Genomic DNA, 57,671 nt, shown 5'->3' with positions numbered 1-57,671 from the left:
GCGAACTCCGGGATCAGCACGGCCCAGCCGGACAGCAGCATCGCGAGGAATCCGACGATCAGCACCTGCCCCACCACGCGGTTGTGTGCCGCGTACCGGAAACCCGACACCACCGACTTCAGCGGTGATTCCTCCGCCACGTGCGTCGGCGGCAGCGACGGCAGGCGGGTGATGCAGAAGGTGGTGATCGCCGTGGTGAACGCCGCGAGCGCGTAGGCCACACCCACACCACCGGCGGCGATGACGACACCGCCGAGCGCCGGGCCGATCATGGAGCCGAGGTCGGCGGTCAGCGCCATGAGCGCGCCGGCCGCGGCGAGCTTGTCGCGCGGGATCAGGCTGGGGGTTACCGCCATGAGCGCGGTCGAGGAGATCCCGCCCGCGATGCCGTCGACGACGGCGAGCACGTAGATCGCCCACATCTGCGGTTCGGGCAGGAACGCGTTGATCGCCAGCAGCGCGAAGGCGACGCCCGCGGTGCCGCGGGCGAGGGCGATGACGTTCCGCCGGTCGTACCGGTCGGCGAGCACCCCGCCCGCGAAGGTGGCCCCGAAGGTGGTCACACCGATCACCGCGGAGACGGCGGCGACCTGCGCCGTCGAGCCGGTGAGCTGGTACACCTGCACGGGCACGGCCACGATGAGGAAACCGAGACCGAACAGCGACACGACGCGTGCGGTGAACAGGTACCGGAACTCGCGGCTGGTCCGCAGTGGGTCGAGGTCGATGAGGAGCTTCTCGAAGACGGCCACGATCACCCGCTCATCCGCGGGTGAGCAGCGCGATCCACTGCTCGAGGTCGGGGGCGGAGGCGAGGTCCACGAAGTCGACCTCGACGCCGGCGCTACGCCACTGTTCCACGAGGGCCATCAGCCGGACGGAGTCGAGTCCCTGGTCGACGAGGCTCACCGAGGGGTCGAGTTCGTCGACGTCGATGTCCAGGATCCGGGCGGTGTCGGCGAGGACGGTAGTGCGATCGAGCATGGTGTTCTCCTTGTTTCGATGTGTGCAGGCGCTGTGCCCTGGTAAGCGGTGCCGGTGAGTTCTTTGGCGGCGACGACGACCTGCACCGTCTCCTGCCAGATCCGCGCGATCTCGGCGAGCGTGTCCGCGTCGATCACGTCCGCTGCGGCGGCGAACTCGCATTCCAGAACCGCGCCGTCCGGGGTGTCCTCGGTGATCGCGTCCACCTGCAGGACGTGGTCGAGCGGCATGTCCGGATCCACCGAACCCCCGATCGCAGCGGCGCCCGGTGCACCCGACCACGGGCTGCCCGACGCCTCGCCGAGCGTGAGCCGACCGAGGTAGTTGAAGACGACGGCCGGCGGCACGTACCGGGCGAAGCGGTCGCCGAAGTCCGGGTTCAGTCGACGCAGCAGGCCGAAGCCGATGCCGTTGTCGGGTCGTTCCCGCGACGCGCGGGCCACCGCACGCAGCACCGCGCCCGCGGCGTCGGTGTCCCGGGACGCGGACGCCACGTCGACCTCCGCCAGATCCACCGTCACCGGATACATCGACGTGAACCAGCCGACCGTGCGCGACAGGTCGGCACCGGGGACCACCTGCTCCTCCCGGCCGTGTCCCTCGAGGTCGATGCGGACCTGATCGCCACCCCGGACCGACGCCACCGCGACGGCGAGGGCCGAGAGCAGGATGTCGTCGACGACGTTCGCGGCCAGGACCCGCTCGGTGACGTCGACGGGCAGCTGCACGCGGGTCGACCGGGTCGAGAGGACGGTGTCGCGTGCCGGGTCGAGCGGGCGCGAACCGAGCATCGGTTCGTCGGCGTCGACGGCACGCTGCCAGGCCGACCACGACGCGGTGATCCGCTCCGAGCGTGCCGCTTTCGCGAGTTCGTCCGCCCACACCCGGAAGGGTGTGCCGCTCGACGACAGGGTCACCGTCTCCCCGCGTTCGGCCTGTTCGACGGCGTCGGCGAGGTCGGGGACGAGGATCCGCCACGACACGCCGTCCACCACGAGGTGGTTCACGACGATCAGGACGCGTCCGGCCTGCTGCGGCCCGAAGTCGAACCACACGATCTGCACCATCGTCCCGTTCTCGGGATCGAGTGCGGCGTACGCGTTCTCACGCTCCTCGTCGAACAACTCGTCCCAGTCCCGGCCCGTGGCGTCGACGCGCCGCACGGCTGCGGTGAGGTCGGGAACGGTCTCGGGGACCGTCCACGACGGTCGGCCTTCGTCGTCGACACGGAAGGTCGAGCGCAGCATCGGATGGGCGGCCACGAGTGCCTCGACCGCGGTACGCAGGGTGTCGAGCGTGAGCCCGACCGGCGCGACGAGCAGTCGCGCCTGCGAGAACCGGGACAACCCCGTCCACTGCTCGAGGGTGTCCCACACGATCGGCGTGACGGTCACCTCGCCTGCCACGTCGCCGACGGCTGCCGGACGGGTCTGTCCGCCGCCACTGTCGATCGCGGCCGCGAGTGCCTCGACGGTGCGCAGTTCGATCACCTGACGCGTGGTGATCCACAGCCCTGCCGCCCGGACCTTCGACACGAGCTGGATCGAGACGATCGAGTCGCCACCGAGGGAGAAGAAATCGTCGTCGATCCCCACCCGTTCGAGTCCGAGCACGTCCGCGACGAGTCCCGCCAGGACCCGCTCGGTGTCGGTACGCGGTGCACGCGCCCCGACCAGCGACGAGAAGTCCGGCTCGGGCAACGCCTTCCGGTCGACCTTGCCGTTGGCAGTGACGGGGAAGGCGTCGAGTACGAGCACCACGGCGGGCACCATGTAGTCGGGCAGACGCTCGGCAACGGCGGCACGGACGACCGCCGGATCGACGGCACCGTCCGGGGTCACGTAGCCGACCAGACGCGTCACTCCACGACTGTCGGTGTGCGCGTCCACGACCGCGTCCCGCACCCCGCGCACCGCGGTCAGCGCGGCCTCCACCTCACCGAGTTCGACCCGGAAGCCGCGGATCTTGACCTGATCGTCGCCGCGGCCGAGGAATTCGAGCACGGGTCGGCCGTCGGCACCACGCACCCGCCGGACGAGGTCGCCGGTGCGGTACATACGGGTGCCGTCGTCGGCGAAAGGATTCGGCACGAACCGCACCGTCGTGAGGTCGGCTCGGCCGAGATATCCGCGGGCGACACCGGCACCGGAGACGTACAGTTCGCCGACCACACCCATCGGGACGGGCCGGAGCATCGCGTCGAGGACGTACGCGCCGGCGCCGTGCACGGCCCGGCCGAGGCACGGTGTGTCGGCGTCGGTGACGGCCCCGATGAGCGAGTCCACGGTGCATTCGGTCGGTCCGTAGAGGTTGAAGGCGCGCCCGTCGGTCAGCTCCCGCAGTCGCTGCCACGACGCCGGATTGACTGCCTCGCCACCGAATCCGACGGAGGCGGGGCGGTGTCCGCTCTCGTACAGTCCGGCAGCGAGCATGCGGTCGAGGAAGGACGGGGTGACCTCGAGGAAGTCGAGTTCGTGCTCGAGCGTGTATGCGACCATCCGTTCGGGATCACGCATGGTGTCCTCGTCGAAGACGTGCACCGTGTGTCCGTCGAGCAGCCACAGGGTCGGCTGCCAGGAGGCGTCGAAACCGAACGACCACGCGTGCCCGACGCCGACGGAATCGCGTCCGGACGCCGCTACGGTCGGGACGTAGAGATCCGCGCGGTGGCTCTCGAACAGGTTGAGCAGGTTCGCGTGCGTGACCGCGACACCCTTCGGCAGTCCGGTCGAACCGGAGGTGTAGATGACGTACACGCCGTTGTGCGGGCGCAGCGCACCGCGGCGGTCGGCATCCGTCAGTGGGGCGGTGGAGAATTCGCCGAGTTGCAGGTCGGGGTCGTCGAGCACCACGATCCTCGTGTCGCCTGCGATGGGGACGATACCGTCGAGAACCGAGGCGACCGTGACGATTACCTGTGGTCGAGAGTCGGAAACCATGTGCGCCAGTCGATCCTGCGGATAGGACGGGTCCATCGGCACGTACACGCCACCCGACGAGATCGCCGCCGCGATCGCGACGACCATGTGCTCGGACCGCGGCAGCGCGAGTCCCACGACCGTCTCCGGTCCGACTCCGGCGTCGACGAGGAGCCGCGCGAGTCGCGCGGAGCGCCCGCCCAGTTCCGCGAACGACAGTGTCGTGCCGTCGGCGACCACCGCAGGTGCGTGCGGGGTGCGGGCGATCTGCCGCGCCAGGAGATCGGCGACGGTCGCCGCTCCGCTCGACGGGGCCGCGGGGGTCGTCGACCGGTCGCTGCGCAGACCGGCCCGCTCGGCGGTCGTGAGCACATCGAGTTGCGCCACGGTGCCGGGGTTCTCGGCGACGAGCTGGTCGAGGATGCGGACGAGGCGCTCCCCCAGTGCGGTGGCGTCGTCCTCGGTGAACAGATCGGTCCGGTACTCGAGGCCGAGGTGCAGTTCGTCCTCCAGTCCCACGACCAGCACGAGCGGGAAGTTCGTGGCGTCCGAACCCCCGACCGACCCGACCCGCACGCCGCCGTCCCGTTGCGCCGCGTCGAGGGCCTCGCGGTCGACGGGGTAGTTCTCGAAGACGAGGAGGGTATCGAACAGTTCTCCGATCCCGACGGCACGTTGGATGTCGGCGAGACCGACGTACTGGTGGTCCATCACGCGGTTCTGGGTGCCGTGCGTGCGAGTGACGAGATCGGTGATCGACTCCCCCGCCTGCGTGCGGACGCGTACCGGGACGGTGTTGATGAACAGGCCGATCATCGATTCCACGCCCGGCACGTCGGGGACGCGCCCGGCGACGATCGCACCGAAGACGACATCGTTTCTGCCGGTGAGCGCCCCGACGAGAAGGCCCCAGGCGGTCTGCACGAGTCCGTTGACCGTGACGCCCTGTGCGCGGCTCGCTTCGACGAGCCGCCGCGACAGCCCGTCGGGCACGGCGACCGCCAGTTCGGCGGGAAACTGCGGTCGCAGCGCCGTACCGGACGGTGTGACGAGGGTGGGTTCGCCCACGCCGTCGAGCAACTCGCGCCACACTTCGACACCGGCCGCGACGTCCTGTTCGCCGAGCCAGTCGAGGTAGTCGGAGAACGGCACGACCGGCGCGAGTCCGGCGGCGGAACCCCCGGCGGCGTAGATCTGCAGGAGTTCCTGCACGAGCAGCGGGGTGGACCAACCGTCGGAGACGAGGTGGTGCATCGTGAACAGCAGTCGCGCACGCGTCGGTCCCGCGACCACCAGCGTGAAGCGCACCAGGGGTGCGGCCGCGAGATCGAATCTGCGGGTGCGGTCGGCGGCGAGCAGTTCCGCCACCCGCGTGTCGAGTTCGCCGGGCTCGACGGTCCCGAGATCGACGACCTCCCAGTGCGGTTCGGCGGTACGACGGACGACACCGATCGGTTCGCCCGCTGCGCCGAGTCGATAGCCGGTGCGCAGAACGGCGTGCCGGTCGACGAGTGCACGCACCGAGCGCTGCATCGTGCCGGCGTCGACGCGGCCGTCGAGGGCGAGGTCGGTCTGCATCGTGTAGACATCGACACCCTCGGCGACACTGCCCGATCCCGACGGCTCGTCCAGTCCGGCCAGGAAGTACATGCCGCGCTGCAGGGGTGTCAGCGGCACGACGTCCTCGATGCCGTCCGGATTCTCGGCGTGCAGTGCGAGCACCTCGTCGACGGACAACCCGGACGCCGTGAGCACCGACGGCACGGGGACGCCCACGGCACCGCCGGAGACCGTGTCGGTGAGAAGGTGCAGTGCCGCGAGCCAGCGCTGCCCGATCCGGCGGGCCCGATCGGCGTCGAGAGCACCGGTGGCGTAGGTGAACACCGCCGAGAGAGCGGGTCCGTCCGGTCCGTCCTCCGTGATCGCGTTGACGTCGAGGACGTGGTCGAGGGGCATGGCCGGATCGACGGAACCACCGAGCGCGGCCGCCTCGGGTGCGGCCGACCACGCGGAGTCGGCGGTATCGCCGAGGGTCATCCGGCCGAGGTAGTTGAACATCACCTCCGGGGTCCGGTAGCCATCGAAGCGGTCGCGGTCGTCGCCGAGGAAACGCAGGAGACCGAAGGAAATTCCGTTGTCGGGAATGCGTTTCAGCGATTCGGTCGCGTGGGCGACGGCCCGGAGCGGAGCACCGCCGTCGAGTGCACGGTCTCCGCCGAGTTCGACCGTCACGGGGTACAGGGAGGTGAACCATCCGACGGTACGCGACAGGTCGGCACCAGGCACGATCTGTTCCTCGCGTCCGTGACCCTCGAGATGCACTCGCAGGGCGGATCCGCCGCAGACGTCGGTGACGGCGAGTGCGAGGGCCGCGAGCAGCACATCGCCGGTGCCGATACCGAGGGCGGACGGCACCGTGGTGAGGATGCGTTCGGTGACGTCGACCGGTACGTCGATCTCGACGGACGCCGAGGTCGACACGATGTCGCGCTGCGGGTCCAGGGCGCGGCTTCCCACCGCGGGCGAACTCTCGGCGGCGAGGGCGGATTCCCAGAGCGGCCACGATCCGGTGATCCGCTCGGACGAGGCCGCTTCGACGAGCGATTCCGCCCACTCCCGGAAGGACGTCCCGGTGTCCTCCGGCGCTGGCGTCTCCCCGCGGGTGGCCGCGGAGACGGCACCGGCGAGGTCGGGCACCAGGATCCGCCACGACACGCCGTCGACGACGAGGTGGTGCGCGACGACGACGATCCGTCCGGCCTGCTGCGGTCCCGGGTCGAGGAAAACCACGCGGAGCATCACCCCGGCTTCGGGGTCGAGTGCGTCGACAGCCTCCGCCGACGCTTCGGCGATGAGGTCGTTCCACGAAATTTGTTCCGTGGTCGAGTGATCCACTCGCCGGACGAGCGTCGCGGCCTCCGGGATGTCCTCGGGCACGATCCATGTCGCACCGCGACGAGTACGCCCCGACGGTTCCGAGTCGCCGACGGTGAACCGCGAGCGCAGCATGGGGTGGGCCGCGAGCAGCGACCGCACACCCGTGACCAGATCCATCTCCCGCAGGCCGACGGGGGCGACGAGCGTCCGGGACTGGGTGAATCGGCGCAGCGAGTCGAACGATCCGGACGCGAGGGATTCGTGCACGATCGGCGTGACGGGCACCGGGCCGGTCGCCGCCGTCCGGCCTCGCCGGGGTTCCTCGGCGGGTGCCTCGCACGCTGTGGCGAGTGCGGCTGCGGTGCGCAGTTCGAAGACCTGACGGGCGGTCACGCGCAGGCCGGCCGCGCGTAGACGCGACACGAGTTGGATGGAGACGATCGAATCGCCCCCGAGGGTGAAGAAGTCGTCGTGGACACCCACGCGGTCGAGGCCGAGGACGTCGGCGACGGTGGCGCACAGCGTCCGCTCTGTCTCGGTGCGCGGTTCGCCGGCACCCGCCAGGGACGAGAAGTCCGGTTCGGGCAACGCCTTCCGGTCGATTTTGCCGTTGGCCGTGATCGGAAGGACGGGAAGAGCGACGAGCACCGCCGGGACCATGTAGTCGGGCAACCGGTCGGCGAGCGCGGCCCGCACCTCAGCGGTGTCGGGTCCGTCGCCGACGATGTACCCGACGAGGCGGGTGGTCCCCCGGTGGTCGGTGTGTGCGACCACCACGGCGTTCCGCACGGCCGGATGCGCGGTGAGTGCGGTCTCGATCTCGCCGGGTTCCACTCGGAATCCTCGGATCTTGACCTGGTCGTCGTCGCGGCCGACGTATTCGAGTGTGCCGTCGTCCGTCCAGCGCACGACGTCGCCGGTGCGGTACATGCGGGCACCCGCGGGCCCGTGGGGGTCGGCGACGAAGCGCGCCGCGGTCAGGTCGTGCCGGCCGAGATAGCCTCGGGTGACACCGTTTCCGGAGACGTACAGTTCACCGGCCACTCCGATGGGCACGGGACGCAGCCAGTGGTCCAGGACCCGCACGCTCGTCCCGGGAGTGGGACCGCCGATCGTCACGGTGTCCCCCGCGATGTGCGCGGAAGTCGCGTCGACGGTGCATTCGGTGGGTCCGTAGCAGTTCGTCGCCACCACGTCGCTCGCGGCGAGTCGCTGCCACAGCGCGGTGCTCACCGCTTCGCCGCCCACGGTGACGATCGCGGGAACGTGCCCACCCGGTTCGAGGAGACCGGCGTCGAGCAGGCGGTTCATGAGCACGGGCACGGTGTCGACGTAGTCGATGCCGTGGGTGCGCACGTAGTCGACAATGTGGTCGACGTCGGCACGGTACTCGTCGGGAAGCACGTGCAGCACATGGCCTTCGAAGAGCCAGGTGAGCGCGGCGACCGCCGAGTCGAAGGCGAACGGGTAGGTGAGCAGGACGTGCCACTGCCCGTCGCGCGGCGCACGACCGGCGGCTTGCATGGGCCCGGCGGCCTGTGCGGCGTGCAGGTCGGCGAGATTGGCGTGCGTGACGGCCACGCCCTTCGGCAGACCCGTGGAGCCGGAGGTGTAGACGACGTAGGCCAGATGACCGGGGCGGAGCGGAGCGCGCCGGTCCGCATCCGTGAGCGGAGCGGACGGCAGTTCCGACAATGCGGACTCGACGTCCGGGTCGTCGAGGACCAGCACGTCGGCCCCGTCGAGCACGTCGCCGAGACCCGCGCGCACGGCTTCGGTGGTGATCACCAGTCGCGGTGCGGCGTCGGTGATCATGTGCTTCAGCCGGTCGGCGGGATAGGACGGGTCGAGCGGCAGGTAGGCGCTTCCGGAGGTGAGGACGGCAACGATCGCGTCGACCATGGCGCCGGTCCGGGGAAGCGCGAGACCGACCCGGTCGTCGGGTCGCACCCCGCGGTCGACGAGCAACCTCGCCAGTCGTGCCGAAGCCGCGCCGAGTTCACCGAACGACGATTCCTGCTCACCGCACACCACTGCGGGGCGGTCGGTGCCGGTGGTGAACCGGTGCGCGAGCAGGTCGGCGACGGTGCCGCTCGACGGTGCCGCGGGTGCGGTGGACCAGGTGCCCAGCACGCGTTCCCGTTCCGCGGGCGGCAGAACGTCGAGGTCGGCGACAGGCGCATCGGGCCGGGCACACAGGGCCTCGAGGATCGCGACGAGGCGGGCGCCCAGGGCGGCGGCCTCGTCCGCGTCGATCAGCGACGGGCGGTGGTCGATCTTGACGACGAGCCGGTCGGACATGCCGGCCGTGAGGACCAGCGGATAGTTGGTGGCGTCGCGTCCGTCGACGCCGGTGATCGTCACTCCCCCGGCGCGTTGCGCTCGCTCGAGGGCGTCGCGGTCGACGGGATAACTCTCGAAGACAGTGAGGGTGTCGAACAGTTCACCGATCCCGACGGCGCGCTGCACCTCGGACAGGCCCAGGTACTGGTGATCGACGGTGCGCGACTGCTCGAGCTGTACGCGTCGCAACAGTTCGGTGACGGTCGCGGCGGGATCGAGCCGCACCCGCACCGGAACGGTGTTGATGAACAGCCCGATCATCGATTCCACGCCGACGAGTTCCGGAGGGCGGCCCGAGACCGTCGCGCCGAAGACGATGTCGTCGCGGCCGAGCAGACCGGACAGGAGCATCGCCCACGCGGTCTGCAGCACCGTGTTGAGCGTGACGCCGCTCGCGCGGGTGAGCTCCGCGAGCTTCGCGCCGAGCCCGTCGGGGACCGGAACCTCGAGTTCGCCGCAGCGTTCCGACGAGCGGGTCGCTCCCGGCGGTGCCACGAGCGACGGCTCGCTCACACCGTCGAGCGCCTCCTGCCACAGCGACCGGGCGGCCTCGCGGTCCTGGCGCCCGAGCCACGCGAGGTAGTCGCGGTAGGGGCGCACGGACGGCAGGCCCGACGCCGATCCCCCGGCGGCGTAGATTTCGAGCAGCTCGCGCACGATGATCGGGGACGACCAGCCGTCGACGACGATGTGGTGGGCGGTGAGCAGCAGGCGCACCTCGTCGGCGCCGAACCGCACGAAGGTCCAGCGAACGAGCGGCGGTTGCGTCAGGTCGAACCAGTCGTACAGGTCGTCCTCGACGATCTGCTCGAGCCGGCGTTCCGCCTCGGCGCGTTCGAGACCGGACAGATCCTCGCTGCGCCAGGGATTCTCCACGCCCGACACGACGAGACCCGCCGTACGGCCGTCCTTACGGGGACGGAAGCACGTGCGCAGCGCCGGATGACGGTCGAGCAGCGCCTGCGCGGAGGCCGCCATCCGCTCCTCGTCGACGGCCCCCGAGAGTCGCACCACCGATTGCACCGTGTAGGCGTCGGGATCGGCCGCAGCCGTGTCGTCGGATGTCGAGCCGGTCGGCGCCGCAACGGTACTCAGGTAGAGCAGGCCCTGTTGCAGCGGCGAGAGCGGAACGATGTCTTCGAGCGCAGTGGAACGGGTCATCTGTCGCTTTCGGTATGGACGGTCATTTCGGGCACGGACGACGAACGGCCCCCGCGCCGGGACGTCGGGGGCCGTTCGGTCGGTGGTGCGGGGCGGGCCCGCAACAGCGACTACTCCTGGTTCTGGTTGGCCGGAAGTTTCGCCAACTCGGCATCGATGGAATCGAGTGCCAGCAGAGCGGTTTCGTAGGTCGCTGCACTGGAGTGCTTGACGGCGACGAGGTTGCCGGCCTTCACGGCGGGAAGATCCTGCCACAGCGGGGAGGCGAACAGTTCCTCCAGCTCGGGCGGCAACGAACCGTCGGCCTCGACACCGTAGACGATCACGTCGGCCTCGCCGAGGTTCTCGGGCAACTGCTCGACCGACAGGTACTCGGCGTGAACTCCCTCGGGATCGGTCGGCTCACCGAAGAAGTCGAACCCGAGATCGTCGAACAGGTTGGTGGTGTACGACGAGGCGTATTCGCGGGAGAACTCACCGGGCTCGGTACCGCACACACCGCAGACGCCGGCGAACTTCAGGCCCCCGAGCGAGTCGGCGTACTTGTCGGCGATCTCGGCAGCGCGAGCCTCGTACTCCTCCTTGAACTCCCCGTAGGAGTCGCTGACGTTCGCGGCATCGGCGTACTGCTCACCGAGTTCGCGCCACTCGCCCGGAACCGTGAGCCCGACGAAGACCACCGGGGCGAGCGCCTCGAGCTTGGCCACGTCGACCTGCTCCTGCACGCGGGCCGGGACGCCCATGATGATGAGGTCGGGATCTGCGGCGGTGACTGCCTCGTAGTTGAGCTCCGAGACGGCGCCGTCGGGAGCGACCTTCGGCAGCGCCTCGTAGGCGGCCAGGGTCTCCTCGTCCATGTTGTCGAGCTCGCGGCTCCACTCGCATACGGCGGCGAGGTTCGCGCCGGCCTGGATGAGCGGGAGGGTTGCGTAGCCGCAGGACACGATCCGCTGGGGGTCGGCCGGGATCTCGATGCTGCCGTTCTGCGCTTCGAAGGTGCGCGTCGCGGCGGAGTCGGTGCCGCTCTCCGCGCTGCTGCTGTCGCCGTCGCTCGAACATCCCACAAGTCCGACGGCCAGCAGGGCTGCCGCGCCGAGCGCCGCGGCGCCCCGCGCGCGCTTGCGTTCCAGAACGCGCATCGTTGTTCTCCCAGAGTCTCCCGCCGGGGCGCGTTGCCCCGGTCATGGTTGGTTAGGCTAACCGAAAGAGACCGCCTCGCCAAGCGCTCCGTCCTCAGCCGAATTCGAGCGCGAAATCGTCGATCTCCGACTGGTCGAGGTCGTCGAGCGTGAGGTCGGACGGTGTGAACCCGCCCGCGTCCTCGTCCGACGCGTGCCCGGCGAGCGCACGCAGCGCCGCGATCCACTCGTCGGCCAACGCCGACACTCTCTCCGCAGGAACGAGATCGGGGCTGTACCCGAACATCCCGCGCAGCACCGGCTCGGCACCGGAATCGTCGGTGAGCACACCGATCTCGACGGCGTGCGCCACGGGCATGTCGGCTTCGGTGGCCCCACCGAGCGCCGAACCCTCCGGAGCACCGGCCCACGCCTGCCCTTCGGTCTCGCCCAGCGTGAACCGGCCGAGATAGTTGAATCCGATGTCCACAGCGCCGACGCTCGCGAGTTCCGGGCCGCCCACTGGGTCGAGATGCCGCAGCATCCCGAATCCGATTCCACTGTCGGGGATCTCCCGCAGCTGTTCCTTCACGCGTTTCAGAGCGTCACCCGCGCTCGCTCCGCCGGCATACGCGTCGGCGACATCGAGTCCCGCGACGTCCAGGCGCACCGGATAGAGCGTGGTGAACCACCCCACCGTGCGCGACAGATCCGCCCCCGGAACGGCCTGTTCCTCACGGCCGTGCCCTTCGAGATCGACCGCGACCGCCCCTTCGCCGCACACCCGCGCGGAGGCCAACGCCAATGCCGTGAGCAGGACGTCCTCGACACCGGCGTGGAACCGCTCGGGAACGGTCGTGAGCAGCGCGTCGGTGAGCTCGGAGGGAACCTCGACCTGCACCCTCGCGGTTTCTGCCATGGTGTGCCGCGTGGGATCCGGATCACCGGACGCCAGACGCACGCGTCCCGCCGGGGCGAGGATGCGCCGCCACAACGACAATTCGGATCTGCGCGCCGGCACTCCGTCGAGCAGTCCCCGCGCCCAGCGGCGCAGCGACGTGCCTGCGCGCACCGGGGCGACACCGTCGACCGCACCGGCGAGATCGGGCACCAGGATGCGCCACGACACACCGTCGACGACGAGGTGGTGCACCGCGACGAACACCCGTCCCGGCGCGTCGGGACCGGCGTCGAAGAAGATCACGCGCACGAGCGCGCCGGCGGCGGGATCGAGTTCGGCATAGGCGATCCCGGTCGCGGCGACGATCGCCTCCTGCAGGTCGACCGAGTCCGAGACGTCCACGCGGGTCACGACATCGGCGGCGTCGACGGAACCGACCGGGCGGACGTCGAGCACCCGTGCCTGCGGATCGAAGACGGCCCGCAACGCGTCGTGCGTGTCGAGCAGGGCCTGGACGCCGTCGGTCAGCCGGTCGAGCGTCAGCCCTGCGGGCGCGAGGAGCAGCCGCGACTGCGCGTAGCGGGCGTACGGTCCACCACGGTCGAGCATGTCGTGGACGATCGGAGTCGCCGGGACGTCCCCGAGTGCCGCCTCGACGTCGACCGTCCCGGGCCCGTCCTCGATCTCCGCGACGCGGGCGAGTCCCGCCGGGCTGCGGTGTTCGAAGACGTGCCGCGCGGTGAACCGGATCCCGGCGGCGCGCGCCGCGGACACCAGCTGGATGGACACGATCGAATCGCCACCGAGAGCGAAGAAGTCGTCGTCGGGGCCCACGGCATCGAGTCCGAGCACCGACGCCGTCAGCTCGCACAGGCGTTGTTCGAGTTCGTCCGCCGGCAGGCGACTCTCGGTGGCCGGCGTGAAGACCGGCTCGGGAAGTGCTCTGCGGTCGATCTTTCCGTTGCGGGTGACCGGGAGCTCGTCGAGCACGACCGTGACGGCGGGGACCATGTGGTCGGGCAGCCGGTCGGCGACGTACATCCGGAGGGTGTCGGGGTCCGTCGTTCCGGCCGCGTAGGCGACGAGCCGCTTTCGACCCGGTTCGTCCTCGCGGACCACGACCGCCGCGGCACTCACCGCGGGATGGCCGCCGAGCACGGTCTCGATCTCACCGAGTTCGATGCGGAAGCCGCGGATCTTCACCTGGTCGTCGGTGCGGCCGAGGTAGTCGAGCACCGGGCCGTCGGTGCCGGAGATCCTCCAGCGCACCAGATCGCCGGTGCGGTACAGGCGCTCGCCGCCGGTGCCGAAGGGGTCGGCCACGAACCGTCCCGCGGTCTGCGCGCTCCGGCCGAGATAGCCGCGGGTGACGTGCGGGCCGCCGACGTACAGTTCGCCGGGCACGCCCGGGGGCACCTGCCGCAGGTGCGCGTCGAGGACGTACACCCGGCCGCCGTGGATCGGCGTTCCGATGTTCGGGGTGCTGCCCGGGGTGAGTACGACGCCGGTCGCGTCGACGGTGCATTCCGTCGGACCGTACATGTTGCTCACGCGCACATCGGTTTCCGCAGCGAGCTGCGACCACAGCTCACCCGGTACCGCCTCGCCGCCGAGCACCATGGACTCGGGACGGTGCGGCGCGGCGGGGTCGAGGAGCCCCTCGGTGAGCAGGCGACCGGCGAGCACCGGACCGCAATCGAGTGCGTCGATGCGGTGCCTCCGGACGTACCGGACGATCCCCTCGGCATCGGCCATGAGGTCCTCGGCGAGCACGTGCACGGTGTGGCCGCCCAGCATCGCGAGGAGAGGCTCGACGGACGAGTCGAACGCGAAGGTGTAGCTCAGCAGCACGGTGCGTCGGCGCGTCGCGGGATCGCCGACGGTACGGGTGCGCACCGTCTCCCACAGGTTCACGACACCGCGGTGCGGTACCACCACACCCTTCGGGGTGCCGGTGGATCCGGAGGTGTAGACGAGATAGGCGGTGGTGTCCGGGTGCACGACCGGCAGGTGCACGTCCGGGCGGTGCACATCCGGGCGGTGATCGGTGATCGAATCGACCGCGTCGGCATCGAGCACGACACCCACACCGGCGTCGCGGAGCATGTACTCGTTCCGCTCCGCCGGCTGTTCCGGGTCGAGCACCAGATAGGCCGCTCCCGACTTCCACACGCCGAGGATCGCTGCGACCAGCACGGATTCCCGCGGAAGACTCAGTCCCACGACGTTGTCGGGGCCGATCCCGTCGGCGACGAGGTGACGGGCGATCCGGTCGGACCACGCGTCGAGATCGCGGAAGGTCAGGCGACTCGACGGGGTGACCAGCGCGGTCTCGTCGCCGTAGCGCTCCACGGTGCGGGCGAACAGTGCGGGCAGGCTGCGGGTCGCCGAGCCGTCGGCGCTGCCACGGTGCGGGCCGGACGGGTCCGGGAGCGCGGTGGCATCACCGGCACGCAGCACCTCGCGCTCGGAGCCGGTGAGCAGATCGAGCTGCGAGAGCCTCGCGTCCGGATCGGCACATACCGCGGCGAACGCCCGCTCGACCCGCGCGGCGAAGGCCTCGGCGGACGACTCGTCGAACAGGTCGCGGGCGTACTCGACGCGCACGCACAAACCACCGTCGGATTCCTCGATGACGCCGAAGGTGAGGTCGAACATCGCGGTGTCGTTCGCGACGAACGAGGGTGTAGGCGTCAGGCCGTCGAATCCCGTGATCGCCGGCGGGCTCTGGTACTGCACCATCACCTGGAACAGGGGGTGCCGGGCCGCGCTGCGCTCGGGGTTGAGGGTCTCCACGACGCGGTCGAACGGGACGTCCTGGTGCGAGTACGCCGCGACGTCGGTGTCCTTGATCCGGGCGAGCAGCTCCCGCACCGTGGGGTCGCCCGAGAGGTCGGTGCGCAGCACCACCATGTTGACGAAGAAGCCGACGAGGTCCTCGAGTTCGGGTGCGGGCCGTCCCGCGGTGGGCGATCCGAGCGGGATGTCCTCGCCCGCGCCGCTGTGCGACAGTGCGACCGCCACCGCCGCGTGCACCATCATGAACATCGTGGTGCCGGTCGTGCGCGCGGCCTCCCGGATCCCCGCCGCACGATCGGCGGGGATCCGGTGCTCGACACCGCCACCCGCGTAGGAGGCCACGGCCGGACGCGGGCGGTCGACGGGGAGGTCGAGTTCGGCCGGGAGACCGTCGAGCTCCTCGCGCCAGAACGCGAGTTGCCGTGCGGCGAGCGAGTCCTCGTCGTCCTGGTCGCCGAGGAGTTCCCGTTGCCAGATCGCGTAGTCGGCGTACTGCACGGGCAACGGTGCAGGCTCGCGGGAGTCGCCACGTACGTGTGCGGAGTAGAAGGTGCCGAGATCGCGCAGCAGCAGCGGCGTGGACAATTCGTCGCTCGCGATGTGGTGGGCGAGCACAAGCATCACGTGCTCGTCGGGCGCCATCGTGAACAACCGGATCCGCAACGGGATCTCGCGTTCGAGATCGAACGCGTGCCGGGCCTCGGAATGCAGGCGCCCGGTGAGCGCGTCGCGGTCGACGGCCTCGACCGCGAAGGGAACTGCGATCTCGGCAACCTCTTCCACTCCGCGCACCTGCTGCATCCCCACGCCGTCGCGTTCGACGAGAACGGTGCGCAGACTCTCGTGGCGCGCGAGCACGTCGGAGACCGCCTGCCGCAGTGCATCCGGGTCGACCGGTCCGTGCAGGTCCACCGTGATGGGGACGTTGTAGGTCGGACTGGGCCCTTCCATGCGGTACATGAACCACAGCCGCTGCTGCGCATACGACAGTGGTGCAAGGGACAGGGCCGCCGGATCGTTCTCACCGCGCGGGACGAGCGCCGGTCCGGCCGGAGCGGCGGTCGGGTGGTCTCCACAGTGCGCGGCGAGCGCGACGACCTGCGGATGATCGAAGACCGTCCGGATCGGCAACTCCACACCGAGCTCGTCACGGATGCGGGCGAGCAGTGTCGCGGCGCTGAGCGAGTGGCCGCCGAGCGCGAAGAAGTCGTCGTCCGCGCCCACCGTGTCGAGACCCAGGATGTCGGCGTAGATCCGGCACAGCGTCCGTTCGGTCTCGGTCTCCGCGGTGCGGGACGAGACCATCGAGGAGAAGTCCGGTTCGGGCAGCGCCGTGCGGTCGAGCTTGCCGTTGGAGGTCAACGGCAGCTCGTCGAGGACGACGAGCGCGGCGGGAACCATGTACCCGGGCAGGAACTCGGCGACGAGGCGGCGCGCCTCGACCGGTTCGGGCACGTCCTGCCCCACGAGATAGCCGACGAGCTGCGCAGCACCGGAGGGATCGGTGCGCACCACCGTCGCCGCACGGGACACGCCGGGGATGCGCAGCAGGGCGGCGTCGACCTCACCGAGTTCGATGCGGAATCCGCGGACCTTGACCTGGTTGTCGACCCGGCCGCGGTAGACGATGCGGCCGTCCTCGGTCCACTGCACGAGGTCGCCGGTGCGGTACAGGCGGGCGTACGGACCCGAGGAGTCCTCCGAGTACGGATTCGCGACGAATCTGCTCGCGGTGAGTGCAGGCGCGTCGAGATATCCCCGGACCACACCCGGCCCGGCCACGTACAGCTCACCTTCGGTTCCGGCGGGCACGGGTGCGAGTCCCGCGTCGAGGACGTGGACGCGCAGGTTGGCGACGGGACGGCCGACGACCGGTGTCTCGGCATCGGCGACCTCCGCGACGAGGACGTCTACGCTGCACTCGGTGGGGCCGTAGAAGTTGAAGGCCGCACCCCGGCGTTCGCGCAGGCGGCTCCACAACCGCTCGGAGACGGCGTCGCCGCCGAAACCGAGGGTGGGCACGGTGCCGTCCGGGAACAGGCCGTCGTCGACGAACTGCTCGAGCCGGCCCGGTGAGAACTCGACGAAATCCCATCCCTCGTCGAGGGCGCGGCGTGCGAGTGCCGCCGGGTCGCGCTGAGTCGCCTCGTCGACGATGTCGACGGTGTGCCCGGCGAGCATCCACAGCAACGGCTGCCACGACGCGTCGAATGCGAGCGACCAGGCCAGTCCGAGGCGGACGGATTCGCGGCCGGCCTCGCGGGCGGCACGGGTGAACACCTGGGCGCGGTGGCTGTGGAACAGGTTGACCAGCCCACGGTGGGGTACGACGACGCCCTTCGGTCTGCCGGTGGAGCCGGACGTATGGATCACGTAGGCGATCGAGTCGGGTGTCAGCGGGCCGCGCTCCGAGTCGTCGAGCGGAGCGTCGGACACGGCGTCGAGGTCGAGATCCTCGAGCACGACGCGCTTCGGCACCCCCGTCACCTCGGCGACCCGGTCGTCGGTCGTGCGGGTGGTGAGGATGCAGACGGGGTCGGTGGAGCCGAGGATGTGGGCGAGGCGTTCGAGAGGCTGATCGACGTCGAGCGGGACGTAGGCGGCGCCGGTCTCGAGGACGGCGTGGATCGCGATCAGCGCGTCGACGGTGCGGGGCAGCGCGAGGGCCACCCGCGCGTGCGGCCGGTCGAGATCGAAGCTCGAGACGAGGTGGCGGGCCAGGCGGTGCACCCGCGCGCCGAACTGTGCGTAGGTGAGCGTCACATGGGCGTCCGCCGCTGCCGGTGCGTCGGGGGCCGCCTCGATCCTCTCCCGCAGCAGGTCGACGAGGGTCAGGCCGGGGTCGAACGGGATGTCCGGGCTGCGGCTCCAGTCGTCGAGGATCGTCCGTCGCTCGTCGGCGGTCAGGACGGACACCTGCGCGAGCGGGGTGTGCAGATCCCGCTCGGCCACCGAACCGAACAGCACCTCCAGCCGCTCGGTGTGGATCGTCAGATCCGCCTCGCTGTAGACGTCGGCGTCGACGTCGACGAACACTTCGAGTCCGGCACTGCCGTCGAGGGGCCGCACGGTGACCATGAAGTCCTGCAGGGGTCCTCGGGCGACCGAGTGCACGGCCGCACGCATGTCGCCGAACCGGAGCGAGTCGCCGAACGGTTTGACGTTGACCGACGGGCCGATGACGCCGCGGGATCCGGTCGGTAGTCGCAGGTCGCGCTGTATGTCCTCGGTGCGGTAACGATAGTGGTTGCGGCACAGCGCCACTCCGTCGCGCACCTGCGCGACGAGCTCGACGAGCGTGGCCGATGCGGTCGGATTCAGGCGCAGCGGAACGACATTGACCGCGGTGATCGGCACCCGCAGTGCGGCGCTGCCGAGCCGGTTCATGACGGGGAAACCGAGCGTGAGGTCCTCGCGGCCGGTAACTCCGCGCAGGTAGGCGGCGACGAGCGCGGTGACCGCGTCACCCCAACTCGCGCCGACCTCCTTGCCGAGAGCCACCAGACCGCGCTGCCGGTCGGCGTCGAGGGTGAAGCGCGTGCCACGGGAGCGCCGCGCGATGCCACCCGGGCCGGGCCGCAGGGCGACCGCTTCGTCCACGCCGTCGAGGTACGCGTTCCAGAAGTCACGGTCTGCGTCGAAGTCGGCCGAGTCGCGATAGTCCGATTCTTCCCGTATCACCGATTCGACCGAATCGAACCGTGCGGCAGCAACTTCCGTACCGGCGACCGCGGCGCTGTAGCGCTCGGCGATGCGCCGGTTGAACAGCGAGAACCCGAAGGCGTCGAGGACGATGTGATGGGCACGCAGGTAGAGCAGGACGTGATCGTCGGCGAGTCGCAGGACCGCGGCCCGGACGCACGGATCCACCGACAGGTCGACGGGCCGCTCGAGGTCGCGCGCCATCCACTCGTGGGCCGCCTGCCAGGGGTCCGCCGCGGAGGTGAAGTCGACGGTCGGGGCGAGATCGAGTGTGCGCGCACCGGGAATCCGGACGACTGTACCGTCGGCGAGGGTCTCGAACCCCGCGACCAGCACCTCAGCCTCGGATGCCGCCTTGGAAACCGCTGTGACCAGCGCTTCCTCGTCGACCGCGCCTCGCAGTTCGATGCATTCCGAGGTGTTGAACAGCGGGTTGTCGGGGTTCAGTTGCTGGGCGAACCATACGCCCGACTGTGCGCGCGACAGAGCGAGCCGTGAGGCGTCCGGTCCGGCTAGGGGCACTGGAGATCCTCTTTCCTTCGATCGAAACGATTGGCTGGGAACGGAATCCGCTGATGTGCGCGCTGCGGCGCCGGAGGGCACAGTACCAAAGGTTAGGCTTACCGTATATGTTGCTCAGTGATCGTGTGTCCTGTGGCGCGGTCCTGCCAGCAGACCTCCTCAACCGGAAGGTACGAGAATGCAAGTGCCGGTCCTCGGCGCAACCGCTACCGACCGGGCCGAGCGGCCCGTCGCGCACCCGTTCGTCCTGTCCCGCCCGCACGGCACGGTGATCGCCGAAGGCGTGAGCGAACACTTCGACCGCGCGTCCGCCGCCGCCGACGCCCTGCGCACCGGACAGGTCGCCGCGATCGTCGGAGCACTGCCCTTCGCACCCGACGGTCCGGCCGCACTGACCGCTCCGAACACACTCCATCACTCCCCCGCGCACTACGACGCACCGGCCGCCGACCTGCCCCCGATCACGATCACGGGCGCATTGCCGTCGGAAGGTGAGCACATCGATCGGGTCGAGACCGTACTGCGCCTGCTCCGCTCGGACGACAACGACCTTCTCAAGGTGGTCCTGGCCCGGGCACTCGCCCTGCGCGCCGACCGGCCCGTCACCCCGCACGACCTCCTCGTCGCTCTCACGCGAAACGATCCGCTGCACAACGGCTTCCTCGTCGACCTCACAGCAGCCGGTGGCGTGTGGACGGGACGTCACCTGGTTGGGTCGAGCCCGGAGGTGCTCGTGCGCCGTCGCGGAGATCGGGTCACCGCTCACCCCCTCGCCGGATCCGCACCGCGGCATTGCGACCCCGGGATCGATCGGGCGACGGCCGACAGGCTCGCCGGCTCCGCGAAGAACCTCGCCGAGCACGCGCACGTGATCGATGCGATCCGCGCCGCGCTCGAACCGTTGTGTGTCGACCTCGACATCCCCGAGCAGCCGACCGTGACGAGCACGCGCCAGCTGTGGCATCTCGGCACTCCCATCGAGGGTCGCCTGCACGATCCGGGTGTCACGGCCCTCGATCTCGCACTCGCGGTGCACCCCACCCCCGCGATCTGCGGCACGCCGACCGCGGCCGCCCGCGATCTGATCCTCGCGACCGAGGGTGACCGGGGCTTCTACGCCGGTGCCCTCGGATGGTGCGACGCCGCGGGCGACGGCGAATGGTTGGTCACGATCCGCTGCGCCGTCCTCGATGCCGACGGTGTCGGGCTCACGGCCTACGCCGGGGGCGGTATCGTCGCCGACTCCGACCCTGCCGACGAACTGGCCGAGACGACCGTCAAGTTCGGCACCGTCCTCGATGCACTGGGAGTACTCCGATGACCGAGACCGCACCATCCCCCGTCACGCTCGTCGTCGGAGCCGCGCAGGGTATCGGCCGCGCGACCGCCGAGGCCCTGGCGCGTGCCGGTCACCGTCTCGTGCTCGCCGACCGCAACGCCGAAGGACTGCGCAAGACTGTCGCGCTGCTCGGCGGCTCCGTCCCCACCTACCCCGTCGACATCCGCGACCACGACGCCGTCGCCTACCTCGTCGAGAACATCGAATCCGAGCACGGACCGATCGAGCATCTCGCGCACGTCGCAGGTGTCTTCACCACGGGCTCGGTGCTCGACTCCGATCCCGAGGACTGGCAGCACATGTACGACGTCAACGTCACCGGCCTGCTGTCGGTCCTGCGTTCGGTCGGACGGGCCATGCGGGAGCGGAGGTCGGGTTCGATCGTCGTCGTCGGATCGAACTCCGCGGGCGTGCCGCGCATGGGCATGGGCGCCTACGGATCGTCCAAGGCCGCGTCCACGATGATCGTCCGGATCCTCGGACTCGAGCTGGCGCAATACGGGATCCGCGCCAACATCGTCGCGCCGGGTTCCACCGACACCGCCATGCAGCGCTCGCTGTGGGAGGACCCCAACGACGACGCCGGCGCACGCAGCGCCATCGAAGGTGACCTGTCGCAGTTCAAGGTCGGCATCCCCCTCGGCCGCATCGCCGAGCCCGCCGACATCGCCGAGGCCATCGAGTTCCTGCTGTCCGATCGTGCTCGTCACATCACCATGCAGGCGCTCTACATCGACGGCGGCGCCACCCTCCGCGCCTGACCGACAGACCTGCATCGACCCTGATCCCGAAAGGAAACGTTCCGTGACAACCGGTTTCGAGCGCACGCCGCTCGCCGACACCGCCCGCTACCCCGAGGAGTTCGCCGAGCGGTATCGCGCAGCCGGTTACTGGACGAACGAGACCTTCGGCGAATTCCTCCCGGCCCGCGCCGCCCGGTTCGCCGGTCGCATCGCCGTCGTCGGACACGACGCGACGGGCACCTGGCGGCGCATCACCTACCGCGAACTCGACGACGCCTCGGCCCGCGTCGCCGCCGGTCTCGCCGACCTCGGGGTCCGGAAGGGCGACCGAGTAGTCCTGCAGTTGCCGAACATCGTCGAGTACACCGAAGTGCTCTTCGCGGTCTTCCGCCTCGGTGCGCTCCCCGTCTTCTCCCTGCCCGCGCACCGCGCGTCGGAGATCGGCTACTTCTGCCGGTTCAGCGACGCCGCAGCGTACGTGATCGCCGCCGAACACGGCGGATTCGACTACCGCGTGCTCGCCCGGCAGGTCGCCTCCGAGATGGAGAATCCGCCGGTGGTCGTGGTCGCCGGTGAGGCCGAGGAATTCACTGCGCTCGGGTCGTTGCGCGACCGCGAAGCGGCGCCGATCACGGAGAACGACGCCGGAAACGTTGCCTTCCTGCAGCTGTCGGGTGGCACGACCGGAACGTCGAAGCTCATCCCCCGCACCCACGCCGATTACCTGTACTCCGTGCGCGAATCCGCGGTGATCTGCGGAGTGGACGAGAACACCCGCATGCTGGTCGCGCTGCCGGCGGCGCACAACTTCCCGATGAGCTCGCCGGGCATCCTCGGTGTGCTGCACGCCGGCGGCACCGTCGTCCTCGCTCCGGATCCGAGCCCCGACACCGCGTTCGCCCTCATCGAGAGCGAGGGCGTGACGATGGCGTCGCTCGTCCCGCCCCTCGCGCAGGCGTGGCTGTCGGCGCGGGCCCGCACCGAACGCGACCTGTCGTCGCTCGAGGTGCTGCAGGTCGGTGGTGCGAAGTTCCCGGCCGAGGCCGCCAAACGCGTTCGCCCCGAACTCGGCTGCACGCTGCAGCAGGTCTTCGGTATGGCGGAGGGTCTCGTCAACTACACCCGGCTCGACGACGACGAGGACACCATCGTCACCACCCAGGGCCGGCCGATCAGCCCCGACGACGAGATCCGCGTCGTCGACGACACGGACGAGCCCGTCGCCGCGGGCACCACCGGCCACCTGCTCACCCGCGGCCCGTACACGATCCGGGGCTACTACAATGCGCCGGAACACAATTCGATGGCATTCACCCCGGACGGCTTCTACCGCACCGGCGACATCGTCCGGCTCACCGAGCACGGCTACATCGTCGTCGAGGGACGCGCGAAGGACCAGATCAATCGCGGTGGCGAGAAGATCGCGGCCGAGGAGGTCGAGAATCATCTGATCGCGCACCCGGCCGTGCTCGACGCGGCGGTGGTGTCGATGCCCGACAAGTATCTCGGCGAGCGCACCTGCGCCTTCGTCGTCACCGAGGGGGAAGCGCCGAAGGCCCTCGCGCTCAAGAAGTTCCTGAGGGAGCGAGGGCTGGCCGAGTACAAGATCCCCGACAAGGTGCAGTTCGTCGACGCCTTCCCGGTCACGGGTGTGGGCAAGATCAGCCGGAACGAACTGCGGCGCGCCCTCGCGGCCACTCTGAAGGACTGATCTCGCTCCGCGACGACGGGATGACTTCACCCCGTTCGGCTCGAGCGGCGAGGATTGCGTAGCGGCCACCGCGGGCGACGAGGTCGTCGTGCGTTCCGCGTTCGACGATGTGGCCCCGGTCGAGGACCACGATCTCGTCGGCGTTGCGCACGGTCGAGAGCCGGTGCGCGATGGTGATGGTCGTGCGTCCGCTGCGCGCGGCGTCGAGGGCCTGCTGCACGGCGTGCTCGGTGTCGTTGTCGAGGGCGCTGGTCGCCTCGTCGAGCACGAGGACACGCGGGTCGCGCAGGAGCGTGCGGGCGATCGCCAGTCGCTGTTTCTCACCACCCGAGAAGCGGTATCCGCGGGCGCCGACGACGGTGTCGTAGCCGTCCGGCAGCGAGACGATCAGGTCGTGGATGTGTGCGGCGCGGGCCGCGGCCTCGATCTCGTCGTCGGTCGCGTCCGGCTTCGCGTAGCGCAGGTTCTCCCGGACGGTCGCGTGGAGGAGGTAGGTCTCCTGCGACACCACGCCGACCAGTCCGGCGAGATCGGCGAGCCTCATGTCGCGCAGGTCGACACCGTCGATGCTCACGCGTCCCTCGACCGGGTCGTACAGTCGTGCGACGAGCGAGCCGAGCGTGGTCTTGCCCGAGCCGGTCTCGCCGACGAGCGCGACCTGCGCCCCCGCCGGGACGTCGAGATCGATGCCGTCGAGGGCGTTGCGGTGCGCTCCTTCGTAGCGGAAGCTCACGTTCTCGAACCGCACCCGGCCGGCGACGGTCGCAGGGTCGACGGGCACCGGATCGCGCGGGTCGTCGATGTCGACCGGAAGGTCGAGGTATTCGAAGATGCGGCTGAACAGGGCCAGCGAACTGGTGACGGAGACACCGACGTCGAGCAGGCTCATCAGCGGCCGGAACAGCGCGCCCTGCAAGCCGGTGAAGGCCACCAGGGTGCCGATCGTCATGCCGCCCGAGGTGGCCGGCAGACCGGCGACGAGATAGAGGACGGCGGGGATCGCCGCGAAGACGATGTTCATCGTGGCCATGCGCCAGCGGCCGGACAACTGCGCGTGCACCTCGAGATCGGCGAGTTCCTCCGACGTGCGGGCGAACTTGTCGGACAGTGCCGGGCCGGTGCCCAGCGTCTTGACGAGCAGCACGCCGCTGACCGACAGTCCTTCGTCGATCTGCGACTGCATGTCGGCGAGGCGCCGTTGCTGACGGGCGGTGACGGCGCGGCGCATGAGCGCGACCCGGCGCGTGAGCCAGATGGCCGGCGGGAGCACGATCAGGGAGAGCAGAGCCAGTCGCCAGCTGAGGACCGCCATGGCGATCGCCGTGCCGACGACGGTGGTGACGTTGGACGCCAGTGAGGTCGCGGTGTTGGTGACCACGGACTGCATGCCACCGATGTCGTTGGTCAGCCGCGACTGGATCTCACCGCCGCGGGTGCGGGTGAAGAAATTCAGCGACTGTCGCTGCAGGTGGGAGAAGACCCGGGTACGCAGACCGTGCATGACGTTCTGGCCGACGGTCGTGGAGATCCAGGTCTGGACGACGGACAGGAGCGAGCTCGCGACGGTGACGGCCAGCATGCCGCCGACGGCCCACAACAGCAGGCTCACGTTCTGGTGCGGGATGGCATCGTCGATGACGGCGCGGACGAGGAAGGGCGTCGCGAGGGAGATCACCGACGAGGCGATGATGAGCGCGACGACGAGGGTGATCTTCCACCGATAGGGCGCGAAGAGGGCGCCGATACAGCGCAGGCTCACCGGGGCCTCGCGGAGCTGCTCGAGATCCTTCTTGTCGATCCTGCCGCGGCTGCCCGGCTTGCCGCCGAGAGTGGGTGGGGGCTGCATCATGTGCGCCACCTCGATTCGTGGTTCGTGACTCGCACTTGTTGAGGTTGCCTCATTGAGTGTTAACCGTCAAGTGAGGTACTGTGACCACCATGCCGGATTCACCCGTCGCACTGCGCGATCTCCTCCTCACCACCACGCGTACGCTGCGCCGACGCTGGCACGACCTCCTCCAGCCGTGGGGATTGTCACCCCACGAGTACCGGGCGCTCGACGTCATCGGACGCGCCGACGACCCCATCCGCCTCGGCGTCGTGGCCAAGGAACTGCGCATCGTCCCCCGCTCGGCCACCGAGGTCGTCGATCGCCTGGAGTCGCGGGGTCTCACCGAGCGACTCCCCGATCCCGCCGACCGACGCGCGGTCTGCGTGCGGCTGACCGACGAGGGCCGCAGGATCCGGGCCGAGCTGGCCTCGGCCCGCGATGCCGACGCCGTCGAGATGTTCGACCGGCTCGACGCCGAGGAACGCGCACGACTGTCCGATCTGCTGCACAAACTCGTCGACGACCGGCCGCGCTGATCCCTTCCGGTTCCGGGTACTCACATTCCCGACGGCAGCGACGTCTTCCCTACGAGTGTCCGTGCCGATCGAGGAGAGCCCTGTGAAGACCATCGACAGTCTGCAGTCGCGCGTCGACGCACTGAACCTGCCCGAGCTGACGAGCGAGCTCGACGAGAACGGCTGCGCCCTCACCGGGCCGCTGTTGAGCGACGACGAATGCACCGAACTCGCGGCCCTGTGGGACGACGACGCCCGCTTCCGCACCACGGTCGACATGAGCCGCTACGGGTACGGGCACGGCACCTACAAGTACTTCGGCTCACCCGTCCCCGACGCCGTCGCACACCTGCGCTCGGCGTTCTACCGGCAGCTGCTCCCCGTCGCGCGCTCGTGGGCCGAACGCCTCGGCGATCCGGCACCCTGGCCCGACGACTTCGACGACTGGCTCGACATGTGCCACGCGGCCGGCCAGACCGACCCCACCCCGCTGATGCTGCGCTACGCCACCGGCGACTGGAACGCCCTGCATCGCGATCTCTACGGCGACCTCGTGTTCCCACTGCAGGTCGTGATCGGGCTCGACCGGGCGGGCGTCGACTACACCGGCGGCGAGTTCCTGTTGGTCGAACAACGGCCCCGCGCGCAGTCGCGGGGCACCGTCACCGTGCTCGAGCAAGGCCACGCGCTGATCTTCACCACCCGCGACCGACCGATCCGGTCGGCGCGCGGATGGTCGCGGGCGCCGGTCCGGCACGGCGTGAGCACCGTCCGATCGGGCCTGCGTCGCACGCTCGGCCTGGTACTGCACGACGCCGCCTGAGCGTCCTCGGTGCTACCCGACGCGGCCTACGCCGCTTCAGCGTTCGAAGATCCGCCTCGGATTGTCCACGAGCATCGTGGTGATCTGCTCGTCGGTCACGCCCCGTTCGCGCAGGGCCGGCAGCACCTCGTCGCTGATGTGGTTGTAGTTCCAGTTGGGCACGGCGGTCTGCTTCACGTCGTGCGGGAACCAGTCGATGAAGCACGACGCATCGTGCGAGAGCACCATGCGCTCGGTGTAACCGGCCTCCACGAGCGCGACCACCGTGTCGACGCGCTGCTCGAACGGCAACAGCAGATCGAGGCCGAAGCGGTCCATCCCGAGAATCGAACCGGCGTCGGCAATGCGACGCAGGTAGTCCAGATCGGTCGAATCACCGCTGTGCCCGATCACCACCTTGGTGAGGTCGACACCTTCCTCCGCGAGCACCCGCTGCGCCACCTGCCCCGACCCGGTATGCGGATTGGTGTGCACCGTGATCGGCACACCGGTCTCGACGTGCGCCTGCCCCACCGCTCGCATCACGCGCTCGACGCCCGGCGTGAGTCCCGGAATCTCGATGGCGCACTTGAGCATTCCTGCACGCACCCCCGTGCCGGCGATGCCCTCGCGGATGTCTTTCACGAACAGTTCGGTGAGCGGCTCCGGTCCGTCCACCAGCAACCCCGGCCCGACGTTGTGGAACTGGAACGGCAGGTCGTTGTAGGTGTACAGGCCCGTCGCGACGACGATGGAGATGTCCACCCGTTCGGCGACGCGCTGGATACGCGGAATGTACCGGCCGAGACCGACCACCGTGGGATCGACGATCGTGTCGATGCCGCGCTCCGACAACGCCTTCAACTTCGCGACCGCGTCGTCGACGCGTTCGTCCTCGTCCCACGGGCTCGGGTAGTCGGGAAAGTTGGTGCGGATCTCCTCGCCGAGTACGAAGACGTGCTCGTGCATGAGGACTCTGCCCAGACGGCCCGTGTCGAGAGGACCGCGAACGGTGTCGACGGATGTCATGACCGGTGACGCTAGGACACCAACGTGGGCAGGGGCAATCGATTTCACGAATCGGTGGGAGTCGACTCCTCGAGGGCCTGACGGTAGCGACGCATGCCGCGCAGCCACCGGTCGTAGTCGGCGCCCTTGTTCCGGTACATCTCGAGGACCTCCGGGTGCGGAAGGATCAGGAAGTGCTCCTCCTCCATTGCCGCGAACACCGTCTCCGCGACGTCGACGGGTTCGAGCACCGCACCGGCGGTCGTGACGGCCCGGGTGGCGAGTTCACCGAGTGCGTGCCCGGATGCGTCCCCCGAGTACAGCAGAGGTGTGTTGACGCCCATCGGGCACAGGCAGCTCACCCTCACACCCTTGTCGCCGTAGGTCACCGACAGCCACTCGGCGAAACCGACGGCCGCGTGCTTGGTGACCGAGTAGGTGGCCGAGCCGATCTGTGTGAGCAGGCCGGCCGCCGACGCCGTGCCCACGAAATAGCCCTCGCCACGTTCGACCCATCGGGGTACCAGCAGTCGCGCCGCACGGATGTGTGCGCGCAGGTTGACGTCGAAGGACTGCTCCCAGACCGAGTCCTCGATCTCCAGGCCGGGCACACCGGTGACACCCGCGTTGGCGAAGTACAGGTCCACGGGACCGAACTCCGCTTCGGCGCGCTCGACGAGGCCGCGGATGTGTTCGTCGTCGGAGACGTCCGCCGCCACCGCGACGGCGCTCCCCGGCGTCTCCTCCTCGAGCGTCGCGACGACGCGCTGCGCCGCGTGTTCGTCGAGGTCGGCGACCACCACTCGTGCACCTCGCTCGACGAGGCCGGCAGCGATGGCGCCGCCGATTCCGCCGCCCCCGCCTGTCACGACGGCCACTCTGCCTTCGACCTTCATCGCTGATACCTCCCCGTCGAATCGCAGTGCCGTCCCGTGCGGCACAGTTGGTACTGAACCTGTCTACACGTATCACCGGCTGTAGGTACCGCTCACACGCACGGAGGTCGAGCACCCGGGATGGACGAATTGTTCTCCGTCTCCCGTCCGCGACGCGAGATCGCGCCGGGCGCCGTGCATGTGCCCGACTGGCTCGACCCGGGCGAACAGCGCGAGCTCGTCGAGCTGTGTCGTGATTGGGCGCGCCCGCCGGCGCCGATGCGGCACACCCTGCTTCCGGGTGGCGGACGGATGTCGGTGAGCACGGTGTGCCTCGGATGGCACTGGTCGCCGTACCGCTACACCCGCACCGCGGTCGATGTCGACGACGCTCCCGTTCCGCCGCTTCCCGACCGGCTCGTCGAACTCGGGCGGCGTGCCGTCGCCGATGCCTACGACGATCCGGCGGCCGGGGGCGGGTACGAGCCCGATACCGCTCTGATCAATTTCTACGACCGCGACGCGCGGATGGGGATGCATCAGGACAAGGACGAGCGGGTGAGCGCGCCGATCGTGTCGCTCAGTCTCGGGGATGCCTGCTTGTTCCGGTTCGGCAACACCGAGTCGCGCGGCCGGCCGTACACCGACGTGCGTCTCGAGTCCGGCGATCTGTTCGTCTTCGGCGGTCCGTCGCGGTTCGCCTATCACGGGGTGCCGGTCGTGTATCCGGACACCGGCAGTTCCCGCTGCGGACTCACCGCGGGGCGCCTCAACATCACCCTGCGGAGTACCGGACTTGCTTGATCGAACCGCTCGAAAATTCCGAACGTTCGGTCTGTGACTTTGTAACCAACTACACTCGGAGTAGCGTTTCGCCGGCGAGAAATACGTCAAATCGGACGATATTCTCGTGCGGTAGTCATCGGTGTCGGGGTCGATCACAGGAGACTGCCATGCCCGACTTCGCTTGTCGTCGTGTCCTGGCGATCATCGCAGGACTCGCCCTCGGCCTGACCGGACCCGTCGTCGCCGCCGCCACTGACGGCACCGCGCCCACCGCCGGCGCGGAGACCTTCCGTCCGTGCCCGGAGCGGTTCGTCATCGCGGTCGACGGAACCCGCAACATCGACACCCCGGATTCGATCGATCCCGATTCACCCCTCGCGAAGATCTCGGCGCGGTACGCGGCACCCGGCACGGTGGTCGAGCACATCCGCTATCCCGCCGTCGTGGTTCCGGTGCCGGAGTCCGGGTCGAGCGAGGGATCGGGGCGACTCGCGTACGACGAGTCCAAGAGGATCGGGCATCAGCGCCTGCGCGAGACGATCACCGTCCGGCACGGTTCGTGCCCCGACAGCGAGCTCGTCGTCCTCGGTTACTCGCAGGGCGCGTCGATCGCCGGCGACGTCCTCGCCGAGATCGCGGCCGACGGTTCGGTGCCGCCGGAGCGGATCAGCGGTGTGCTGTACTCCGACCCGCGTGACACCCGGGGAGTCGAAACGCTGTTCCCGGGCGAGGTCGTCCCGGGCATCACGCTCGGTGGCGGTCGCGACGACTTCGGCACGATCGCCGTCGAACGGATCTGCATCGAGGGCGACGCGGTCTGCGACGGCGTGACACCGGAGGAGAGCGAAGGGTGGTTGGGCGAGAACGTCACCGGCTACCTGAGGCTGCACACGACCTATCCCGACTACGACCCGTGAGGATCGTCGCACCCGGGAGAACCCGGGCCGGGATATACCGGTTCGGTATCGTCGGTTCATGAGCGTCGAGTCCCCGGCCACCCACCTCCCTGCTTCCGGTGATGATCCTCTCGCGCTGGAGCGGCAGGTGTGTTTCGCTCTCGCCGTGGCGAACCGCGCCGTGCTCGCGGTCTATCGACCGATCCTCGACAGGCTGGGACTGACCCACCCGCAGTACCTGGTGATGCTCGCCCTGTGGGAACGCTCGCCGCTGACGAGCAAGGAAGTGGGGCAGTTACTCCAGCTCGACTCGCCCACGCTGTCTCCCCTGCTCAAGCGACTCGAGGCGCTGGGCCTGATCACCCGCGCGCGCAGCGCGGCCGACGAACGGCAACTCGTCCTCGAGCTCACCGACGCCGGCCGGGCGCTGCGTGCCGAGGCCGAGTCGGTGCCGGGACAGGTCGTCGATGCCCTCGGTGTCGGGCTCGACGAACTCCAGGACCTGCACGCCGCGCTCGTGCGCGTCAACGCGGCGGCGTTGAAGGCCGGAGCACTCTGACAGCTCGGTAGCTGCCGCAACCCCGACGGCTCGCGGCAGCACTGTCCGACCGTCTTCTATCGATACGCATCGGCACGGTGCGAAATCGCGGTGACCTCGACCGTGCGGTTCGCATCATCGATCAGATACAGGACGCGATATTCACCTCGCCGGGCGCTGTACGCCGGCGCAAGAGGCGGATTCAACGGCTTCCCCACCCGCTTCGAATTCTCGAGAAGGGGTCCTGTGACGAACTCGTATACCGCAGTTGCTACCTTCTCCGGCAACGACCTCGCCATGGCGCGTGCAGCCGACCTCGCCATCACCAGCCGATACGGGTGGTCCGGAGTGCTCATTCCTCGGACGACCGAGCATCACGCATCAGCTGCGTCAATTCCTGTACATCGACGACGTCTCCCGACTCGACCTCCGTTCGGCCCTCGACGTGCGCCCGCAGCAGATCCGTATCCGACAACACCGCGATCGTCTCCTGCATCGCGTCGTAATCGTCGGCACCGAGAAGCACCGCGGCGCGGTGCCCGTTGCGGGTGATCTCGAATCGCTCGTGTGTGCGCTCGGCCTCATCGACCAGTCGTGACAATTGCGCCCGCGCGTCGGCAACAGGAAGAGTCGTCATGTACATAATTTTAGCGAATTACTATGAGAAGTCTCAGGTCATTCCGTTCGCGCCGGTTCCGACACCGGCTTTCGACGGGAGGCCACGAACGCCAGGACGAGGCCGAAGGTCGCCCAGCACAGCAGGACGATCTTAGGTAAACCCGCGCCGGCGCCGTCGTGATCCGGCCGGACGGTCGGTGACCCGGGGCGCCGCACGCGCGGACGCCCCGGGACCGGCTCAGTGCGGGAGTTCGAGCGTCGTCGGCACCAGCGGAACCGAGGCCTCGCCGGTGTAGACGAGGAAGGTGAACGACTCCTGGAAGTACAGGTTCACCGTCTCTGCGTCGTGCGAGAGGTAGCCGATCGACAGATCCTGGCCGACCTGCAGGTCGTAGTCGCCGCCGCGCGTGGTCAGCACGAACGCGCCGTCGATCGCCGGGGCCCAGATGAGGTCGCCGTCGATGAGGCGGCGCAGTTGTTCGCGGATCGGGTAGCCGTGATCGGACGTCTCGCTGACCTTGGTGTACTCGTCGGCGCCGAGCAGGATCGAGTACGGGCCACCCACACCCGCCAGTCGCAGCTGCGACAGCGCCTGGCTGATGATCTCCGGGAAGTCGCGGGGATCCTCGGGCAGCTGCAGGGACGGGTTCGACGACGACGCCCGGATGCCCTCGATACCCGCGGCCGCGTAGCCTTCGAAGATCGCGCGGTCCTCGGCGAAGGCGATCTGGCGGGCCGCTTCCTTGACGGGGTCGAGGTCGATGTCGCGGGAACCGCGCTCGACGCTGTCGATCTCCTCGCGCGACAGCGTGAACGGCACTCGCAGTTCGACGACCGGCGCGACGCGGTGCTGACGCGCCCGCACTCCGGCGGCCGGGGGTTCGATCTCGCGGGTGCGGCCGAGACCCACCGCCGCGAAGTCGGTGCCGTGCGGTCCGGAGAAGTCGACGACGGTGCGCCCGGCGACGTGTCGCTTGAAGGTGCGTGCGGCCTCCTCCTCGATCTCGGTCCATGCTGCCTCGGAAATCGGGGCGAGGTCGCGATACAGATTGTTCACAGGGTCGAACTCCTTCGCAGAGCGCCAACTCCGAGTGATCCGTCGGCAGGCCGGCCGGCGGTCGAGGCACTCGGATCTTCGTGGGAGGGAACTTCCGCCGGTGACGGCGGAAGATCTTCGAGGAACTCCAGCGAGGGGCAGAAGAACAGCGATCCCGTCACCGCGGTGGAGAAGTCCAGGATGCGGTCGGTGTTGCCGGGCGGGCTGCCCAGGAACATGTTGCGCAGCATCTGCTCGGTCACCTCCGGGGTGGCCGAGTAACCGATGAAGTAGGTGCCGAACTCGTCGGCGCCGAAGCTGCCGAACGGCATGTTCGCGCGCACGATCTGCTGCTCGACCCCGTTCTCGTCGACGATCACGTTCAGTGCGACATGCGAATTCGCGGGTTTGGTCTCGTCGTCGAGCTCGATGTCGTCGAGCTTGGTCCGGCCGATCGCCCGCTCCTGCTCCTCGACGGTCAACGAGTTCCACGACGCGAGGTCGTGCAGGTATTTCTGGACGACGACGTAGCTACCGCCGGCGAAGTCCGGATCCTCGTCGGAGACCAGGGCCGCCTCGACGGCCTCGTCGTCCTCGGGGTTCTCGGTTCCGTCGACGAAGCCGAGCAGGTCGCGGCGTTCGAAATAGCGGAAGCCGTGCGTCTCGTCGACGACCCGAGCCGCACCGCGCAGCCTATCGTTGATCTTCGCGGCGAGTTCGAAGCACAGGTCCATCGTCGACGCGCGGAGGTGGAACAACAGGTCGCCGGGGGTCGAGGGGGCCTGGTGCCGACCGCCGTCGAGCGGGACGAACGGATGCAGTCCGGCGGGCCGGGGGCCGTCGAACAGCCGGTCCCACATATCCGAGCCGATGCCGGTGACGACCGACAGGCCGCCCTCCGGGATGCGGAAACCGACCGAGCGGCGCAGGCCCGAGAGATCTTCGAGCAGATCCCGCACGGTGTCCTCTGCGCCCTCGTCGACGGTGACGACGAGGAAGATCGCCGCTTCGGTGAGCGGGGTCAGTATCGGTTGTGCACGAACCACTCCGACAACGCTAGTGCACCCCGCACGAAACAGGCGTTCGCGGCACGCCGACGTTCGTCACTGCACAACTGCAGCGTCAAGGCACCATCCAGCCCAGCACCGAGGTGGACTGCAGCCACACGAGGACGGCGAGCACCGCGAGACCGGCGATGCTCAGCGGCCAGATCCGGCGCATGAGCAGCCCGTCCTTGCCGGACAGTCCCTTCACCGACGACACCAGCGCGAGGTTCTGCAGTGCGATCGGGGTGCCGGTGGTGCCGCCGGCCATGTTCCCGGCGACCAGCACGGTCGGGTCGAGTCCCGACTGCTGGGCCGCGGCGACCTGCAGGCTGCCGAACATCGCGTTGGAGGCGGTGTTCGAGCCGGTGACCACGACGCCGAGCCAGCCGAGCACCGGCGACAACAGCGCGAACGCCACGCCCGCACCGGCGAGAAAACCGCCGATCGTGGCGGTCTGCCCGGACAGGTTCATCACGTACGCGAGGGCGAGGACCGCCGTCACCGTCGCGAACGACCACCGCAACTGCACGACCGCCGCGACGAAGCATCGCACCGCGTCGGCCACCGCGACCTTCAGCACCGGTATCGACAGCAGCGCGGCGACGAAGACGAGGCTGCCCGGGGCAGTGAGCAGATCGATGGTGAAGGTCTCCGCGGTGGGAACGTCCCCGTCGGCCGTAGTCACGTCCACACCCGGCCAGGGGAACGACAGGCTCGCGTTCGACAACAGCGACGCCACCGGACCGAACCGGCTGACGAGGAAGACGACCACGATCAGGGCGTAGGGGGCGAACGCCTCGACGACGCGTCGACGCGAGTCGTGGATCCGGTCGGATGCGGCCCGGCGGGCCTCCCGATGCATGGGATGCACCTTCACCGCGACCAGCAGCACGAGCAGACCGGCCACGGCACCGGCGATGTTGCTCAGCCCCACGGTGAGATAGCTCGCGCACACGAACTGGGCGGCGCCGAAGGCAAGTCCGACGACGAGCGCGACCGGCCACGTCTCGCGAACTCCGCGCCATCCGCCGACCACCGCGACCAGCACGAGCGGGACGAACACCGCGAGCAGGCAGACCTGACGCGCGACGACCGGTCCGATCTCGTCGATCGGGATCTCCGAGACGCGCGACATCGTCAGGATCGGTGTGCCCATGACGCCGAGCGGGGTGACGACCGAGTTGGCGAGCAGCGACGCCGCGGCCGCACGCACCGGCGGCAGACCGGCACCGATGAGCACGACGGTCGCGACGACGATGGGGGTGCCGAAACCGGCGACCGCCTCGAGCAGCGCGCCGAACAGGAAGGCGATGACGATGGTGAGGATCCGCGGATCCGGGGATATTCGCCCGAAGGCGCGGGTGAGGACGTCGAAGTGCCCGGATTCGACGGTGAGCCGGTACACCCAGACGGCGTTGACCACCGTCCACATGATCGGGAAGAGACCGAAGACCGCACCTTCGACACCGGCACTGAGCGCGGACCCGACCGGCATGCCGTAGACGGCGGTGCCCACGATCAGGGCCACGACCACCGCGATTCCCGCGGCCGAATGCGACCGCAGTCGGAAGACGGCGAGCAGGACGAGCATGGTCAGCAGCGGGAGTACCGCCACCAGTGCCGACCACGCGAGCGACCCGCCGACCGGCGCGATCGGCTGAACGTATGCACCTGTCACTGCATCACGACCGGTGTGTCTGCACGGCGGTGCGGATGGTGGCGGCCGTGCCGTCGAGCACGGTCCGGTTCGGTGTCCGCCAATCGGCTCGGATCCCGAAGCCGTCCCCGGCGCTGCGCGGCACGAGGTGCAGGTGCACGTGGAAGACCTCCTGGCCGGCGGCGACGCCGTCGGCGAGGAACATGTTCACGCCCTCGATCGGGAGGTCGGACGCGCGCATCGCCGTGGCGATCCGTTGCCCGGCGGTGAACACCTTCGCTCCGTCGTCGGGATCGAGTTGTGCCAGTCCGGAGGCGTGCCGCTTCGGAATCACGAGCAGATGCCCGGGAGTGAACGGGCGGATGTCCATGAACGCGAGCACGTCGGGTTCGTCGAGCACGACGCTGGCCGGCGACTGCCCGGCCACGATGGCGCAGAAGATGCAGTCCGTCACTGTGGCGTGGACTCCTCCGCACGTGCGGGTCCGCGGGCGGTTTCGAGCAGGCGTAGCAGTTCGCCCTGCACCGTAGGACGGTCGCGCACCGGGTCGTCGCTGTGCGCGAGACACAGCATCGCTTCCTCGACGGCCGCGACGAGCAGGTGCGCGAGCACCGACGTCCGCGTGGGCGACGCCTCGTAGGTCTCGGGATCGAGGGTGACGAGCATGCGCTCGATGGCCTTCAGCGAGGAGTGCCGGTGGGTCTCGCGGACCTCGGCCCAGCCGAGGACCGCGGGGGCTTCGATGAGCAGCAGCCGGCGGGTCGCGGGGTCGTAGACCGCGTCGAGCGAGGCGAGCACGGCCTGGGTGAAGCCCCCCCAGGCGTCCTCGACCGGTTCGGCCGGGACCAGGGAGCTCTCCGCTTCCGACTGGAGTCGTTCGATGACACCGCGGAACAGATCCCGCTTGTCGGCGAAGTGGTGGTAGAGCGCACCGCGCGTCACCCCCGCCACCGAGACGATCTCCTCCGTGGCCGCCGCCGCGTATCCGTCGCGCAGGAACACCTCGCGCGCTGCATCGAGCAGCGCGGTGCGTGTTCGCGCTGCGTCACGCAACCGACCCGTATTTCCCGGTTTCACCGACACTTCGTTCTCTCCTGCTGATACCGCCACCCCCATCGGACACTCCCCCCGGCAGTCGGTTCCCGTGATTCCTGTCGAATCGGCTTCCTACAGAATCGGCGCCGGCGTGTACTTCGCTGCTTCCGGATACTGCGTCACGAGGTCCTGCACCGCCGCGACGACCGCTTCGACCTGCGCGACCGCAGCTCCGGCGAAGACCTCCCGGTCGGCCAGTGCCGCGTCGAGCGCGGCGCGGTCGAGCGGCAGCCGGTCGTCGGCGGCGAGACGGTCGAGCAGATCGGGTTCGCGACCCTCCTCGCGCATCGCGAGTGCGACGGAGACCGCATGCTCCTTGATGACCTCGTGTGCGGTCTCGCGACCCACCCCGGCCCGGACCGCGGCCATGAGGACCTTGGTCGTCGCGAGGAACGGCAGATACCGCACGAGTTCCTTCTCGATCACCGCCGGGTAGGCACCGAACTCGGCGAGGACCGTCAGGAAGGTCTCCATCTGGCCGTCGATCGCGAAGAAGGCGTCGGGAAGGGCCACACGGCGGACGACGGAGCAGAAGACGTCGCCCTCGTTCCACTGCGCGCCGGCGAGCTCGGCGGCCATGGAGGCATAGCCGCGCAGGACGACCTGCAGGCCGTCGACGCGCTCGCACGAGCGGGTGTTCATCTTGTGCGGCATCGCGGACGACCCCACCTGGCCGGGCTGGAAGCCCTCGGTGACGAGTTCGTGGCCGGCCATGAGCCGGATGGTGTGGGCGAACGACGCGGGACCGGCGCCGACCTGCACGAGCGCGGAGAGCACGTCGTGGTCGAGCGAACGCGGATAGACCTGGCCGACGCTCGTGAAGACGTTCGCGAAGCCGAGATGCTGCGCGACCTTCTGCTCGAGCTGCGCGAGCTTGGCGGAATCACCGCCGAGCAGGTCGAGCATGTCCTGTGCGGTGCCCATCGGGCCCTTGATCCCGCGCAGGGGGTAGCGGGCCATCAGTTCCCGGACGCGCTGCAGCGCGATGAGCAGTTCGTCGGCGGCCGACGCGAAACGCTTGCCGAGGGTGGTGGCCTGCGCCGCGACGTTGTGCGAGCGACCGGCCATGACGAGCGAGGCGTACTCGGTGGCGCGCTCGGCGAGGCGTGCGGCCACGGCGACACCGTGGGAGTGGACGTGCTCGAGCGACCGCAGGATCTGCAGTTGCTCGACGTTCTCGGTGAGGTCGCGGCTGGTCATGCCCTTGTGGACGTGCTCGTGACCGGCGAGGGCGTTGAACTCCTCGATGCGGGCCTTGACGTCGTGGCGGGTGACGCGCTCGCGCTGGGCGATGGACTCGAGGTCGACCTGCTCGATCACGCGTTCGTAGTCGGCGATCGCCTCGGCGGGAACGTCGATCCCGAGTTCGGCCTGCGCCCGCAGCACCGCGAGCCACAGCTGCCGCTCGAGCACGATCTTGTACTCGGGCGACCACAGGTCCCGGAGTTCGGGGCTGGCGTAGCGGGTGGCGAGGACGTTGGGGATGTGGCTCACACAAGTGAGTTTACGGTCCGGGTCTGCTCCCGTATGCCCCGACCTCAATCCTCGACCGGGGGCGCGACGGTCTCGACGACGTCGAGCAGGATGCCGCGCGCGAGCGAGCGCGGGTCGGGATCGAGCTCGCCCAGTCCGCCGAGGACCGCGCCGTCCACGACCGCCACGAGCCGACGCACCTCGCGGGGCCGCACCGATCGGCAGCAGCGTTCGAGCAGGTCGGTGAGCAGGTGGTCGATCTGCTCGCGCATGCGGACCTGCACGTCACGCAGTTCCGGATAGCGGGCTGTCGCGACGCACCGCTCGTACCGGGAGATCAGGCGTTCGCGGTCGATGCCGCCGTCGCAGTCCCGCGGTCCGATGAGCAGTTCGACGATGAGATCGGCCGTGCCCTCGAGACTGCGCGGGAGCGGCTCGATGTCGCGGACGCGCTCCCGCATCGCGTCGAGTTCCCGCTCGCTGTTGTAGTCGACCGCGCATGCGACGAGGTCGTCGAGCGATTCGAAGTAATAGGTGGTCGATGCGAGCGGCAGGCCCGCGCGGGTGGCGACGGCCCGGTGGCGGACGGCGTCGATCCCCCCTTCGAGGATGAGGTCGGCCGCTGCCTCGACCAGCGCCTGACGGCGCCGTTCGCCCTTCGGGGTCGCAGCAATCGACACCTTCTCATGGTGACAGTCCCGACCGTCTCACCAGGGGAAAACGGAAGTGGAGACCAACCGGTACCATTGCGCCCGCCCGCGCGTGTCGAGTCCTCGGCGGGCGCAGCCCCGCGAGTAGATCATCGAACGATCGGAGCCGTACCGGATGAGACGTCGACGCTTTCTGCAGGCATCGCTTCTCGGGGCCGCCCTGGCGGGTGCCGGCGCCGCGGCCCCGGGCATGTCCGGTATCGGCCTCCCGCGTGCGGACGCGCTGCCCGTCGGGGTCGACGAGTACCGCCGTCTCGTGCCCGAACTGTTCGTTCCGCCGCCCGCCCCGCCGGAGCATTCCGAGGTCGTCGTGGTGGGCTCCGGTTTCGGTGCGAGCGTCGCCGCGCTGCGCCTGGCCGAGGCCGGGAACCGGGTCACGATGCTCGAGCGCGGCATGCGCTGGCCCCGCGACCCGCACCGCGAGATCTTCACGACCGACCTGCTCGCCGATGGTCGCGGCTACCACCACCGCACCCATTTCACCGGACCGACGGGCATCCCGGTGGTGTGCGACGACTTCGCCGGTGTCCTCGATGTGGTCGACTACCCGAACATGTCGGTGTGGCGCGGCGCGGCGGTGGGTGGCGGATCGATCGTGTTCACCGGAGTGATGATCGCTCCCGAACGGCACCTCTTCGAGCACGTCTTCGGCGGCCGTCTGTCCTACGACGAGATGACCTCCACCTGGTACCCGAAGGTGCGCTCGATGCTGCGCCTCGACCCGATGCCCGACGACATCTACAACGCCGCCGAGTTCACGCACTCGCGGCGATGGGACGACGACGCGCGCGCCGCCGGTTACAGCCCGCACCGCATCGACGGCATCTGGGATTGGGACGTCGTGCGCGCCGAACTCGCCGGCTCGGTCCGCCGATCGGCCGTCGCGGGCGAGAGCAATCTCGGCAACTCGAACGGCGCGAAGTTCGATCTCACGCAGAACTACATCCCGGCGGCAGAGGCGACCGGGCGCACCCTGGTGTGCCACGGTCACCGGGTGCTTGCGATCGGTCAGAACGGCGACGGCCGCTACCGGCTCGACGTGCAGGCCGTCGACCCGACGGGGGTGGTGCTGCGCACTACCACGATCACGTGCGACCGCCTCGTCCTCGGCGCCGGATCGATCGGCACGACCGAACTGCTCGTCAAGGCGCGGCACACCGGTTCGCTGCCGAACCTCGACGAGCGCGTGGGCCGGGGCTGGGGCACCAACGGCGACGCGGTGCTCGTCCGCTCGTTCGCGCTCACCGAGGGTTTCGGCGGCGACCAGGGCGCGCCGTCGGCGTCGCGGATCGTCGACGAGTCCGGTCTGCCGCTGAGCCTCGAGAATTGGTTCGTCGCGGGCACCGCGAAGGACGTCGGGATGCTCGCCTCCCTCGGCATGACCCTCGACCCCACCCGTGCCGACTTCGCGTACGACCCGGGTGCCGATCGGGCGGTTTTGAACTGGCCGACCGGTGGCGAACGCGAGAGCGTCGACGCCCTGCGGGCCGTGCACAACGCGATGGCGCAGGCCGGTGGCACGATCCCGGGCGCATCGCCGATGGCCGAGGACGTCAACGCGACCTTCACTGCGCATCCACTCGGTGGTGCGGTGCTCGGCGAGGCGACCGACGGTTACGGCCGCGTGCACGGCCATCCCGGTCTCTACGTCGTCGACGGCGCGCTGATCCCGGGCAGCACCGGCACCGCGAACCCGTCGCTGACCATCGCGGCGCTGGCCGAACGGAACATCGCGCGGATCATCGCCGACGGGCGGTGACCCGGCCGCGGCGGTCCGGCACGGCGATCAGGAGACGGGCAGCCAGGCCGCGAGCCGGTCGAGCGCCGCGGTGACGTCGGCAGTCGAACCCGCGAACGACAGCCGCACGGTCTCGTCGCCGCGCACGGTGTCGAAGTCGACGCCCGGTGCGAGCGCGAGCCCGGTGTCGTGGAGCAGCCGCGCGCACCACGCCGTCGAGTTCTCGCCGTCGAGCAGATGGCCGATGTCGGCGTAGACGTAGAAGGCGCCGTCTGCCGGTGCGAGTTTCGTGATGCCGAGATCCGGAAGCCCTTCGAGCAGCAGTTCCCGGTTCACGGCGTAGCGGGAGACGTGCCCGTCGAGTTCGGTGCGGGCCTCGGTCCCGAACGCCTCGACCGCCGCGAACTGCGAGACCGACGGCGGGCACACCGTCATGTTCGACGCGAGTCGCTGCAGAGCCGGACGCATCGTCTCGGGCGCGAGCATCCAGCCGAGCCGCCAACCGGTCATCGAGAAGTACTTCGACACCGAGCCGATCACCACCGAGTCGCGCGAGGTCGCCCACGCCGTCGAGGTCGCCGGTGATCCGGTGCCCTCACCGGTCTCGGACCGGACGGTGCCGAACTCGATGCCGTGGTAGATCTCGTCGGAGATGAGCAGGCTGCCGTGCTCGTCGCACCAGCGCGCGAGCGCCGCGAGCTCGGACGGTTCGATCATCGTGCCGGTCGGGTTGGCGGGGCTGGCGACGACGATTCCCGCAGGCGGAGCGTCGAGTTCCTCGAGCATCGCGACGGTGGGCTGGTAGCGGGTCTGCGGACCGCAGTCGAGTTCGACGACACGACAACCGAGCGCGGCGAGGGTGTTGCGGTAGGCCGGGTAGCCGGGGCGGGCGACGACCACGGTGTCGCCGACGTCGAAGGCCGCGAGGAACACCAGGGTGAAGGCGCCGGACGAGCCGGTGGTGACGACGACGTCGTCCGCGTCGACGTCGATGCCGTACCTGTGGCGGTGGTACGCCGCGATCTCCTCGCGCAGCGGCAGGATGCCGAAGGTCTCCGTGTAACCCAGCAGTTCCGCATCGATCGCCAGGTTGGCGGCCCGGAGCACGGGAGCGGGTGCGGGGGTCGACGGTTGTCCGGCGGCGAGACTCAGAATGTCGCCGTGGCTGCGCTGCCGCTCGGCGGCCGCCTTCCACACATCCATGACATGGAACGTCTCGATACCGGAGCGTTGGGATTCGGGGCGCACGTCGACGACGGTAGTACGCCCCGCGTCGTTCGTCAGAGCCGGACGCGCTGAAGTCGGGTGAGGGCATCCCACGCGATCGGATAGTCCTGACGATCGACGACCTTCACCTGCGTGGCCTCCGCGTCGGTGGCCTCCGCGTCGGTGGCCTCCGCGTCGGTGGCCGCCGCGTCGGGTTCCGGCGTCGGTTGCGGCACGACCGGCAACAGCAGATGCGAGTCGAACTGTCCGCCGGCGTGCACGATGTGGAAGCCCTTGTTGATGGTGCGATCGTGCCCGACGCGTGGGTTCTCGTCGAGGTCGTGGCCGGCGATGACGAGCACGAGGCTCGATCCGGCTTCGAAGAAGGTGCTGTGCGGCATGATCTCGATGTCGACGGGCACGATCTGGTCGGGCAGCAACGGCCAGTACTTCGTCTGGTCGTGGACGGGCCGGTAGGCGGTGGAGGCCTCCGGGTCCAGCGCCCGCCGCGAGACCCGCATCCACCCGTGGGCGACGAATCCCTTCTCGTAGCCGCCGTGGCCTTCGAACCACACGTCGCGGCCGTGCTCGTCGCGCTTGGCGAGCCCGACGAACAGGTCCATGTCGTTGGCGTCCTTCGCCTGCACCCACAAACGCAGCGCCGCGTGCCCGGTGATCTCGGTGTCCTCGTCGAAGGTGTGGGTGAAGACGAGTTCGTCGCCCGCGACGGGGAAGGTGCGGCGGAACTGGCTGCTCTCGCACGGGGTGGTGCTCAGGTCGGCGTTCGCGTGGTCGAGGTGGAATGCGACGTAACGGGTGTCGGGGACCGGCCACTCGGATTCGAAGCGTTCGGAATAGGTGCGCAGGTCGTGGCGGGTCTCGAGACGGATGCGCGGGGTGTCCTCGAAGCCGTTGTCCTCGTCCTTGAGGAAGCGGTCGAAGAATCGTCGCTGGTAGTCGAGGGCCTCGTTGCCGTAGAAGGTCTGCCACATCTTCCGGCCGTGGGTGTAGAGCCACTTGTGCTCCGACGCGATGCGGCGGTAACCCTCGACCGACCCGCGGGCGCGTGGGCCCTGATCGGACCACGAGACGCCGACGAGCGCGGGCACGGTGACGTCCTCGAGCCGGGGCGGCGGGGCGAGGTGACGGAAGAAGTCGGGGAAACGGCGCCGCAACCACGGGGTGAACCGCCGGAGGGAGGCGGCGCCGCAGCGGGCCCCGGTGTTCGTCGCGCTGTACCAGAACTCGCTGTAGCGGGTCTCGGGGATGCCGCCCTGGGTGAGGATGTCGCGGCAGGGATCGCTCACACCTTCCCAGGGTGCGATGGCCGCGAGACAGGGCGGGTTGAGCGCGGCGGTGTACCACTGCAGTGTGGCGAGATAGTCGGCGCCGGCGAGGCCGACGCGGCCGTTGCTCCACTCCTGACCACCGGCCCATTCCACGACGGACGCGCAGTCGAGCGCGGCCCGGCCGAGCAGCAGGCGGGGACGGCCGCCGCTAGCGTGATGACCGCGCATGTCCGCGACGACGAGGACGTAGCCGCGAGGAACCCAGTAGGCGGGGTCCGGTGCTTCGAAGGAGGTGCAGTCACTGATCTCGAGATCGCCGATGTGGTTGCCGGATTCGGCGAGGTCGTCGAAGTCGACGGGATACCGGTCGACGCCGGCGTCCTTGCCGTAGGGGGTGACGGCGACCAGCACGGGGCAGCGGTCGTGCTCACCGGAGTCGGCAGGACGGTAGACGTCGGCTCTCAGTACGGTGCCGTCGCCCGTGCGGATGGGCACGTCGCGCTCGACGAGGACGTCGTCCGGCAACCCGTGGACGACGACGTGGTGGTGCCGTAGCGGTGTCGGGTCCGGCGTCGGCGTTCGTCTTCGAGAAACCATGCAGTCACCCCTGGCGGCATCGAAATGCACCGAGTGTGCAACATACACCCGGTAGGTGCAAGGGTGAAGGACGAGAGTGAAAGGCTAGACCGAGATCCGGCCCTCGACGGCCGCCAGACCGATGTCGCGGCGGAAGTGACCGCCCGGCAGCTTGACGTCGGCGAGCCGATCATAAGCGGCCTCGCGCGCGGACGCGAGATCGGCACCCACACCGATCACGTTGAGCACGCGCCCACCTGCGGAGACCAGCGCGCCGTCCTCGCGACGCTTCGTGCCGGCGTGCAGCACCGTGTCGCCCTCGGCGCCGGTGATCACATCGCCGGTGCGCGGGGTGGACGGGTAGTACTCGGCGGCGAGCACCACGGTCACCGCGGCGCCGTCCTTCCAGCGCAGCGGCGGGAGCTCGGCGAGCGTGCCGGCGGCGACCGCCTTCAGGGCCTCGCCCAGCGGGGACTCGAGCAGAGCGAGCACGGCCTGGGTCTCCGGGTCGCCGAAACGGCAGTTGAACTCGACCACGGCCGGGCCCTCGGCGCCCATCGCCAGACCCGCGTAGAGCAGTCCGGAGAAACCGCATCCGCGGCGCACCATCTCGGCCGCGACGGGCTCCACGACCTCGGAGACGATCCGCTCGACGCTACCCTCGGGCAACCACGGCAGCGGCGTGTAGGCACCCATGCCACCGGTGTTGGGGCCGGTGTCGTCCTCGCCGACGCGCTTGTGGTCCTGCGCCGGGAGCAGCGGCACGACCGTCTCGCCGTCGACGAGGCAGAACAGCGAGACTTCGGGGCCGTCGAGGAAGGACTCCAGCAGGACGGGGTGCCCGTTCTCGAGGATCTCGGCGGCGTGGTCGCGGGCGGCGGCGCGATCGGTGGTGACGACGACGCCCTTACCGGCAGCGAGACCGTCGTCCTTGACCACCCAGGTCGGTCCGAACCGGTCGAGCGCCTCGTCGAGGGTCGCGGGTGTGTCGACGACCTCGCTGTGGGCGGTGCGCACACCGGCGGCGGCCATGACGTCCTTCGCGAACGCCTTCGATCCCTCGATGCGTGCGGCGGCGGCGGACGGTCCGAAGCAGGGGATGCCCGCGGCGCGGACGGCATCGGCGACCCCGAGGACGAGCGGAACCTCGGGACCTATGACGACGAGGTCGGCCTTCTGCGCGGTGGCGAGGGCGACGACGTTGTCGGCGGAGGCCGCATCGACGGGGAACAGCTCGGCGACGTTCGCGATACCGGGGTTGCCCGGCGCGGCCAGCACGGCGGTCACGCCGGGGTCGCGGGACAGGGCGAGAGCAAGAGCATGTTCACGGGCACCGGAGCCTATAACGAGTACGCGCACGCAGGACAGACTACGGGACCGGTCTCCACACGAGATCGGCGCGGGAACGCGTGCGCTGAACGGCTTCCGCATTGGGCAGATCGACGGTCCGCACCCATTCGCGTGCGCCGTCCTCGTCCCGTCCGTGGTGGCGGTGCCGGCGCACGAGACGTCGCGTGAGCGTGCGGCGGGGTGCGTCGATGTAGATGACGAGGTCGAGCAGCGGGCGGATGTGTTCCCATCCCCCGGTCTCGAACATCAGGTAGTTGCCCTCGGTGACGATCACCCGGGCATCGGCCGGCACAGCGTGCACCGCCGCGATCGGTTCGTCGAGCGGCCGGGAGAAATCCGGGGCGTAGATCGTCTCGTCGCGGCACTGCCGCACCCGGCTCAGCATGTCGCGGAAGCCGGCCACGTCGAAGGTGTCGGGCGCCCCCTTCCGGTCCCGCGCGCCGAAGGTGTCGAGCTGCCGGTTGGACAGGTGGTAGCCGTCCATCGGCACCTGTCCGGTGGAGACCCCCGCGCATCGGAGGGCGTAGACGAGCAGCGCCGCGGCGCGACTCTTCCCGGCACCCGGCGGCCCGCACAGACCGACGACCGTGCGCCGATCCGCGGGAAGCCCGACGAGGACGTGTGTGACGAGTTCGTCCACGAGCACGCGCAGCGGCGCCTCCCGCACGCTCCCGTCACCTTCCATGAGCCCGACGATACGACCGCCCGCGACCGTCGGAGTCGCCGTGAGCTCTCGACACGCCCACCCGACTGATCTATCGTTATTTCGAAAGTTCGGAATTTCGAACTGTCACCCCGACACGGACGGATACCGCCATGCCGAACAGGATCGGAACCACCCTCGCCGCGACGAGCGTCGTGATCGCTCTGGCCGGATGCGGGCAGAGCACTCCACCGGAGTCCGACATCCCTGCACCGGCCGGGGCGGACGCGTCCGCCCCGGCCGGTGAATGCATGCCCACCCCCGCCGCGGACGTGAGCACCGCCGAAGGCTGGATCGGCTACCTCGCCGAGAACCCCGACACGGTCGCCATCGCGGTCGACGAAGGCAACGGCGGGACCTTCGAACAACGACCCGACGAGCGGCAACCGCTCGCGTCGGCTGTGAAGGTCGTGCATCTCGCCGCCTATGCCCGCGCCGTCGCAGCCGGTGAACTCTCCCCCGACGAGCGCGTACCGCTCGCCGACTGGGAACGCTGGCATCTCCCGGACACCGACGGCGGCGCACACCCCCGGGCTCTCGAACGGCTCGGTGTGAACGACCCGGAGGACACCGTCACTCTCGACGAGATGGTGTCGGCGATGATCCAGGAGAGCGACAACGCGGTCCCCGACTACCTGCGCGACCGCCTCGGCGACGACGCGCTGCGCGAGGCCGCCGCCCAGGGCGGCTGGGACGACTTCACGCCGCCGACGATGCTCGGCAACACACTCGCGCTGCTCGACCCGACACTCGACGATTCGTCGGCGGTCTGGGACGCCGCGCGCCGCTACGCCTCCGACCCCGCCTACCGCGCCGAAGCGGTGCAGCACCCGGCGCCGGAGGATTTGTTCGCCCGGGTCGACCGCGTCCAGCGTTTCGACAACACCGGATCGGCCGCCGAGCTCACCGCCCTGCATCGCGCGATCGCCGACGGTTCGTTCGGTGCCGGCGGCGACCTCGCGCGTACCCACCTCGAATGGCAACCGTCCACGGTTCCGGGATTCGAGGGAGTCGGATTCAAGGGCGGTAGCCTGCCCGGCATCCTCACCGACGCAGTCACCTTCCGCCGCGATGACGACACGATCGCGACCACGGTGATGCTCGCGTCCGGCATGTCGGACAGCGACTACGCGGAAGCCCTCGAATCGTTCGCCCATCAGGAGATGCTCGCCGCGGCAGCGAACGATCCCGATTTTCTCGAGCGGATACGCTGCGCGATGTGAGCGACGGCGACGTGAACGACGAGTACGAGGCCCGGCTCGCGGATCTCGAACGCCGTGTGCGGATCCTCGAGGGCGACGCGACCCGCCGGGGCGCCGGGGACGGTCCCGGTGGCACCGGTCCCGTGGCGGACGTGGCAGGAAGCACGGGGTCCGTGACCTACGGGGGCTTCGTCTCCCTGCACGGCAACGTCCGCTGGAACATCGAGTACGACGCGGGCGCATCCCTCGCACTCGATCCCGTTCCCGTCGCCGCCGTCCTCGACGCCTTGGGCAACCCCGCGAGGCTGGCGATCGTGCGGACTCTGCTGCGCGGGCCCGCCACCGCCACCGAACTCCAGGAGGCCACCGACCTCACGTCGACCGGCCGGCTCTACCACCATCTCCGGGCTCTGTCGGCTGCGCGGGTGGTCGAGCAGGGAAGCCGAAACCGCTACCGGATCGCGCCGGAGAAGGTCGTGCCGCTGCTGGTCCTCACCGTCGCGGCGGCCGATGTCGGGGAACAGCTCCGGTGAACCCGGTGTCCCTTATCCTCCCGGTATGACTTCCGTGTTCAGCAAGATCATCGCCGGTGAACTGCCGGGCCGTTTCGTCTGGCAGGACGACGACGTCGTCTCCTTCCTGACCATCAACCCTTTCACCGAGGGGCACGTGCTGGTCGTGCCACGGCAGGAGGTCGATCACTGGCAGAGCGTGGACGACGACCTGTGGGCGAAGGTGAACGACGTCGCCCGCATCCTCGGTCGCGCCGTCACCGCCGCCTTCGACGCCCCGCGCGCCGGCCTGATGATCGCCGGCCTGGAGGTCCCCCACCTGCACCTGCACGTCTTCCCCGCCTACTCCCTCGGCGACTTCGATTTCGCGACGGCCGAGAAGGATCCGTCGCCCGAATCGCTCGACCGCGCGCATCGCAAGATCAAGGACGCCCTGCGCGAACAGGGGCACGGCGAGCACGTCCCCGACTGATCCGCTCGACGGGATATCGGCGGAACAATTCCGACCGGTATCCCGTTGTGTTCCTCGTGTCTTCTACTCCACCGAGTTCCCCAGCCCCGGCCGGTACGGCCGAGCCGCAGGCCGCTGCCGCACCGCGCGCCGGTCTTCTGATCGCCGTTCTCGTCGGGGCCGCATTCGTCGTCATCCTCAACGAGACGATCATGAGCGTCGCGCTGCCGAAGCTGATGGTCGAGTTCGACGTCGGCGCAGCCACCGCCCAATGGCTCACCACGGCGTTCATGCTGACCATGGCCGTCGTCATCCCGATCACGGGTTACCTGCTCACCCGGCTGTCGCTGCGCACGGTCTTCGCGATCGCGATGGGCAGCTTCCTGCTCGGCACCCTGATCGCCGCGAGCGCCCCGATCTTCCCGGTCCTCGTGCTGGGTCGTGTCGTCCAGGCCGTGGGCACCGCGGTGATGTTGCCGCTGCTGTTCACGACGGTGCTCAACCTGGTTCCCGCCGATCGTCGCGGTCGCACGATGGGCGTGATCTCGATCGTCATCGCGGTCGCTCCCGCGGTCGGCCCGACCATCGGTGGCGTCGTGCTCGACCAGCTGAGCTGGCGGTGGATGTTCTGGCTGGTGCTGCCGATCGCGGTCGTCGCGACGGCGCTCGGCCTGAGCTGGATCCGCAGCGTCACCGAACCGGTCGCGGTTCCGCTCGACGCCCCGTCGGTGGTGTTGTCGGCCCTCGGGTTCAGCGGTCTCGTCTTCGGTCTGAGCAGTCTCGGTGAGGCCGCCGAGGGCGATCCGCTCATGCCGCCGTGGCTGCCGCTGGTCGTCGGCATCGCGTCGCTGACGGTCTTCGTCCTGCGTCAGATCCGCCTCGGCGACGGCGCCCTACTGGACATGCGCGCGTTCCGTACCCCGGCGTTCTCGCTCGCGGTTGCACTCGTCTCGGTAAGCATGATGTCGCTGTTCGGCACCCTCATCCTGCTGCCGATCTACCTGCAGAACGTGCTGGGTCAGTCGACGCTGACCACCGGCCTGATGCTGCTGCCCGGTGGTCTGGTCATGGGTCTGCTCGGCTACATCGTCGGACGCCTGTTCGACCGGTTCGGTCCGCGGCCGCTCGTCGCACCGGGCGCGATCATCGCCTGCGTCGCGATGTGGGGCATGACGACCTTCGACGCGACCACCACGATCGGCACGGTCATCGCCTGGCACGTGCTGCTCAACATCGGCCTCGCGTTGATGTTCTCGCCGCTGCTGACCTCGGCACTCGGAGCGCTGCCGCGGCGGTTGTACTCCCACGGCAGCGCCATCGTCAGCACCATGCAGCAGGTCGCCGGTGCGGCCGGTACGGCGTTGTTCATCACGGTGCTGACCCGCACGACCGTCGCGGGCGCCGAGAGCGCGGGCGATCCCGCCGGTGCGCTCGCGGACGGTGTCCACGGCGCGTTCACGTGGGGCGCGGCGATCGCGGTGATCGCAGTCGTCGGCTCCCTGTTCGTCCGACGGGCCCCGGAGCCCGAGGCGGATGCGGTGGAGGTGTCGGCCCCCGAGACCGCCGGAACGCACTAGCCGGCAGTACACACCGGCCCGGCACTCACGCGCCGGTCGTCACGACTTCCCTGTTCGACGGGAAGCGTGGCGGCCGGCGCGTTGCTGTCCGCACACGGTTCGTGGAGGAAGGCGTCCAGTTCGACCCACGAGGTGTCGCGTGCGGCGCTGCCGGACGGATGCTGGACCTCGCGTTCGATCGCGGTGAGGCGGTAGGCCGTGCGGACGATGGGTGCGGGCACCCCGCCGAAGACGGCGTCGAGCAGGCCGAGTGCGGGCTCGGCGACGAACAACGACCACGCGTTCTGCGCGGCCTTCCCGACCACGTCCGTGATCCCCATGTATGAGCTCGGAGAACCTGTCCGACGGCAGTGCTATTAAGTGATGCATGACGTGTTCACAGTGCAACCACGATCTCGACCACTGCCACGGCACTCTCGTGCTCCACGCCGATACTCGGGTCGACTGCACCGAACCCGACTGCGTCGACTTCGAGATCGTGCGGCACACCCTCGTTCTCGACTGCATCGAACTGGACGGCGGATGTTCGTGCACGGTGATTGCGCAGGAATCGCAGCTACTGCGCGTGTCCTGAGCAATTTGCCAATACTCGCCCGGAATTCCTAACCTCGACGGAGGTGGCCGCCGGTCGGCCTCCCGGACGAGCGCACCGTACCCGGCCAGCGACAAGACGGTGCAGGAGCGTTGTACGTCATGGCCTGGATCGTTCTCGTCCTCTCCGGTGTGCTCGAAGCCGTGTGGGCTACAGCCCTCGGCAGATCTGCCGGTTTCAGCCGGCTCACCCCGACACTGGTGTTCGTCGTCGCCCTCGTCCTGAGCATGGCCGGGCTCGCGTATGCCCTGCGCACCCTGCCGGTCGGGACGTCCTACGCGATCTGGGTGGGTATCGGCGCCGCTCTCACGGTCGGATATGCGATGGTCACCGGCACCGAGACCGCCTCGCTGCTGAAGCTCGCACTGATCGCGGGCATCGTGCTGTGCGTGGTCGGTCTCAAACTCGTGCACTGAACGTTCTCGGGCCTCACGTTCTCGGACTGACGTTCTCGAGCACTGACCGTTACAGTCGGTTCCATGAACCTCGGGTCCGTACTCGTGATGCCGGTGCGTGTGGGTCTGACCGCCGCAGAGGTCGCCCTGAGCGTCGCCGAGACGGTCGTCGGCACCGTGCGGGTCGCGGTGTCGCCCACCACCTACTCCGCGCTCGGCGCGGTCGGCCTGCCCGACACCCGCAGTTCGGTGGGTCTGCTGCAGCAGATCTCGAAGCTCACGTCGGAGGACCGTGGACTCGGTCACGCGTTGCGTCCCGGCGGTCCCCTCGACCGGCTGCTCGCGCCGGGCGGTCCCGTGGATCGGCTCACCGAGCCGGGTGGCCTGCTCGATCGGTTGCTCGAACCGGGCGGACCCGTCGACCGGCTCACCGCACCGGGTGGTCCCCTCGACCGGATCCTCGCCGACGACGGTGCCCTCGACCGCCTCGTGTCGGAAGGGGGTCTGCTCGATCGCCTCACCGCGCACGACGGCCCGCTCGAACGGCTGCTCGCCCAGGACGGCGCGGTGGAACGGCTCACCGCGCCGGGCGGCATCGTCGATGTGGCGATCCGGCCCGGTGGGGTCGTCGAGCGGGCCCTCGCCCAGGGCGGCGTCCTCGACGTCCTGCTCTCCGAACGGGGCGCCCTCGAACGACTGCTCGCCGAGGGCGGTCCGCTCGATCAGATCGTCTCGCTCTCGGAGACCCTCGCGCATCTCACGCCCGGCATCTCGCAGATGAACGCGAGCATCGACATGTTGCAGGAAACGGTCGAGCTGCTGCGCGGGGCCGTCGGTCCGCTCGGCGACCTCGCCGGCCGGCTTCCCGGGCGCTGGTTGCGCAGCGGCAAGGGCGAGCTGCTTCCGCCGCCCTGACGTGGTTCCTCGCCGTGTCAGCGATCGGAGCGGCGGGATGCGACCAGCCGGGCAGCGTCGGCCGATGCCCGGCGCGCTGCCGCGAACAGGTCCTCCCCCGTGCCGAGCAACGCGGCGAGCGTGCCGGCGAAATGATCGCCCGCCCCCGTCGTGTCGACGACGTCGACCTGCGGGACCCGCAGATGTTCGATCGCGTCCTCGGTTCCGACCACGACGTCCTCCCCACCACGGGTGATCACCACGGTGCGCACCTGTTCGAGCAGGCGGGTCACGATCGCGTCGAAGGGGGTCCCTGCGGGAAGACCCGCGTAGTGCAGGGCTTCCTGCTCGTTGAGTACGAGCGGATCGGCGCCGGCGAGGACGTATTCGTCCAGGTCGATCACCGGGCTCGGATTGAGCACGAACCGGCGGTCGTGATCGCGCGCCCACTGGGCGGCGGCCCAGGTCACTGCGGGGAGCAGCTCGAGTTGGGTGAGCACCACCGCGGGATCGAGGGCATCGAGTGCTGCGGTCACGTCCTCGGCCTCGAGCAACGAATTGGCCTCGGGTACGACGACGATCCGGTTCTGCCCGTCGTCGGAGACGAGGATGACGGCCCGGCCGGTCGGGCCCGGTGTGGTGCGCAGATGGGAGGTGTCGACCCCTGCCCTCTGTTGCACGCCGCGCAGTACGTCAGCGGCATGATCGCTGCCCACCGCGCCGACGATGGCGGTGGGAGCCAGGCGGGCAGCACCGATGGCCTGGTTCGCGCCCTTGCCTCCCGGATAGGTGCGCAGATGCCGGCCGAGTACCGTCTCACCTTCTTCGGGAGCACGTGCCACGACGACCGTCAGGTCGAGGTTCAGCGATCCCACGACCGCCACCACGCATCGACTCGACTCGGTCACGGGTCGAGCCTACGACCGATCGACCCGCGGGGCGGGCCTACGACTGATCGACCCGAAGGGCGGGCCTACGATCACTGCCCCTGCGGGTCCGGTTCCAGTTCGGGGCAGACGATGTGGACGACCTCGTCCGCCCAGGACTCCCCCACCTCGCCGTGACGCAGGTAGGCGCCGAGATACGCGCCGACGAGCATCGAGACGGCGGTGTCGACGTCGATGTCCTTGCGGATCGCGCCCGACTCGATCGCGGTGCGGAGCACGTCGGCGACGACCTCGCTCCGGGCATTGATGATCTCCCGGATCGACTCGGTGAACTCGGGTTCCTGGTCGGTGAGCAGTGCGCCGACACTGCCCATGCCCACTTCGTTCGACAGTCCGCGACGGATCAGCTCGAGGGTCCATTTGACGCGGTCGTAGACGCACAGCCCGTCGGGCACGCACGGTGAGGCGACCTGCGAGTGCAATGCCGCGTCGAGGATCTCCTCACGGTTCGCGTAGCGCCGGTAGATCGTCGTCTTCGCGACGCCCGACAGCGCCGCGACCGCCTCGACGGTGACGCGGTTGGGCCCGTGAAGCCGCAGGATCTCGAGCGCGGCCTTCACGATGCGTGCGTCGGTCCCGGCACGCTCCTTGACGGGGCGCCGCGACGTCAGGGCCACGGATTCCGTCTCGACCTCGCCCACCATGTCTACATCCTCCTCGCGCGGGCATACACCCGCAGGATTCCCGAGTCTCCCCGACAAGGCGACCCCGAATCAAACACTACGAAACGATACGCTACGATGAGCGTATCGTTCCAATCGTCGACGAAGGGGAACGCATGACAGATATCTACGCACCGACACCCGGGCACTACACCGAATCCGAAACCGTCCTCGAGAGCTACCGCACCTACGACGCCGTCGAGAGGGCCATCGACCACCTGTCCGACGAAGGCTTTCCCGTCGAGTACCTGCGGGTCGTGGGCCAGGGAGTCACCACCGTCGAACACATCGAAGGCCGCATGACCAACGGCAAGGCCGCCCTTCGCGGCGCCGCCGCAGGCGTCTGGACGGGCCTGCTCTTCGGTCTGCTCCTGGCACTGCTCCTGCCTGCCACCGGCATGGCCACCGTGATCCTCACCGCTGTCGTCTTCGGCGCGGTGTGGGGCGGATCACTCGGCTTCTTCACCCACTGGAGCACCGGGGGACGCCGCGACTTCGTCTCGAGAAAGAGCATCGAGGCCTCGCGCTACGACCTCATGGTCGATTCCGAGTTCGTCGATCAGGCGCGCGAGAAGCTCGCACTGCGCTGACCGGCCATTGTTTCTCCGATTCGAGAACCTCTTCGCCCACGCCGACCGGCGTGGGCGAAGTCGTTTCTGGTGGAAAGAACAACACGAAAGGGATATTCCACCCGAATCGCCACATTCGTCCGATGCGGATAATCCGTGTTTGCCCGGTCGATTCTTTCCACTGATGGCATGATTCGAGTTATGGCCGGATCGTCGAATACTCCCCCGAAGCCTGCTGTGGGCTCGAAGGTCGTCGTACGCGCGGGTGTCGCGGGCACCAAGGCCTGTCCCGGCACGATCGTCGAAGACTTCGGTCCAGCACAGGAAGCCGTGGGCGACAAGCTGGGTCGCGACTGGGCGCGCGTGCGCCGCTGGGCTGTGGCGCTCGACGACGGACGGCTGATATTCGTCGATATGGACGCATTCGAATCCTCGAAGTCCTGATATCCGATCCATTTCGTCACTTCCGTATTCACACGCCCCTGCAGTGACATGCGGAGGGTGAACAACCGGGTGAACTGCGGCGGATCCGTTGACGCTCCGTGCGCCCGAACCGTTCTCCGGATATGACCTGGATCGGTTGGGCGCTGCTCGGATGGCTCACGGCATCCCCGGTGGTCGCCCTCGTATTCGGGCGCGTCGCCGCGGCGCACGACCTCCACGAGGCGCCGCACACGATTGCGCCGGTGATCGACCTGTCCGAGCGCCGAGCACGCCGCCTCGGTGAACACCACTGGCCGGAGCAGGACGGCAACGGCCCGGCAACCCTCCCGGAGCCCCGTCTTCCGATGTAAATTGTCCTTCTCGCCTTCGACGGGACAGGGATCCGGTCCGGGCGAACACTCGCCCGTGCATGTGTGCCTCCCGGATCGAGGGACGATGACCGCAGACCGCTTCACCCCGGTCCCGCCCCGCAACGGCGCCGGAAACACGGCACTGACCGCAGGGATCGTCGCGCTCGTCTTCGCCTTCGTACCCGTCATCGGCGACTTCGTCGCGATCCCCGCAGGTCTGGTCGCAGTGGTGTGCGGATGGATCGGTCTCGAACGGGTCGACAGGGGCACGGCGACGCATCGCCGCGAAGCTCTGATCGGTGCGTGCCTCGGCGTCGCGGCACTGTTCGCCGTGTTCGTGGTCTTCGCAGCGGTTCACAGCAGCACCGGATGAAACAGGCCCGCGCGGTACGCGACGGGCCCTACTGGAGCCCCCTGTCAGGATTGAACTGACGACCGCTCGCTTACAAGGCGAGTGCTCTACCACTGAGCTAAGGAGGCACAGAACTCGACGGTCGCGGACGACGCGTGAGCGACGCCATCATATAGCGCGTCACACTCTCGGCGCGCACCCACCCGCCTTCGTTACGGTGGATTGCATGCCCACCCTCCCCGTTTCCCCCAGCCGTACCGGAGGCCGCGGACGGTGAGCCGCTTCGACGACTTCCTCGATCGGGTTCTCGGTACCCGCCGCGCGACCATCGACGCGGTCACCGAGGCGCCGGCGCCACTGCAGCCGATCGATCTGACCGATGATGCAGTGGTCGCCGAGGCGCTCGACGTCGCCGTGCGTGTCGGTGAGGTCCTGCTCGCGTCGGGCACCGGCGCGATCGACACCGCCGAACAGGTGCGGTTCGTCGCTGCCACCTACGGTCTGGCGCAGTGCGACGTCGACGTCACCTACAACTCGATCGTGCTGTCGGCCTACCGCGGACCGACCATGCCGCCGTCGAGCACGATGCGGGTGGTGCACTACCGCTCGATGGACTTCACGCGGCTCGCGGCCGTCGACCGTCTGACCCGCCGCGTCCGCCGCGACGCGATCTCCCCGGCGCAGGCGCACGAAGAACTGCTCGCCATCACCACCAAGGCGCATCCGTACAACCGTTGGGTGGCGACGATCGCGTGGTCGGCGATGGCCGCCTCGATCTCCGTGCTCCTCGGCGGCGACGCGCTGGTTGCGCTCGTCGCCTTCGGTTCGACGTTCGTGATCGACCGCGTCAACCGCAAACTCAACGCGGCCGGGTTGCCGTTCTTCTTCCAGCATCTGGTGGGCGGCATCGTCGCGACAGCCCCGGCGATCACGCTGTACGGGATACGGGAGACGATCGGGATCGAAGTGTCACCGGGACTCATCATCGCGGCCGGCGTGACGGTGCTGCTGTCCGGTCTGTCGCTCGTGGGTTCGGTGCAGGACGCCATCACCGGGGCCCCCATCACGGCGTCGGCGCGTTTCTTCGAAGTGCTGATGATGACGGGCGGCATCGTCGCGGGTGTCGCGACGACCCTGCGGGTCGCGTCGGTGTTCGGCGCCGAACTCCCTCTCATCAGTTACGAGGCACTTCCCGACCTCACACAGCTGCCGACGAAGATCCTCGCCGGTGCCGCGGCGGCGTTGTTCTACGCCGTCGCCTGCTACGCCGAACGTCGCGCTCTCACGGTCGCCGCGCTCGCCGGCGCCACCGGCAGCCTCGGCTACCAGCTCGCGCTCGGGTTGTCGCTCGGTCCGATCATCTCGTCGGCGCTGGCCGCGACCGTCATCGGTTTCGCCGGTGGTCTGATGGCCCGCCGCGCGCTCACGCCACCGCTGGTCGTCGCGGTCGCCGGCATCACGCCGCTGCTGCCCGGTCTCGCCCTCTATCGCGGCCTGTACGCGATGCTCCGCAATCAGATGGCCACCGGCATGACGGCACTGTTCTCGGCGTTCGGTATCGGGTGCGCGCTCGCCGCGGGTGTCACGCTCGGTGAATGGCTCGCCCGCCGCACGCGCAACCCGCGCGGTGTCCTCCGCGTCGGCGCGCTGCGTCGCCCGCAGCTGCGGCGGATCCCCCGGATCCGGCTCGACAAGAACCGCCCGGTGTGGCGTCCGGCGCCCGGCCCCGCCACGGGCCCCATCCCGGTGGGATCGCTGCACACCGGCCCGATACCCACAGCTCCCGGGACGGGCCCCATCGCGACGGGTCCGATCGCCACCGGTCCGATCGCCACCGGCCCGATACCGACGGGCCCGATCGCGTCGGGTCCCCTGGCCACGGGCCCGATACCTCTCGACCCACACGGGTCGTCGTCGGGCCGGGAGGCAGGATCGTCCGTACAAACGACGAGAGCCACGCTGCGCTTTCGGCGCGGGCGTGACTCTCGGCGGATCTGACGGAAGCGTTCAGCTGCCCTGGCGGGCCTTCTCGTCGGCTTCCATTGCGTCGCGAAGGCTCTTCGGACGCATATCGGTCCAATTCTGCTCGACGTACTCGACGCAAGCGGCGCGCGACTCTTCGCCGAATACCACCCGCCACCCCTGCGGAACCTCGGCGAAGGTCGGCCACAGCGAGTACTGCTCCTCATCATTGATGAGGACGTAGAAGCGGCCGTCTTCGTCGTCAAATGGATTCGTGCTCATCTCGCCTCACTTGTTGCGTAGGTGTGATGGTCCGATATCCTACCAAGCTCGTCGATTCCTCCCCCGGCTCCGGGCAGACGGAGCTCTCGGCGTTCGACGATCGAGGTCAGGATCTCACCCGCGCGGATCGCTGCGTTGGACAGCAACGACGCGGTCAGACCGTGTGTCTTCTCGGTTCCGCCCTGCAGGTAGACGTCGGCCGTGACGTTCTCGGGCAGCGGCAGACGGTAGTCGCGGGCGACGGACAGAACGGGTGCCTCGGGCGCGAGATCACCCAGCAGCGGCGCGAGAGGCGTGGGCTCGAAGCCGGTCGCGAGGACCACCGCATCGCACTCGAGGGTCTCGGTGTCGCCTTCGAGATTGTCGCGGATCTCGACGGTGACTCCCGCCTCGCTCTCGATCGCCGACACGACCTCCGAGGCACGACGCATGAACAAGCGGCGACGACCGCTCACCCGTTCGCGGTATTCGGTCGCGTAGAGCGCCTCGATGAGTTCGGGCGAGACGACCGAGTAGTTGGTGCTGCGGTGCAGGGCGAGCAGACGCTCACGCTCGGACAGCGGGGCCGCGTGCAGTTCGTCGACGACCTGCGGGTCGAAGATGCGGTTCGCGTACGGGCTGTCGTCGGCCGGGCTGTACCCGAAGCGGTTGAAGACGTTGTGGACCTCGGCCTGCGGGTAGTGCGTGTGCAGGTACTGCACGACCTCGGCCGCGCTCTGCCCGGCACCGACCACCACGAAGCGCTGGTGCTGCGGCTCCGGCATGTCCTCGATGTGGAAGAGGAAGTGGTGGTTGTGGAAGCAGCGGGCGGACTCGGTCGCCCACTTCGGGAGCCGGGCACGCAGTCCGACTCCGACCACGACGCTGTGCGCGTACACGACGGCGCCGTCGGCGGTCCGCACGGCGAACAGATCGGCGACCCCGTTGTGGTTGCGGACGGTCTCGACCGAGACGACCTCGGTTCCGTAGCGGACGTCGGCGTCGACGCGCGTGGCCGCCCACTGCAGATAGTCCTGGAACTCGTGACGTGTGGGGAAGAACGTCTGGTGGTTGACGAAGTCCACGAGACGGCCACGGTCGTGCAGGTAGGAGAAGAAGCTGTACGAGCTCGCGGGGTTGCGGAAGGTGACCAGATCTTTGGGGAACGCGATCTGCATCGTGGCGCCCTCGAGCAGCATGCCCGGGTGCCAGGCGAAGGCCGACCGACGTTCGAAGAAACGTGCCCGGATCGCCGAGGAGCGGTTGTCGGTGTTGTGCTCCTCGACGGCGATCGCGAGCGCCAGGTTCGAGGGGCCGAAACCGATACCGACGAGGTCGAAGACGTCTCCTTGCGAGTTGCCCTCCGACCTCCCCGCGTCATCGGCGACAAGGCTGGAACGGTCGGTCATCACTCAACTTCCGTACTAGGGGGTCCGGAGGGGCCCGTGATCGATTCGTACGAGACTCGAAGGTAGCTCAGGCTAACCTTTGTTCGGTGAGCGTACCAGTGCCCGACGGTCCGCGGGACGTCCCGATCTCCCGGATCACAGGGACCTTCGTCGCATTTCGACGACGGCGGGCGCGGACCCCTCGGCGTGGTCGACGGTGACGGGCGTTGCCTGCCGATTTCCCGTG

46 protein-coding genes, 1 tRNA gene, 1 pseudogene and 1 riboswitch (1 of these 49 running past the window's edge) are annotated in these 57,671 nt (G+C 69.2%); of the genes and pseudogenes, 21 read left to right on the top strand and 27 right to left on the bottom strand.

The window, feature by feature from the left end:
• The 5 genes from entS to K3M35_RS13230 all read right to left on the bottom strand — a co-directional run.
• Positions 1 to 752, bottom strand: the 5' portion of a protein-coding gene (entS, locus tag K3M35_RS13250; RefSeq protein ID WP_024102995.1) for an enterobactin transporter EntS. The gene continues 499 nt to the left of window position 1, outside the view; only the first 752 of its 1,251 coding nucleotides appear in the window; its start codon is at positions 750 to 752; the stop codon falls past the left edge of the window.
• Positions 753 to 762: 10 nt separating this feature from the next.
• Positions 763 to 984 (bottom strand): phosphopantetheine-binding protein, encoded by a 222-nt coding sequence (locus K3M35_RS13245; RefSeq protein ID WP_006551840.1) that lies wholly within the window; start codon positions 982 to 984, stop codon positions 763 to 765.
• On the bottom strand, positions 906 to 10,283 hold the full coding sequence (locus tag K3M35_RS13240) for a non-ribosomal peptide synthetase (RefSeq protein WP_220666528.1): 9,378 nt from the start codon (positions 10,281 to 10,283) through the stop codon (positions 906 to 908). Before K3M35_RS13240 ends, K3M35_RS13245 begins: the two co-directional genes overlap by 79 nt.
• Before the next feature lie 110 nt (positions 10,284 to 10,393).
• Positions 10,394 to 11,422 (bottom strand): ABC transporter substrate-binding protein, encoded by a 1,029-nt coding sequence (locus K3M35_RS13235; RefSeq protein WP_039585887.1) that lies wholly within the window; start codon positions 11,420 to 11,422, stop codon positions 10,394 to 10,396.
• A 94-nt stretch (positions 11,423 to 11,516) separates the two neighbouring features.
• Positions 11,517 to 19,325, bottom strand: a complete 7,809-nt coding sequence (locus K3M35_RS13230) for a non-ribosomal peptide synthetase (RefSeq protein WP_220666527.1) — start codon at positions 19,323 to 19,325, stop codon at positions 11,517 to 11,519.
• A gap of 178 nt (positions 19,326 to 19,503) precedes the next feature.
• On the opposite strand from K3M35_RS13230, the gene K3M35_RS13225 reads away from it, so the two are divergent.
• The 3 genes from K3M35_RS13225 to K3M35_RS13215 are packed head-to-tail and all read left to right on the top strand — an operon-like array spanning position 19,504 to position 23,118.
• A complete protein-coding gene (locus K3M35_RS13225; protein WP_024102991.1) occupies positions 19,504 to 20,646 on the top strand; it encodes an isochorismate synthase MenF in 1,143 nt (380 codons plus the stop codon).
• Positions 20,643 to 21,425, top strand: coding sequence for a 2,3-dihydro-2,3-dihydroxybenzoate dehydrogenase (locus K3M35_RS13220; RefSeq protein WP_220666526.1), 783 nt, complete (start codon positions 20,643 to 20,645; stop codon positions 21,423 to 21,425). Before K3M35_RS13225 ends, K3M35_RS13220 begins: the two co-directional genes overlap by 4 nt.
• Positions 21,426 to 21,468: 43 nt before the next feature.
• Positions 21,469 to 23,118 carry a (2,3-dihydroxybenzoyl)adenylate synthase gene (locus K3M35_RS13215; RefSeq protein ID WP_071936283.1) on the top strand — a complete coding sequence of 550 codons (1,650 nt, stop codon included), beginning with the start codon at positions 21,469 to 21,471 and terminating at the stop codon, positions 23,116 to 23,118.
• On the opposite strand, the gene K3M35_RS13210 is transcribed toward K3M35_RS13215, so the two are convergent.
• Positions 23,069 to 24,967 carry an ABC transporter ATP-binding protein gene (locus tag K3M35_RS13210; RefSeq protein ID WP_220666525.1) on the bottom strand — a complete coding sequence of 633 codons (1,899 nt, stop codon included), beginning with the start codon at positions 24,965 to 24,967 and terminating at the stop codon, positions 23,069 to 23,071. The two genes, K3M35_RS13215 and K3M35_RS13210, sit on opposite strands and share 50 nt — an antisense overlap.
• 89 nt (positions 24,968 to 25,056) lie before the next feature.
• Between K3M35_RS13210 and K3M35_RS13205 the strand changes: the two genes are divergently transcribed.
• Both K3M35_RS13205 and K3M35_RS13200 read left to right on the top strand, forming a co-directional pair.
• Complete coding sequence (locus tag K3M35_RS13205) at positions 25,057 to 25,485, top strand: MarR family winged helix-turn-helix transcriptional regulator (protein ID WP_033096969.1); 429 nt, start codon at positions 25,057 to 25,059, stop codon at positions 25,483 to 25,485.
• Between the two features lie 82 nt (positions 25,486 to 25,567).
• Positions 25,568 to 26,287 (top strand): 2OG-Fe(II) oxygenase, encoded by a 720-nt coding sequence (locus tag K3M35_RS13200; protein ID WP_064060440.1) that lies wholly within the window; start codon positions 25,568 to 25,570, stop codon positions 26,285 to 26,287.
• A gap of 36 nt (positions 26,288 to 26,323) precedes the next feature.
• Here K3M35_RS13200 and K3M35_RS13195 read toward each other — a convergent pair whose 3' ends face one another.
• On the bottom strand, positions 26,324 to 27,295 hold the full coding sequence (locus K3M35_RS13195; protein WP_006551850.1) for a phosphotriesterase: 972 nt from the start codon (positions 27,293 to 27,295) through the stop codon (positions 26,324 to 26,326).
• A gap of 44 nt (positions 27,296 to 27,339) precedes the next feature.
• Positions 27,340 to 28,170: an SDR family oxidoreductase gene (locus K3M35_RS13190; RefSeq protein WP_064060431.1), complete on the bottom strand. Its 831-nt coding sequence runs from the start codon at positions 28,168 to 28,170 to the stop codon at positions 27,340 to 27,342.
• A gap of 120 nt (positions 28,171 to 28,290) precedes the next feature.
• On the opposite strand from K3M35_RS13190, the gene K3M35_RS13185 reads away from it, so the two are divergent.
• The 3 genes from K3M35_RS13185 (at position 28,291) to K3M35_RS13175 (ending at position 30,390) form a co-directional block, all read left to right on the top strand.
• The gene (locus K3M35_RS13185; protein ID WP_024102984.1) at positions 28,291 to 28,953 is read left to right on the top strand and encodes an alpha-ketoglutarate-dependent dioxygenase AlkB; all 663 of its coding nucleotides are present in this window, start codon (positions 28,291 to 28,293) and stop codon (positions 28,951 to 28,953) included.
• Between the two features lie 149 nt (positions 28,954 to 29,102).
• Positions 29,103 to 29,852, top strand: coding sequence for a cutinase family protein (locus tag K3M35_RS13180; protein ID WP_052227314.1), 750 nt, complete (start codon positions 29,103 to 29,105; stop codon positions 29,850 to 29,852).
• A gap of 58 nt (positions 29,853 to 29,910) precedes the next feature.
• Positions 29,911 to 30,390: a MarR family winged helix-turn-helix transcriptional regulator gene (locus tag K3M35_RS13175; RefSeq protein ID WP_006551854.1), complete on the top strand. Its 480-nt coding sequence runs from the start codon at positions 29,911 to 29,913 to the stop codon at positions 30,388 to 30,390.
• A 56-nt stretch (positions 30,391 to 30,446) separates the two neighbouring features.
• Here the strand turns inward: K3M35_RS13175 and K3M35_RS13170 are convergent, their stop codons facing one another.
• From K3M35_RS13170 to K3M35_RS13130, 9 genes are all read right to left on the bottom strand, one after another.
• Complete coding sequence (locus K3M35_RS13170; RefSeq protein ID WP_372477525.1) at positions 30,447 to 30,668, bottom strand: type II toxin-antitoxin system RelE/ParE family toxin; 222 nt, start codon at positions 30,666 to 30,668, stop codon at positions 30,447 to 30,449.
• Positions 30,669 to 30,721: 53 nt separating this feature from the next.
• Entirely contained in the window at positions 30,722 to 31,012 is a 291-nt protein-coding gene (locus K3M35_RS13165; RefSeq protein ID WP_006551856.1) for a type II toxin-antitoxin system Phd/YefM family antitoxin, read from the bottom strand.
• Between the two features lie 213 nt (positions 31,013 to 31,225).
• Positions 31,226 to 32,044: a family 1 encapsulin nanocompartment shell protein gene (locus K3M35_RS13160; RefSeq protein ID WP_006551857.1), complete on the bottom strand. Its 819-nt coding sequence runs from the start codon at positions 32,042 to 32,044 to the stop codon at positions 31,226 to 31,228.
• Positions 32,041 to 33,069 carry a Dyp-type peroxidase gene (locus K3M35_RS13155; protein WP_220666524.1) on the bottom strand — a complete coding sequence of 343 codons (1,029 nt, stop codon included), beginning with the start codon at positions 33,067 to 33,069 and terminating at the stop codon, positions 32,041 to 32,043. The genes K3M35_RS13160 and K3M35_RS13155 overlap by 4 nt, the downstream gene beginning before the upstream one ends.
• A gap of 76 nt (positions 33,070 to 33,145) precedes the next feature.
• Positions 33,146 to 34,747, bottom strand: coding sequence for an L-lactate permease (locus tag K3M35_RS13150; RefSeq protein ID WP_024102976.1), 1,602 nt, complete (start codon positions 34,745 to 34,747; stop codon positions 33,146 to 33,148).
• A 4-nt stretch (positions 34,748 to 34,751) separates the two neighbouring features.
• Positions 34,752 to 35,180, bottom strand: coding sequence for an HIT family protein (locus K3M35_RS13145; RefSeq protein WP_094979479.1), 429 nt, complete (start codon positions 35,178 to 35,180; stop codon positions 34,752 to 34,754).
• Positions 35,177 to 35,779, bottom strand: coding sequence for a TetR/AcrR family transcriptional regulator (locus tag K3M35_RS13140; RefSeq protein WP_019290064.1), 603 nt, complete (start codon positions 35,777 to 35,779; stop codon positions 35,177 to 35,179). Before K3M35_RS13140 ends, K3M35_RS13145 begins: the two co-directional genes overlap by 4 nt.
• A 114-nt stretch (positions 35,780 to 35,893) precedes the next feature.
• Positions 35,894 to 37,315 (bottom strand): adenylosuccinate lyase, encoded by a 1,422-nt coding sequence (gene purB / locus K3M35_RS13135; RefSeq protein WP_006551863.1) that lies wholly within the window; start codon positions 37,313 to 37,315, stop codon positions 35,894 to 35,896.
• A gap of 44 nt (positions 37,316 to 37,359) precedes the next feature.
• Entirely contained in the window at positions 37,360 to 37,974 is a 615-nt protein-coding gene (locus tag K3M35_RS13130; protein ID WP_006551864.1) for a TetR/AcrR family transcriptional regulator, read from the bottom strand.
• A 145-nt stretch (positions 37,975 to 38,119) separates the two neighbouring features.
• Here K3M35_RS13130 and K3M35_RS13125 point away from each other — a divergent pair, with 145 nt between their 5' ends.
• Positions 38,120 to 39,763: a GMC oxidoreductase gene (locus K3M35_RS13125; protein WP_006551865.1), complete on the top strand. Its 1,644-nt coding sequence runs from the start codon at positions 38,120 to 38,122 to the stop codon at positions 39,761 to 39,763.
• A 27-nt stretch (positions 39,764 to 39,790) separates the two neighbouring features.
• Here the strand turns inward: K3M35_RS13125 and K3M35_RS13120 are convergent, their stop codons facing one another.
• The 4 genes from K3M35_RS13120 to K3M35_RS13105 form a co-directional block, all read right to left on the bottom strand.
• A complete protein-coding gene (locus K3M35_RS13120) occupies positions 39,791 to 40,990 on the bottom strand; it encodes a pyridoxal phosphate-dependent aminotransferase (RefSeq protein ID WP_220666523.1) in 1,200 nt (399 codons plus the stop codon).
• Between the two features lie 32 nt (positions 40,991 to 41,022).
• Entirely contained in the window at positions 41,023 to 42,834 is a 1,812-nt protein-coding gene (locus K3M35_RS13115; RefSeq protein ID WP_259443992.1) for a CocE/NonD family hydrolase, read from the bottom strand.
• Between the two features lie 84 nt (positions 42,835 to 42,918).
• On the bottom strand, positions 42,919 to 44,172 hold the full coding sequence (gene purD, locus K3M35_RS13110) for a phosphoribosylamine--glycine ligase (RefSeq protein ID WP_006551868.1): 1,254 nt from the start codon (positions 44,170 to 44,172) through the stop codon (positions 42,919 to 42,921).
• A 10-nt stretch (positions 44,173 to 44,182) separates the two neighbouring features.
• Positions 44,183 to 44,848 carry a nucleoside/nucleotide kinase family protein gene (locus K3M35_RS13105; RefSeq protein ID WP_019290071.1) on the bottom strand — a complete coding sequence of 222 codons (666 nt, stop codon included), beginning with the start codon at positions 44,846 to 44,848 and terminating at the stop codon, positions 44,183 to 44,185.
• Between the two features lie 131 nt (positions 44,849 to 44,979).
• Here K3M35_RS13105 and K3M35_RS13100 point away from each other — a divergent pair, with 131 nt between their 5' ends.
• Genes K3M35_RS13100 through K3M35_RS13085 form a run of 4 tightly spaced genes read left to right on the top strand, consistent with a single transcriptional unit; the run spans position 44,980 to position 48,608 of the window.
• Positions 44,980 to 46,089: a serine hydrolase gene (locus K3M35_RS13100; RefSeq protein WP_220666522.1), complete on the top strand. Its 1,110-nt coding sequence runs from the start codon at positions 44,980 to 44,982 to the stop codon at positions 46,087 to 46,089.
• Complete coding sequence (locus tag K3M35_RS13095) at positions 46,086 to 46,601, top strand: helix-turn-helix transcriptional regulator (RefSeq protein WP_231412891.1); 516 nt, start codon at positions 46,086 to 46,088, stop codon at positions 46,599 to 46,601. The genes K3M35_RS13100 and K3M35_RS13095 overlap by 4 nt, the downstream gene beginning before the upstream one ends.
• 25 nt (positions 46,602 to 46,626) lie before the next feature.
• Positions 46,627 to 47,052 carry an HIT family protein gene (locus tag K3M35_RS13090; RefSeq protein ID WP_006551872.1) on the top strand — a complete coding sequence of 142 codons (426 nt, stop codon included), beginning with the start codon at positions 46,627 to 46,629 and terminating at the stop codon, positions 47,050 to 47,052.
• A 56-nt stretch (positions 47,053 to 47,108) separates the two neighbouring features.
• Positions 47,109 to 48,608 (top strand): MDR family MFS transporter, encoded by a 1,500-nt coding sequence (locus K3M35_RS13085; RefSeq protein ID WP_228044852.1) that lies wholly within the window; start codon positions 47,109 to 47,111, stop codon positions 48,606 to 48,608.
• Here K3M35_RS13085 and K3M35_RS13080 read toward each other — a convergent pair.
• Complete coding sequence (locus tag K3M35_RS13080) at positions 48,605 to 48,928, bottom strand: hypothetical protein (RefSeq protein WP_232512415.1); 324 nt, start codon at positions 48,926 to 48,928, stop codon at positions 48,605 to 48,607. The genes K3M35_RS13085 and K3M35_RS13080 overlap by 4 nt on opposite strands.
• 47 nt (positions 48,929 to 48,975) lie before the next feature.
• Between K3M35_RS13080 and K3M35_RS13075 the strand changes: the two genes are divergently transcribed.
• The 3 genes from K3M35_RS13075 (at position 48,976) to K3M35_RS13065 (ending at position 50,510) form a co-directional block, all read left to right on the top strand.
• On the top strand, positions 48,976 to 49,182 hold the full coding sequence (locus K3M35_RS13075; protein ID WP_006551874.1) for a hypothetical protein: 207 nt from the start codon (positions 48,976 to 48,978) through the stop codon (positions 49,180 to 49,182).
• A 40-nt stretch (positions 49,183 to 49,222) separates the two neighbouring features.
• Positions 49,223 to 49,288: riboswitch (guanidine-III (ykkC-III) riboswitch) on the top strand.
• Positions 49,289 to 49,301: 13 nt separating this feature from the next.
• Positions 49,302 to 49,616 (top strand): multidrug efflux SMR transporter, encoded by a 315-nt coding sequence (locus tag K3M35_RS13070; RefSeq protein ID WP_006551875.1) that lies wholly within the window; start codon positions 49,302 to 49,304, stop codon positions 49,614 to 49,616.
• A 63-nt stretch (positions 49,617 to 49,679) separates the two neighbouring features.
• On the top strand, positions 49,680 to 50,510 hold the full coding sequence (locus tag K3M35_RS13065) for a hypothetical protein (RefSeq protein ID WP_019290078.1): 831 nt from the start codon (positions 49,680 to 49,682) through the stop codon (positions 50,508 to 50,510).
• 17 nt (positions 50,511 to 50,527) lie between these two features.
• Here the strand turns inward: K3M35_RS13065 and K3M35_RS13060 are convergent, their stop codons facing one another.
• Positions 50,528 to 51,397 carry a ribokinase gene (locus K3M35_RS13060; protein WP_080678535.1) on the bottom strand — a complete coding sequence of 290 codons (870 nt, stop codon included), beginning with the start codon at positions 51,395 to 51,397 and terminating at the stop codon, positions 50,528 to 50,530.
• Positions 51,398 to 51,468: 71 nt separating this feature from the next.
• Positions 51,469 to 52,080 carry a TetR/AcrR family transcriptional regulator gene (locus K3M35_RS13055; protein ID WP_019290080.1) on the bottom strand — a complete coding sequence of 204 codons (612 nt, stop codon included), beginning with the start codon at positions 52,078 to 52,080 and terminating at the stop codon, positions 51,469 to 51,471.
• Positions 52,081 to 52,214: 134 nt separating this feature from the next.
• On the opposite strand from K3M35_RS13055, the gene K3M35_RS13050 reads away from it, so the two are divergent.
• The 4 genes from K3M35_RS13050 (at position 52,215) to K3M35_RS13035 (ending at position 53,834) form a co-directional block, all read left to right on the top strand.
• Positions 52,215 to 52,688 (top strand): general stress protein, encoded by a 474-nt coding sequence (locus K3M35_RS13050; protein ID WP_006551879.1) that lies wholly within the window; start codon positions 52,215 to 52,217, stop codon positions 52,686 to 52,688.
• Between the two features lie 180 nt (positions 52,689 to 52,868).
• Positions 52,869 to 53,111, top strand: a complete 243-nt coding sequence (locus tag K3M35_RS13045; protein ID WP_024102965.1) for a hypothetical protein — start codon at positions 52,869 to 52,871, stop codon at positions 53,109 to 53,111.
• Between the two features lie 122 nt (positions 53,112 to 53,233).
• On the top strand, positions 53,234 to 53,461 hold the full coding sequence (locus tag K3M35_RS13040; RefSeq protein ID WP_220666521.1) for a hypothetical protein: 228 nt from the start codon (positions 53,234 to 53,236) through the stop codon (positions 53,459 to 53,461).
• Positions 53,462 to 53,546: 85 nt separating this feature from the next.
• Positions 53,547 to 53,834, top strand: a complete 288-nt coding sequence (locus tag K3M35_RS13035; RefSeq protein ID WP_006551882.1) for a hypothetical protein — start codon at positions 53,547 to 53,549, stop codon at positions 53,832 to 53,834.
• A gap of 32 nt (positions 53,835 to 53,866) precedes the next feature.
• Here the strand turns inward: K3M35_RS13035 and K3M35_RS13030 are convergent.
• Positions 53,867 to 53,941 (bottom strand) — tRNA-Thr (locus tag K3M35_RS13030).
• A gap of 145 nt (positions 53,942 to 54,086) precedes the next feature.
• Here K3M35_RS13030 and K3M35_RS13025 point away from each other — a divergent pair.
• Positions 54,087 to 55,484 (top strand): annotated as a pseudogene (locus K3M35_RS13025) (threonine/serine exporter ThrE family protein); the annotation flags it as partial.
• A gap of 336 nt (positions 55,485 to 55,820) precedes the next feature.
• Here the strand turns inward: K3M35_RS13025 and K3M35_RS13020 are convergent.
• Positions 55,821 to 56,057 carry an MbtH family protein gene (locus tag K3M35_RS13020; protein WP_006551884.1) on the bottom strand — a complete coding sequence of 79 codons (237 nt, stop codon included), beginning with the start codon at positions 56,055 to 56,057 and terminating at the stop codon, positions 55,821 to 55,823.
• On the bottom strand, positions 56,054 to 57,445 hold the full coding sequence (locus K3M35_RS13015; RefSeq protein ID WP_006551885.1) for a lysine N(6)-hydroxylase/L-ornithine N(5)-oxygenase family protein: 1,392 nt from the start codon (positions 57,443 to 57,445) through the stop codon (positions 56,054 to 56,056). The genes K3M35_RS13020 and K3M35_RS13015 overlap by 4 nt, the downstream gene beginning before the upstream one ends.
• Between the last annotated feature and the right edge of the window lie 226 nt (positions 57,446 to 57,671).

It is taken from the genome of Rhodococcus sp. DMU2021, from assembly GCF_019641445.1.
Taxonomy (GTDB): Bacteria; Actinomycetota; Actinomycetes; order Mycobacteriales; family Mycobacteriaceae; genus Rhodococcus; species Rhodococcus pyridinivorans.
Note: the sequence above shows the minus strand (reverse complement) of the source record. Positions and strands in the feature narration are given on the sequence as shown.

Coding starts and splice junctions, on each gene's coding strand:
- K3M35_RS13125 (WP_006551865.1), top strand. CDS start 38,120: ATGAGACGTCGACGCTTTCTGCAGGCATCGCTTCTCGGGGCCGCCCTG.
- K3M35_RS13080 (WP_232512415.1), bottom strand. CDS start 48,928: ATGGGGATCACGGACGTGGTCGGGAAGGCCGCGCAGAACGCGTGGTCG.
- K3M35_RS13090 (WP_006551872.1), top strand. CDS start 46,627: ATGACTTCCGTGTTCAGCAAGATCATCGCCGGTGAACTGCCGGGCCGT.
- K3M35_RS13165 (WP_006551856.1), bottom strand. CDS start 31,012: ATGTACATGACGACTCTTCCTGTTGCCGACGCGCGGGCGCAATTGTCA.
- K3M35_RS13020 (WP_006551884.1), bottom strand. CDS start 56,057: ATGAGCACGAATCCATTTGACGACGAAGACGGCCGCTTCTACGTCCTC.
- K3M35_RS13105 (WP_019290071.1), bottom strand. CDS start 44,848: ATGGAAGGTGACGGGAGCGTGCGGGAGGCGCCGCTGCGCGTGCTCGTG.
- K3M35_RS13055 (WP_019290080.1), bottom strand. CDS start 52,080: ATGGTGGGCGAGGTCGAGACGGAATCCGTGGCCCTGACGTCGCGGCGC.
- K3M35_RS13035 (WP_006551882.1), top strand. CDS start 53,547: ATGACCGCAGACCGCTTCACCCCGGTCCCGCCCCGCAACGGCGCCGGA.
- K3M35_RS13100 (WP_220666522.1), top strand. CDS start 44,980: ATGCCGAACAGGATCGGAACCACCCTCGCCGCGACGAGCGTCGTGATC.
- K3M35_RS13205 (WP_033096969.1), top strand. CDS start 25,057: ATGCCGGATTCACCCGTCGCACTGCGCGATCTCCTCCTCACCACCACG.
- K3M35_RS13170 (WP_372477525.1), bottom strand. CDS start 30,668: ATGGCGAGGTCGTTGCCGGAGAAGGTAGCAACTGCGGTATACGAGTTC.
- K3M35_RS13225 (WP_024102991.1), top strand. CDS start 19,504: ATGCAAGTGCCGGTCCTCGGCGCAACCGCTACCGACCGGGCCGAGCGG.
- K3M35_RS13070 (WP_006551875.1), top strand. CDS start 49,302: ATGGCCTGGATCGTTCTCGTCCTCTCCGGTGTGCTCGAAGCCGTGTGG.
- K3M35_RS13245 (WP_006551840.1), bottom strand. CDS start 984: ATGCTCGATCGCACTACCGTCCTCGCCGACACCGCCCGGATCCTGGAC.
- K3M35_RS13050 (WP_006551879.1), top strand. CDS start 52,215: ATGACAGATATCTACGCACCGACACCCGGGCACTACACCGAATCCGAA.
- K3M35_RS13065 (WP_019290078.1), top strand. CDS start 49,680: ATGAACCTCGGGTCCGTACTCGTGATGCCGGTGCGTGTGGGTCTGACC.
- K3M35_RS13220 (WP_220666526.1), top strand. CDS start 20,643: ATGACCGAGACCGCACCATCCCCCGTCACGCTCGTCGTCGGAGCCGCG.
- K3M35_RS13075 (WP_006551874.1), top strand. CDS start 48,976: ATGACGTGTTCACAGTGCAACCACGATCTCGACCACTGCCACGGCACT.
- K3M35_RS13195 (WP_006551850.1), bottom strand. CDS start 27,295: ATGACATCCGTCGACACCGTTCGCGGTCCTCTCGACACGGGCCGTCTG.
- K3M35_RS13015 (WP_006551885.1), bottom strand. CDS start 57,445: ATGACCGACCGTTCCAGCCTTGTCGCCGATGACGCGGGGAGGTCGGAG.
- K3M35_RS13210 (WP_220666525.1), bottom strand. CDS start 24,967: ATGATGCAGCCCCCACCCACTCTCGGCGGCAAGCCGGGCAGCCGCGGC.
- K3M35_RS13190 (WP_064060431.1), bottom strand. CDS start 28,170: ATGAAGGTCGAAGGCAGAGTGGCCGTCGTGACAGGCGGGGGCGGCGGA.
- K3M35_RS13240 (WP_220666528.1), bottom strand. CDS start 10,283: ATGACCCGTTCCACTGCGCTCGAAGACATCGTTCCGCTCTCGCCGCTG.
- K3M35_RS13185 (WP_024102984.1), top strand. CDS start 28,291: ATGGACGAATTGTTCTCCGTCTCCCGTCCGCGACGCGAGATCGCGCCG.
- K3M35_RS13180 (WP_052227314.1), top strand. CDS start 29,103: ATGCCCGACTTCGCTTGTCGTCGTGTCCTGGCGATCATCGCAGGACTC.
- K3M35_RS13115 (WP_259443992.1), bottom strand. CDS start 42,834: ATGGTTTCTCGAAGACGAACGCCGACGCCGGACCCGACACCGCTACGG.
- K3M35_RS13040 (WP_220666521.1), top strand. CDS start 53,234: ATGACCTGGATCGGTTGGGCGCTGCTCGGATGGCTCACGGCATCCCCG.
- K3M35_RS13045 (WP_024102965.1), top strand. CDS start 52,869: ATGGCCGGATCGTCGAATACTCCCCCGAAGCCTGCTGTGGGCTCGAAG.
- K3M35_RS13175 (WP_006551854.1), top strand. CDS start 29,911: ATGAGCGTCGAGTCCCCGGCCACCCACCTCCCTGCTTCCGGTGATGAT.
- K3M35_RS13235 (WP_039585887.1), bottom strand. CDS start 11,422: ATGCGCGTTCTGGAACGCAAGCGCGCGCGGGGCGCCGCGGCGCTCGGC.